Annotated in this window: 55 protein-coding genes, 2 tRNA genes and 2 pseudogenes (1 of these 59 running past the window's edge); 33 read left to right on the top strand and 26 right to left on the bottom strand. The window is 59.9% G+C overall.

Annotation, left to right across the window (positions count from 1 at the left end):
- Positions 1 to 319 carry the 5' portion of a hypothetical protein gene (locus BVK86_RS15065; RefSeq protein WP_075947177.1) on the bottom strand. The gene continues 122 nt to the left of window position 1, outside the view, so 319 of the gene's 441 nt are visible here — the first part of the coding sequence; its start codon is at positions 317 to 319; its stop codon lies beyond the left edge, outside the window.
- Here BVK86_RS15065 and BVK86_RS15060 point away from each other — a divergent pair.
- Positions 318 to 773, top strand: coding sequence for a tRNA (cytidine(34)-2'-O)-methyltransferase (locus tag BVK86_RS15060; RefSeq protein ID WP_075947176.1), 456 nt, complete (start codon positions 318 to 320; stop codon positions 771 to 773). The two genes, BVK86_RS15065 and BVK86_RS15060, sit on opposite strands and share 2 nt — an antisense overlap.
- Before the next feature lie 122 nt (positions 774 to 895).
- Here BVK86_RS15060 and secB read toward each other — a convergent pair whose 3' ends face one another.
- From secB to BVK86_RS15045, 3 genes are read right to left on the bottom strand one after another with little or no spacing between them, the layout of a single operon-like run.
- A complete protein-coding gene (secB, locus tag BVK86_RS15055) occupies positions 896 to 1,381 on the bottom strand; it encodes a protein-export chaperone SecB (protein ID WP_056852207.1) in 486 nt (161 codons plus the stop codon).
- Positions 1,382 to 1,423: 42 nt separating this feature from the next.
- The gene (grxC, locus tag BVK86_RS15050; protein WP_008058538.1) at positions 1,424 to 1,678 is read right to left on the bottom strand and encodes a glutaredoxin 3; all 255 of its coding nucleotides are present in this window, start codon (positions 1,676 to 1,678) and stop codon (positions 1,424 to 1,426) included.
- Between the two features lies 1 nt (position 1,679).
- Complete coding sequence (locus BVK86_RS15045) at positions 1,680 to 2,093, bottom strand: rhodanese-like domain-containing protein (protein ID WP_056852206.1); 414 nt, start codon at positions 2,091 to 2,093, stop codon at positions 1,680 to 1,682.
- A gap of 153 nt (positions 2,094 to 2,246) precedes the next feature.
- On the opposite strand from BVK86_RS15045, the gene gpmI reads away from it, so the two are divergent.
- From gpmI to BVK86_RS15025, 4 genes are all read left to right on the top strand, one after another.
- Positions 2,247 to 3,776, top strand: a complete 1,530-nt coding sequence (gene gpmI / locus BVK86_RS15040; protein WP_075947175.1) for a 2,3-bisphosphoglycerate-independent phosphoglycerate mutase — start codon at positions 2,247 to 2,249, stop codon at positions 3,774 to 3,776.
- A gap of 252 nt (positions 3,777 to 4,028) precedes the next feature.
- Entirely contained in the window at positions 4,029 to 5,321 is a 1,293-nt protein-coding gene (locus tag BVK86_RS15035; protein WP_075947174.1) for a murein hydrolase activator EnvC family protein, read from the top strand.
- 31 nt (positions 5,322 to 5,352) lie between these two features.
- Positions 5,353 to 6,672, top strand: a complete 1,320-nt coding sequence (locus BVK86_RS15030; protein WP_075947173.1) for a S41 family peptidase — start codon at positions 5,353 to 5,355, stop codon at positions 6,670 to 6,672.
- 1 nt (position 6,673) lies between these two features.
- The gene (locus BVK86_RS15025; RefSeq protein ID WP_075947172.1) at positions 6,674 to 7,450 is read left to right on the top strand and encodes a divergent polysaccharide deacetylase family protein; all 777 of its coding nucleotides are present in this window, start codon (positions 6,674 to 6,676) and stop codon (positions 7,448 to 7,450) included.
- 57 nt (positions 7,451 to 7,507) lie between these two features.
- Here BVK86_RS15025 and BVK86_RS15020 read toward each other — a convergent pair whose 3' ends face one another.
- From BVK86_RS15020 to BVK86_RS14990, 7 genes are all read right to left on the bottom strand, one after another.
- A complete protein-coding gene (locus BVK86_RS15020; protein WP_075947171.1) occupies positions 7,508 to 8,263 on the bottom strand; it encodes a substrate-binding periplasmic protein in 756 nt (251 codons plus the stop codon).
- Positions 8,264 to 8,341: 78 nt separating this feature from the next.
- Positions 8,342 to 9,112 (bottom strand): imidazole glycerol phosphate synthase subunit HisF, encoded by a 771-nt coding sequence (gene hisF, locus BVK86_RS15015; RefSeq protein ID WP_007897430.1) that lies wholly within the window; start codon positions 9,110 to 9,112, stop codon positions 8,342 to 8,344.
- Positions 9,113 to 9,121: 9 nt separating this feature from the next.
- On the bottom strand, positions 9,122 to 9,859 hold the full coding sequence (hisA, locus tag BVK86_RS15010) for a 1-(5-phosphoribosyl)-5-[(5-phosphoribosylamino)methylideneamino]imidazole-4-carboxamide isomerase (protein WP_075947170.1): 738 nt from the start codon (positions 9,857 to 9,859) through the stop codon (positions 9,122 to 9,124).
- Between the two features lie 42 nt (positions 9,860 to 9,901).
- Entirely contained in the window at positions 9,902 to 10,162 is a 261-nt protein-coding gene (locus BVK86_RS15005; RefSeq protein WP_075947169.1) for a DUF2164 domain-containing protein, read from the bottom strand.
- Entirely contained in the window at positions 10,163 to 10,801 is a 639-nt protein-coding gene (gene hisH, locus BVK86_RS15000) for an imidazole glycerol phosphate synthase subunit HisH (RefSeq protein ID WP_075947168.1), read from the bottom strand.
- Positions 10,801 to 11,394, bottom strand: coding sequence for an imidazoleglycerol-phosphate dehydratase HisB (hisB, locus tag BVK86_RS14995; protein ID WP_007939452.1), 594 nt, complete (start codon positions 11,392 to 11,394; stop codon positions 10,801 to 10,803). Before hisB ends, hisH begins: the two co-directional genes overlap by 1 nt.
- A gap of 271 nt (positions 11,395 to 11,665) precedes the next feature.
- Positions 11,666 to 13,327 (bottom strand): OFA family MFS transporter, encoded by a 1,662-nt coding sequence (locus BVK86_RS14990; RefSeq protein ID WP_075947167.1) that lies wholly within the window; start codon positions 13,325 to 13,327, stop codon positions 11,666 to 11,668.
- 357 nt (positions 13,328 to 13,684) lie between these two features.
- On the opposite strand from BVK86_RS14990, the gene BVK86_RS14985 reads away from it, so the two are divergent.
- From BVK86_RS14985 to BVK86_RS14950, 8 genes and pseudogenes are all read left to right on the top strand, one after another.
- Entirely contained in the window at positions 13,685 to 15,910 is a 2,226-nt protein-coding gene (locus BVK86_RS14985; RefSeq protein WP_075947166.1) for an AsmA family protein, read from the top strand.
- A complete protein-coding gene (mutY, locus tag BVK86_RS14980; RefSeq protein WP_075947165.1) occupies positions 15,907 to 16,974 on the top strand; it encodes an A/G-specific adenine glycosylase in 1,068 nt (355 codons plus the stop codon). Before BVK86_RS14985 ends, mutY begins: the two co-directional genes overlap by 4 nt.
- On the top strand, positions 16,971 to 17,243 hold the full coding sequence (locus BVK86_RS14975) for an oxidative damage protection protein (RefSeq protein ID WP_075947164.1): 273 nt from the start codon (positions 16,971 to 16,973) through the stop codon (positions 17,241 to 17,243). The genes mutY and BVK86_RS14975 overlap by 4 nt, the downstream gene beginning before the upstream one ends.
- Before the next feature lie 103 nt (positions 17,244 to 17,346).
- A tRNA-Phe gene (locus tag BVK86_RS14970) sits at positions 17,347 to 17,422 on the top strand.
- A gap of 275 nt (positions 17,423 to 17,697) precedes the next feature.
- Positions 17,698 to 18,288: pseudogene (locus tag BVK86_RS14965) on the top strand (DUF1016 N-terminal domain-containing protein); the annotation flags it as partial.
- Positions 18,289 to 18,444: 156 nt separating this feature from the next.
- Positions 18,445 to 19,419: an alpha/beta hydrolase family protein gene (locus BVK86_RS14960; RefSeq protein WP_075947163.1), complete on the top strand. Its 975-nt coding sequence runs from the start codon at positions 18,445 to 18,447 to the stop codon at positions 19,417 to 19,419.
- A 20-nt stretch (positions 19,420 to 19,439) separates the two neighbouring features.
- Positions 19,440 to 19,856 (top strand): hypothetical protein, encoded by a 417-nt coding sequence (locus BVK86_RS14955; RefSeq protein WP_075947162.1) that lies wholly within the window; start codon positions 19,440 to 19,442, stop codon positions 19,854 to 19,856.
- Positions 19,857 to 19,862: 6 nt separating this feature from the next.
- Positions 19,863 to 20,315, top strand: a complete 453-nt coding sequence (locus BVK86_RS14950) for a hypothetical protein (protein ID WP_075947161.1) — start codon at positions 19,863 to 19,865, stop codon at positions 20,313 to 20,315.
- A 71-nt stretch (positions 20,316 to 20,386) separates the two neighbouring features.
- Here BVK86_RS14950 and gabP read toward each other — a convergent pair whose 3' ends face one another.
- Positions 20,387 to 21,778 (bottom strand): GABA permease, encoded by a 1,392-nt coding sequence (gabP, locus tag BVK86_RS14945; RefSeq protein ID WP_075947160.1) that lies wholly within the window; start codon positions 21,776 to 21,778, stop codon positions 20,387 to 20,389.
- Positions 21,779 to 22,328: 550 nt separating this feature from the next.
- Here gabP and BVK86_RS14940 point away from each other — a divergent pair.
- From BVK86_RS14940 to BVK86_RS14915, 7 genes and pseudogenes are all read left to right on the top strand, one after another.
- On the top strand, positions 22,329 to 23,102 hold the full coding sequence (locus BVK86_RS14940) for an ABC transporter ATP-binding protein (protein WP_075947159.1): 774 nt from the start codon (positions 22,329 to 22,331) through the stop codon (positions 23,100 to 23,102).
- Positions 23,103 to 23,115: 13 nt separating this feature from the next.
- Positions 23,116 to 23,865, top strand: a complete 750-nt coding sequence (locus BVK86_RS14935; protein WP_075947158.1) for an ABC transporter substrate-binding protein — start codon at positions 23,116 to 23,118, stop codon at positions 23,863 to 23,865.
- 78 nt (positions 23,866 to 23,943) lie between these two features.
- Positions 23,944 to 24,639, top strand: coding sequence for an ABC transporter permease (locus tag BVK86_RS14930; RefSeq protein ID WP_007972786.1), 696 nt, complete (start codon positions 23,944 to 23,946; stop codon positions 24,637 to 24,639).
- Complete coding sequence (locus tag BVK86_RS14925; RefSeq protein WP_075947157.1) at positions 24,636 to 25,325, top strand: ABC transporter permease; 690 nt, start codon at positions 24,636 to 24,638, stop codon at positions 25,323 to 25,325. Before BVK86_RS14930 ends, BVK86_RS14925 begins: the two co-directional genes overlap by 4 nt.
- Positions 25,306 to 26,535, top strand: a complete 1,230-nt coding sequence (locus tag BVK86_RS14920; RefSeq protein WP_075947156.1) for a methyltransferase — start codon at positions 25,306 to 25,308, stop codon at positions 26,533 to 26,535. The genes BVK86_RS14925 and BVK86_RS14920 overlap by 20 nt, the downstream gene beginning before the upstream one ends.
- 293 nt (positions 26,536 to 26,828) lie before the next feature.
- Positions 26,829 to 26,951, top strand: a pseudogene (locus tag BVK86_RS29065) (serine acetyltransferase); the annotation flags it as partial.
- Between the two features lie 104 nt (positions 26,952 to 27,055).
- Positions 27,056 to 27,131: transfer RNA gene (locus BVK86_RS14915), tRNA-Thr, on the top strand.
- A gap of 273 nt (positions 27,132 to 27,404) precedes the next feature.
- Here the strand turns inward: BVK86_RS14915 and BVK86_RS14910 are convergent.
- The 8 genes from BVK86_RS14910 to BVK86_RS14875 all read right to left on the bottom strand — a co-directional run bounded on the left by BVK86_RS14910 (position 27,405) and on the right by BVK86_RS14875 (position 36,744).
- Positions 27,405 to 28,115, bottom strand: coding sequence for an SDR family NAD(P)-dependent oxidoreductase (locus BVK86_RS14910; RefSeq protein ID WP_075947155.1), 711 nt, complete (start codon positions 28,113 to 28,115; stop codon positions 27,405 to 27,407).
- Between the two features lie 42 nt (positions 28,116 to 28,157).
- Positions 28,158 to 28,814 (bottom strand): DsbA family oxidoreductase, encoded by a 657-nt coding sequence (locus BVK86_RS14905; RefSeq protein WP_075947154.1) that lies wholly within the window; start codon positions 28,812 to 28,814, stop codon positions 28,158 to 28,160.
- The gene (locus BVK86_RS14900) at positions 28,811 to 29,029 is read right to left on the bottom strand and encodes a tautomerase family protein (protein WP_056852134.1); all 219 of its coding nucleotides are present in this window, start codon (positions 29,027 to 29,029) and stop codon (positions 28,811 to 28,813) included. Before BVK86_RS14900 ends, BVK86_RS14905 begins: the two co-directional genes overlap by 4 nt.
- A 408-nt stretch (positions 29,030 to 29,437) precedes the next feature.
- A complete protein-coding gene (locus tag BVK86_RS14895) occupies positions 29,438 to 30,742 on the bottom strand; it encodes an OprD family porin (protein ID WP_075947153.1) in 1,305 nt (434 codons plus the stop codon).
- 376 nt (positions 30,743 to 31,118) lie between these two features.
- Positions 31,119 to 31,331 carry a hypothetical protein gene (locus BVK86_RS14890; protein ID WP_056852132.1) on the bottom strand — a complete coding sequence of 71 codons (213 nt, stop codon included), beginning with the start codon at positions 31,329 to 31,331 and terminating at the stop codon, positions 31,119 to 31,121.
- A gap of 246 nt (positions 31,332 to 31,577) precedes the next feature.
- Positions 31,578 to 32,684 carry an agmatine deiminase gene (gene aguA / locus BVK86_RS14885; protein ID WP_075947152.1) on the bottom strand — a complete coding sequence of 369 codons (1,107 nt, stop codon included), beginning with the start codon at positions 32,682 to 32,684 and terminating at the stop codon, positions 31,578 to 31,580.
- A gap of 5 nt (positions 32,685 to 32,689) precedes the next feature.
- Positions 32,690 to 33,568: an N-carbamoylputrescine amidase gene (gene aguB, locus BVK86_RS14880; RefSeq protein WP_075947151.1), complete on the bottom strand. Its 879-nt coding sequence runs from the start codon at positions 33,566 to 33,568 to the stop codon at positions 32,690 to 32,692.
- Positions 33,569 to 33,831: 263 nt separating this feature from the next.
- Positions 33,832 to 36,744: an aminotransferase gene (locus BVK86_RS14875; RefSeq protein WP_075947150.1), complete on the bottom strand. Its 2,913-nt coding sequence runs from the start codon at positions 36,742 to 36,744 to the stop codon at positions 33,832 to 33,834.
- 131 nt (positions 36,745 to 36,875) lie between these two features.
- On the opposite strand from BVK86_RS14875, the gene rfbC reads away from it, so the two are divergent.
- Genes rfbC through BVK86_RS14855 form a run of 4 tightly spaced genes read left to right on the top strand, consistent with a single transcriptional unit; the run spans position 36,876 to position 41,152 of the window.
- Positions 36,876 to 37,421 carry a dTDP-4-dehydrorhamnose 3,5-epimerase gene (rfbC, locus tag BVK86_RS14870; protein ID WP_075947149.1) on the top strand — a complete coding sequence of 182 codons (546 nt, stop codon included), beginning with the start codon at positions 36,876 to 36,878 and terminating at the stop codon, positions 37,419 to 37,421.
- Between the two features lie 36 nt (positions 37,422 to 37,457).
- A complete protein-coding gene (locus BVK86_RS14865) occupies positions 37,458 to 39,266 on the top strand; it encodes a sensor histidine kinase (protein WP_075947333.1) in 1,809 nt (602 codons plus the stop codon).
- Entirely contained in the window at positions 39,263 to 40,657 is a 1,395-nt protein-coding gene (locus BVK86_RS14860) for a sigma-54-dependent transcriptional regulator (protein WP_075947148.1), read from the top strand. Before BVK86_RS14865 ends, BVK86_RS14860 begins: the two co-directional genes overlap by 4 nt.
- 39 nt (positions 40,658 to 40,696) lie before the next feature.
- Positions 40,697 to 41,152, top strand: a complete 456-nt coding sequence (locus tag BVK86_RS14855) for a thioesterase domain-containing protein (protein ID WP_075947147.1) — start codon at positions 40,697 to 40,699, stop codon at positions 41,150 to 41,152.
- A gap of 114 nt (positions 41,153 to 41,266) precedes the next feature.
- Here the strand turns inward: BVK86_RS14855 and cysQ are convergent, their stop codons facing one another.
- Both cysQ and nudE read right to left on the bottom strand, forming a co-directional pair.
- A complete protein-coding gene (gene cysQ / locus BVK86_RS14850; protein ID WP_075947146.1) occupies positions 41,267 to 42,094 on the bottom strand; it encodes a 3'(2'),5'-bisphosphate nucleotidase CysQ in 828 nt (275 codons plus the stop codon).
- A complete protein-coding gene (gene nudE, locus BVK86_RS14845) occupies positions 42,091 to 42,657 on the bottom strand; it encodes an ADP compounds hydrolase NudE (RefSeq protein ID WP_034148495.1) in 567 nt (188 codons plus the stop codon). Before nudE ends, cysQ begins: the two co-directional genes overlap by 4 nt.
- A gap of 90 nt (positions 42,658 to 42,747) precedes the next feature.
- On the opposite strand from nudE, the gene yrfG reads away from it, so the two are divergent.
- Entirely contained in the window at positions 42,748 to 43,410 is a 663-nt protein-coding gene (gene yrfG, locus BVK86_RS14840) for a GMP/IMP nucleotidase (protein WP_075947145.1), read from the top strand.
- 120 nt (positions 43,411 to 43,530) lie between these two features.
- Here yrfG and lysM read toward each other — a convergent pair whose 3' ends face one another.
- Positions 43,531 to 43,971: a peptidoglycan-binding protein LysM gene (gene lysM, locus BVK86_RS14835; protein ID WP_075947144.1), complete on the bottom strand. Its 441-nt coding sequence runs from the start codon at positions 43,969 to 43,971 to the stop codon at positions 43,531 to 43,533.
- A gap of 128 nt (positions 43,972 to 44,099) precedes the next feature.
- Between lysM and BVK86_RS14830 the strand changes: the two genes are divergently transcribed.
- The 4 genes from BVK86_RS14830 (at position 44,100) to BVK86_RS14815 (ending at position 49,104) form a co-directional block, all read left to right on the top strand.
- A complete protein-coding gene (locus BVK86_RS14830; protein ID WP_075947143.1) occupies positions 44,100 to 44,987 on the top strand; it encodes a LysR family transcriptional regulator in 888 nt (295 codons plus the stop codon).
- Between the two features lie 92 nt (positions 44,988 to 45,079).
- Positions 45,080 to 45,919: a formate dehydrogenase accessory sulfurtransferase FdhD gene (gene fdhD, locus BVK86_RS14825; protein WP_075947142.1), complete on the top strand. Its 840-nt coding sequence runs from the start codon at positions 45,080 to 45,082 to the stop codon at positions 45,917 to 45,919.
- Positions 45,916 to 48,264 carry an FdhF/YdeP family oxidoreductase gene (locus tag BVK86_RS14820; RefSeq protein WP_075947141.1) on the top strand — a complete coding sequence of 783 codons (2,349 nt, stop codon included), beginning with the start codon at positions 45,916 to 45,918 and terminating at the stop codon, positions 48,262 to 48,264. The genes fdhD and BVK86_RS14820 overlap by 4 nt, the downstream gene beginning before the upstream one ends.
- 357 nt (positions 48,265 to 48,621) lie before the next feature.
- A complete protein-coding gene (locus tag BVK86_RS14815) occupies positions 48,622 to 49,104 on the top strand; it encodes a glycine zipper domain-containing protein (protein ID WP_075947140.1) in 483 nt (160 codons plus the stop codon).
- 67 nt (positions 49,105 to 49,171) lie between these two features.
- Here BVK86_RS14815 and BVK86_RS14810 read toward each other — a convergent pair whose 3' ends face one another.
- From BVK86_RS14810 to BVK86_RS14800, 3 genes are all read right to left on the bottom strand, one after another.
- On the bottom strand, positions 49,172 to 49,591 hold the full coding sequence (locus BVK86_RS14810) for an acyl-CoA thioesterase (protein WP_075947139.1): 420 nt from the start codon (positions 49,589 to 49,591) through the stop codon (positions 49,172 to 49,174).
- Between the two features lie 32 nt (positions 49,592 to 49,623).
- Positions 49,624 to 50,850 carry a 3-hydroxyacyl-CoA dehydrogenase gene (locus BVK86_RS14805; RefSeq protein WP_075947138.1) on the bottom strand — a complete coding sequence of 409 codons (1,227 nt, stop codon included), beginning with the start codon at positions 50,848 to 50,850 and terminating at the stop codon, positions 49,624 to 49,626.
- A gap of 131 nt (positions 50,851 to 50,981) precedes the next feature.
- Positions 50,982 to 52,916: a RecQ family ATP-dependent DNA helicase gene (locus BVK86_RS14800; RefSeq protein ID WP_075947137.1), complete on the bottom strand. Its 1,935-nt coding sequence runs from the start codon at positions 52,914 to 52,916 to the stop codon at positions 50,982 to 50,984.
- A gap of 447 nt (positions 52,917 to 53,363) precedes the next feature.
- Between BVK86_RS14800 and BVK86_RS14795 the strand changes: the two genes are divergently transcribed.
- The 4 genes from BVK86_RS14795 (at position 53,364) to BVK86_RS14780 (ending at position 55,862) form a co-directional block, all read left to right on the top strand.
- Positions 53,364 to 53,654: a hypothetical protein gene (locus BVK86_RS14795; RefSeq protein WP_075947136.1), complete on the top strand. Its 291-nt coding sequence runs from the start codon at positions 53,364 to 53,366 to the stop codon at positions 53,652 to 53,654.
- Positions 53,655 to 54,055: 401 nt separating this feature from the next.
- On the top strand, positions 54,056 to 54,352 hold the full coding sequence (locus BVK86_RS14790) for a hypothetical protein (RefSeq protein ID WP_075947135.1): 297 nt from the start codon (positions 54,056 to 54,058) through the stop codon (positions 54,350 to 54,352).
- Positions 54,353 to 54,610: 258 nt separating this feature from the next.
- Entirely contained in the window at positions 54,611 to 54,964 is a 354-nt protein-coding gene (locus BVK86_RS14785; protein ID WP_075947134.1) for a DUF1493 family protein, read from the top strand.
- 43 nt (positions 54,965 to 55,007) lie between these two features.
- Positions 55,008 to 55,862 (top strand): DMT family transporter, encoded by an 855-nt coding sequence (locus BVK86_RS14780; protein ID WP_075947332.1) that lies wholly within the window; start codon positions 55,008 to 55,010, stop codon positions 55,860 to 55,862.
- Positions 55,863 to 56,039: the final 177 nt, after the last annotated feature.

Here is a 56,039-nt window from a genome sequence, read left to right as displayed (position 1 = left end):
CTCGCCAGTTCACACTCTTATCGTTGAGTTTGAGCTGGCCCTGCTGTGCCTTGCCCTCGGCCTCGAACAACAACGCGACGCTGCCCTCGATGATTTCGCCGTGGGTCTTGGGTTCGTTGTTGAACCACACCACCAGCCCGTCGCTTGTCACGTCGATTTGCTGCATTACGCTGGGGTCGGGCGTGGTCAGGCGACCGATCATCAGCCCCACCATCACCCCGACAATGGCCAGCGACATCATCACCCGCGGGAATAGTTTCGAACGAGAGTCGGCTTGCGGCGTAGAATGCCGCTCATCTTTACCTTCGGAGCCGTGCATGTTTCACGTCATCCTCTTCCAACCAGAAATTCCGCCGAATACCGGCAACGTTATCAGGCTGTGCGCCAACAGTGGCTGCCACCTGCATTTGATCGAACCGCTGGGCTTCGAGATGGACGACAAGCGCCTGCGCCGGGCCGGCCTCGATTATCACGAGTATGCCACCCTGCAGCGCCACGCAGACCTCGCCAGCTGCCTGGAAAGCCTCGGTCAGCCACGGGTGTTCGCGTTCACCACCAAGGGTTCACGGCCATTCCACGATGCCAGCTTCGTCCCGGGCGACGCGTTCCTGTTCGGCCCGGAAAGCCGTGGCCTGCCCGCTGAAGTACTGGACGCCCTGCCCGCCGAACAACGCTTGCGCCTGCCAATGCGTGAAGGCTGCCGCAGCCTGAACCTGTCCAACACCGTGGCGGTGGCCGTGTACGAAGCCTGGCGCCAGAACGACTTCAAATAACCCCCCGAAACAAATGTGGGAGCGAGCCTGCTCGCGAAAGCGGTGTGTCAGACAACATCGAAGTTATCTGACACTCCCTCTTCGCGAGCAGGCTCGCTCCCACATGGGTGTCGCAAAACCGTTTATTGAACGGTTGGCGTCTCGCCCGCTGCCTGCATGCGTTGCAGCTCTTGCGCGTACAGCGCGTCGAAGTTCACCGGCGCCAGCATCAGTGCCGGGAACGAGCCACGGGTCACCAGGCTGTCCAGGGTTTCGCGAGCGTACGGGAACAGGATGTTCGGGCAGAACGCACCCAGGGTGTGGCTCATCGAAGCGTCGTCCAGGTTCTTGATCAGGAAGATACCGGCCTGTTGCACTTCGGCGATGAACGCCACTTCGTCACCGTTTTTCACGGTCACCGACAAGGTCAGCACGACTTCGTGGAAGTCAGATTCCAGAGCCTTCTGGCGGGTGTTCAGATCCAGACCGACACTCGGCTCCCACTGCTGGCGAAAAATCGCAGGGCTTTTCGGGGCTTCGAAGGACAAGTCACGTACGTAGATGCGCTGCAAGGAGAATTGCGGTGCGTTTTCTTCTTCGCTAGCTGCAGTGTTCTGTTGGTCAGTCATCTCAGATCCTTTCTGATCTTGGGCTTTTATAGGGTATGGAATTCAGGCCTTGAGCAGTGCGTCGAGCTTGCCGGCGCGCTCCAGAGCAAACAAATCATCACAACCGCCAACGTGGGTGCTGCCGATCCAGATCTGCGGCACGGACGTACGTCCGGCCTTCTGAGCCATAGCGGCACGCACCTGCGGCTTGCCATCGACCTTGATCTCTTCGAAGGCCACGCCTTTGTTCTCGAGCAGGTACTTGGCTCGGGAGCAATAAGGGCAGTAATCGCTGGAGTAGACGACGACGTTGCTCATATCACTTCACCAGCGGCAGATTGTCGGCTTTCCAGCTGGAAACACCACCGGACAGCTTGGCGGCGGTGAAACCGGCCTTCATCAGCTCGCGAGCGTGAGTGCCAGCGGTCTGGCCCATGGCGTCGACCAGGATGATGGTCTTGGCCTTGTGCTTTTCCAGCTCGCCCACGCGGGCGGTCAGTTTGTCGTGCGGAATGTTCAACGCACCGACAATGTGACCGGCGGCAAAGTCTTTGGCCGGACGGATGTCGATCACCACGCCCGCGTCTTTGTTGACCAGGCCGGTCAGTTCACCGGTGCTCAGGCTACGGCCGCCGCCCTGCATCTGATAAGCAATCAGCGCGGCCAGCAGTACGACGAAGATACCGACGAGAATGTAGTGGTTAGTGGCAAATTCAATCAGGTGAGCAACCATCGAAGGAGGTTCCAGGGCGTTAAAATGTCGGCCAGTATACACAGCCACTATGGTGGGCCAAACCCCGTCCGGCGGTGACGTGGCCGGAACTTCGCTTTAAACTGCGACTCCCTTTTTCCATTACCCCTTTTACCTCAGCCACGAGTGGATTCCATGACTACCACGCCTAAACCTTTGGTCCTGATGATTCTCGACGGCTTCGGTCACAGCGATAATCCCGAATCCAACGCGGTCTTGGCCGCGAAGAAGCCTGTGCTGGACCGCTTGTGGGCCACCGTGCCAAACGGCCTGATCTCGGGCAGCGGCATGGACGTCGGCCTGCCGGACGGCCAGATGGGCAACTCCGAAGTCGGCCACATGAACCTCGGCGCAGGCCGCGTGGTGTATCAGGACTTCACTCGCGTCACCAAGTCGATCCGCGACGGCGATTTCTTCGAGAACCCGACCATCTGCGCGGCCGTCGATAAGGCCGTCGCCGCCGGCAAAGCCGTGCACTTCATGGGCCTGCTGTCCGATGGCGGCGTGCACAGCCACCAGGATCACCTGGTGGCCATGGCTGAACTGGCCGCCAAACGTGGTGCCGAAAAGATCTACCTGCACGCGTTCCTCGATGGCCGCGATACCCCACCGAAAAGCGCAGAGTCGTCGATCGAACTGCTCGACGCCACGTTCCAGGCCTTGGGTAAAGGCCGCATCGCCAGCCTGATCGGTCGCTACTTCGCGATGGACCGTGACAACCGTTGGGACCGCGTGTCCCAAGCTTACAACCTGATCGTCGACGGTAACGGCGAATTCAACGCCGCCACCGCCCAGGAAGGCCTGCAAGCCGCTTACGCGCGTGGCGAGAGCGACGAATTCGTCAAAGCCACCTCGATTGGCGAATCGGTAAAAGTCGAAGACGGCGACGCCGTGGTGTTCATGAACTTCCGCGCCGACCGCGCCCGCGAACTGACCCGCGTGTTCGTCGAAGATGACTTCAAGGAATTCGAACGCAGCCGCCAGCCAAAACTGGCCGGCTTCGTCATGCTGACTCAATACGCGGCAAGCATTCCTGCACCCTCGGCTTTCGCCGCCGGCAGCCTGGAAAACGTGCTGGGTGATTACCTGGCGAAAAACGGCAAGACCCAGCTCCGTATTGCTGAAACCGAGAAGTATGCGCACGTGACCTTCTTCTTCTCCGGCGGCCGTGAAGAACCGTTCCCGGGCGAAGAACGCATCCTCATCCCGTCGCCGAAAGTCGCCACTTATGACTTGCAGCCGGAAATGAGCGCGCCGGAAGTCACCGACCGCATCGTCGATGCCATCGAAAACCAGCGCTACGACGTGATCGTGGTCAACTACGCCAACGGCGACATGGTCGGTCACAGCGGCGTGTTCGACGCGGCGGTGAAGGCCGTTGAATGCCTGGACCAGTGCGTCGGCCGTATCGTCGAGGCGCTGGAAAAAGTCGGCGGCGAAGCGCTGATCACCGCGGACCACGGCAACGTCGAGCAAATGTCCGACGCCGCCACCGGCCAGGCCCATACCGCGCACACCACTGAACCGGTGCCGTTCATCTATGTCGGCAAGCGCGACCTCAAGGTCCGCGAAGGCGGCGTGCTGGCGGACGTGGCGCCAACCATGCTCAAGCTGCTGGGGCTGGAGCAACCGAAGGAAATGACCGGGACTTCGATTCTGGTTTAAACCGGCCGCACAAGCACTGAAATACCCTTGTAGGAGCTGGCTTGCCAGCGATAGCCATTTGACAGTCAGCATCTGTGCTGACTGATCCTCCGCCATCGCTGGCAAGCCAGCGCCTACAGTGTTTGTGGTGGTTTTGAAGACCAAATCCCCCCACATCTCCCTCCAGTTATCACACAGTCAAATTTGGGCATTTTTTTTGCTGCCCATGGCGGGCATACTAGGCCGTCCCTTTCCCTGGTGTCGCCCGCCTCTATGCTTCGCGTCCTGATAGCCCTTGCTCTGACTTGCCTGCTCCAACCGGCCTTTGCTGATGAGCGCGCGCAAACCCAACAACAGTTGGACGCCACGCGTCAGGACATTGCCGAGCTGAAGAAACTGCTGGGCAAGTTGCAGGAAGAAAAATCCGGTGTGCAAAAAGACCTCAAGGGCACCGAGACCGAAATGGGCAAGCTCGAGAAGCAGGTCGATGCCCTGCAAAAAGAGCTGAAGAAAAGTGAATCCGAGCTGCAGCGGCTCGATGCGGAGAAAAAAAAACTCCAGAGCGCGCGCACTGAACAACAGCGACTGATCGCCATCCAGGCCCGTGCGGCCTACCAGAACGGCCGTCAGGAATACCTCAAGCTGCTGCTCAACCAGCAGAATCCGGAGAAATTCGCCCGCACACTCACCTATTACGATTACCTGAGCCAGGCCCGCATGGAGCAGTTGAAGAACTTCAACGAAACCCTGCGCCAACTGGCCAATGTCGAAAAAGACATCGCCATGCAGCAAGCGCAGTTGCTGGTACAGAAAAGCAGCCTCGACACCCGGCGCGAAGAACTCGACAAAGTCCGCCAGGAGCGCCAGCAAGTCCTGGCCAAGCTCAATGCAGACGTGAAGGCCCGCGACCAGAAACTGGCAGCCCGCGAGCAGGATCAGGCAGACCTGTCTAAAGTCCTTAAAACCATTGAAGAAACCTTGGCTCGCCAGGCCCGCGAGGCAGAAGAAGCGCGACAAAAAGCGCTGATTGCCCAGCAGGAAGCCGAAAAAAAGCGTTTACGTGAGGCCCAGGCTCAAGCAGATGAGACTGACGCCCCACGCAAACCGGTTAAATCATCACCTGGCGCATTGGTTTCAAGCTCCGGCGAAACCTTCGGCGGTGCATTTGCGTCAACTCGCGGCAAACTTCCCTGGCCTGTCGATGGTCGACTGGTGGCACGCTTCGGTGAAAGCCGTGGCGACGATGCCCGGACCAAGTGGGACGGCGTGATGATCGGCGCTTCAGCCGGCAGCACCGTGCATGCGGTGCATGGCGGGCGCGTGGTGTTCGCCGACTGGTTGCGCGGCGCCGGGCTGCTGGTGATTCTCGACCACGGCAACGGTTTTTTGAGTCTTTATGGTCACAACCAGACACTGCTCAAGTCTGCGGGTGACGTGGTAAAAGCCGGTGAGTCGATTTCCACTGTCGGTAGCAGTGGCGGACAAGACACACCAGCGTTGTATTTTGCGATTCGTCAGCAGGGTCACCCGAGTGACCCGGCACAATGGTGTCGCGCGCAAGGATAAGTGCGCCATCCAATTCAGGAGTTCGTTCGACATGCTGCATTTGTCCCGCCTTACCTCGCTGGCCCTGACGATCGCCCTGGTGATCGGCGCGCCTCTGGCGTTTGCCGCTCAACCGGCCCCGGCGGTCGCGCCTGCGGGCACTGCTGCGACCACCAAGGCGCCATTGCCGCTGGAAGAGTTGCGCACCTTTGCCGAGGTCATGGATCGGATCAAAGCCGCTTATGTCGAACCGGTAGACGACAAGACCCTGCTGGAAAACGCGATCAAGGGCATGCTCAGCAATCTTGACCCGCACTCCGCCTACCTGGGGCCTGAAGACTTCGCCGAGTTGCAGGAAAGCACCAGTGGCGAGTTCGGTGGCCTGGGCATCGAAGTCGGTGCCGAAGACGGGTTCATCAAAGTGGTGTCGCCCATCGACGACACTCCAGCCTCCAAGGCTGGCATCCAGGCCGGCGACTTCATCGTCAAGATCAACGGCCAGCCGACCCGCGGCCAGAGCATGACCGAAGCCGTGGACAAGATGCGCGGCAAGATCGGCGAGAAAATCACCCTGACGCTGGTACGCGACGGCGGCACGCCGTTCGACGTAACCCTGGCCCGCGCCATCATTCAAGTGAAGAGCGTGAAGAGCCAGTTGCTGGAGTCCGGCTACGGCTACATCCGCATCACCCAGTTCCAGGTCAAGACCGGTGAAGAAGTCTCCAAAGCCCTGGCCAAGCTGCGCAAGGACAACGGCAAGAAGCTCAAGGGCATCATTCTCGACCTGCGCAACAACCCGGGCGGCGTGCTGCAATCGGCGGTTGAAGTGGTCGACCATTTCATCACCAAAGGCCTGATCGTTTACACCAAGGGCCGGATCGCCAACTCCGAGCTGCGCTTCAACGCCACGGGCAAGGACGAAAGCGAAGCCGTGCCGATGGTTGCGCTGATCAACGGCGGCAGCGCCTCGGCTTCGGAAATCGTCGCCGGCGCTCTGCAGGATCAGAAGCGTGCGGTGATCATGGGGACGCCAAGTTTCGGTAAAGGCTCGGTGCAAACCGTGCTGCCGCTGAACAATGATCGCGCCCTGAAAATCACCACGGCGCTGTACTACACGCCGAATGGTCGCTCGATCCAGGCCCAGGGCATCGTGCCGGACATCGAAGTGCGCAAGGCCAAGATCACCAGCGAGCAGGACAGCGAGTACTTCAAGGAAGCTGATCTGCAAGGCCATCTGGGTAATGGCAACGGCGGCGCCGACAAGCCAAGCGGCTCCGGCGGCAAAGCCAAGCCGATGCCACAGGACGACGATTACCAGCTGGCCCAGGCCCTGAGCCTGCTCAAAGGGCTGAGCATCACGTCCGGCCGCTGAGATGTTTGTGCGGTTAGCCCTGGCTCTGGTGGGCTGCCTGGCGGGCGTGGTTCACGCCACCCCCGCCGCAGCAGCGCCACAAAAGGCCTATCTGAGCTTGATCATCGATGACCTGGGGCAGAGCCTGCCCCGGGATCGCCGCGTGCTGGCCCTGCCCGGACCGGTGACCACCGCGATCATGCCCGACACCCCCCACGCCACCGAATTCGCCCGCGAAGCCCATCGCGCCGGCAAAATCGTCATCCTCCATATGCCCATGGACCCGGCCACCGGGCCGTTTGCCTGGCATCCCGAGCTTCCCATCGAAGAGCTTGAGAAACGCCTGAACGCGGCGTTCAAAAGGGTCCCCTACACCGCCGGCATCAACAACCACATGGGCAGCCGCATGACCGCGCAACCCGCCGCCATGGCCTGGTTGATGGCGGACTTGCAGCGTCGTCATAAGTTTTTTGTCGACAGCCGCACCAGTGCGCAAACCGTGGCGGCGCAGCAGGCACAGAAGATTGATCTGGCGAGCGTGTCGCGGGATGTGTTCCTCGATGATGAGCGCACTGAAGTGGCGATCTTCACTCAGCTGCAGACAGCCATCAGCCTGGCGCACAAACAGGGTTCGGCGGTGATGATCGGGCATCCGTATCCGCAAACGCTGGCGGTGCTGGAGCGTGAGCTGCCGAAGCTGAAGGCTCAAGGGATTGAGTGGATCGACATCAGGCAGATGATCAGCGTGCGCAGCAATCGGGCGACGGCGGCGCATGGCAAGGATGGGCTTTACCGATAAAAAACCTGTGGGAGCGAGCAAGCACACTTCCACAGTGGTTTTGTGCCGCTGCGAGGTTCAGAGATACTTCGCCATGATGTCGTCCACCACGCCTTCCTTGCGCAGTTGATCCAGCGCCGCCTGCAGCTTGGCAACCGTTTCGTCCGGCACATCCTTGTTCAACGCCAGGTACAACTCGGCGCTGTTGAAGCGCAATACCGTCTTTAGGCCGATCACGCCTTCCTGACGCGCCAGGTAGCGCCCGGCGGGGTCGCCAGTGGCCCACAGATCGATCTGGCCGCTGACCAGTTTCTTCGCGTTGTCCTGATCGCGCAGGACCACCACCGGCTTCAAGCCTTGCTTGGCCAGGGTCATGGCAATGGCGTCACCCTTGTACGCACCGACCTTGTACTTGCGCGCGTCATCCAGATTTTCGAGGGTGATTTTACTGTCAGCCTTGGCCAGCATGATCCAGTCGTCCGGACCGATCGGCCCGACCCATTTGAAGAGTCTCTCGCGATCGGGCAACCGCGCCATCACAAAGGCACCGTAACCGGGGTTTTCCAGGGCGAGTTTGTACACTCGCTCCCAAGGAAAGCGCAGGGTCAGGCTATAGGTGATGTCGGCACGCTTGAATATTTCGCGGACGATGTCCGTGGCGATGCCATCAATGTTGTCGCCCTGGGCGAAGTTCTTGCCGTTCTTCGCCATGTTGTACGGAGGGAAGTTCTCCGTCAGCAACACCATGTCGGTGTCGGGACTGTCTGCGGCGTGCGCCGCACTGACGAACAACAGAGAAGCGCTGGCGAGGGCAAAAAGAAGACGTTTAAACATGTCTGGCTACCGAAATCCATGGCGTGCCCAAGAGTGCCTTGAGCTCGCCATGATGTCTACTGGCCTGCATCGGTTTGTTTAGCGCATCACGATTCCGCGATGGGCCATGTAGGCCTTGGCTTCCTGCACGGTGTATTCGCCGAAGTGGAAAATACTCGCCGCCAGCACTGCGCTGGCGTGACCTTCGAGGATGCCGTCGGCCAGATGCTGCAGGTTGCCGACACCGCCGGACGCGATCACCGGAATGCCCAGCGCATCGCTGATGGCGCGGGTCACGCCCAGGTCGAAGCCGTTTTTCATGCCGTCCTGGTCCATGCTGGTCAGGAGGATTTCACCGGCACCGAGGCCTTCCATTTTCTTCGCCCACTCGACCGCGTCGAGGCCGGTCGGCTTGCGGCCGCCATGGGTGAAGATTTCCCAGCGCGGGGTTTCGCCCGGACCGGAGACTTTCTTTGCATCGATGGCAACAACGATGCACTGCGAGCCGAAATGCTGCGCGGCTTCGCCGACGAACTCCGGGTTGAACACCGCTGCGGTGTTGATCGACACCTTGTCCGCGCCGGCATTGAGCAGGTTGCGGATGTCTTGCACGGTGCGTACGCCACCGCCCACGGTCAGCGGGATGAACACCTGGCTGGCCATGCGCTCGACGGTATGCAGCGTGGTGTCGCGGCCATCGACGCTGGCGGTAATGTCGAGAAAGGTAATCTCGTCGGCCCCTTGCTCGTCATAACGACGGGCAATTTCCACCGGGTCACCGGCGTCGCGGATGTTTTCGAATTTCACACCCTTGACCACCCGGCCGTTGTCCACGTCCAGGCAAGGGATGATGCGTTTGGCCAGCGCCATGGTCAGTCCTCAGCCTTTGTACGAATCGCAGAAAGCTTGCGCTTCAGCGACGTCGAGAGTGCCTTCGTAGATCGCACGGCCGGTGATGGCACCGATGATGCCTGGCGCCTTGGCGTCGAGCAGGGTCTTGATGTCACCCAGATTGTGGATGCCACCGGAAGCGATCACCGGAATTGATGTGGCAGCCGCCAGCGCGGCGGTGAACGGAACGTTGCAGCCCTGCATCATGCCGTCTTTGGCGATGTCGGTATAAACAATGGCGGACACGCCGTCGGCTTCAAACTGCTTGGCCAGGTCGATCACCTGGATGGTGCTGATTTCAGCCCAGCCGTCGGTGGCGACGAAACCGTCCTTGGCGTCCAGACCAACGATCACTTTGCCCGGGAACGCACGGCAGGCTTCGGCGACGAAGGCCGGATCTTTCACGGCTTTGGTGCCGATGATCACGTAGCTGACGCCAGCCTTGACGTAGTGCTCGATGGTTTCCAGGGAACGGATACCGCCGCCGATCTGGATCGGCAGGTTCGGGTAGCGCCTGGCGATCGCGGTGACCACTTCGCCGTTGACCGGCTGGCCTTCGAACGCGCCGTTCAGGTCGACCAGATGCAGACGACGGCAACCGCCCTCCACCCACTTGGCAGCCATGCTCACCGGGTCATCGGAAAACACCGTGGAATCTTCCATGCGGCCCTGGCGCAGACGAACACAGGCGCCGTCTTTAAGATCGATAGCGGGAATAATCAGCATCTGGCAAACCTTCAAATTTGAATGTTCAGCTTGGCTCGGAAATCAGTTTTTCTCGAGCGCCCACAGGTCGCTTTCGATGCTTTCGAACCTCTCTTTGAGGTGCGCCTGCACATCGAAAATCGCCCTGTTGTAATAGTGCGGAGCAATTTCGCGGGTAAACAGCTCAAGAATCTCAGCCGCCTCGAACGAGCCGAGGTCGAGTTCAAAGCGATCTTCCATGAAACGCTTGATCTTGCGATTGGCCTCGCTCTCCTGCTCGGGAGTGAGGGTCAGGATCGGCGGCCTGGATTTCTTGACGGCCATTTACCAACGACCGTCCCACGCAGCGAAGTTCTGCAGCAATTGCAGGCCATGGGTATGGCTTTTCTCCGGGTGGAACTGCACGGCGAAGCGCGAGCCATCGGCCAGCGCTGCAGCGAAATCGACACCATAGTGACCGCCGCCCACCACCTGACGCGCGTTGGCGGCGGCGATGTAGTAGCTGTGCACGAAGTAGAAACGCGCCATGTCAGGAATGTCGTGCCACAGCGGGTGACTGACCTTCTGCTGCACTTCGTTCCAGCCCATGTGCGGGACTTTCAGGTGTTCGCCGTCTTCATGCAGGTCTTTGCCGAAGAACTTCACCGCGCCCGGGAACAGGCCGATGCAATCGACACCGTCGTTCTCTTCGCTGGTGTCGAGCAAGGCTTGCATGCCGACACAGATGCCGAGGAACGGACGGTCCTGGCTGACTTCACGCACCAGCGAATCGAAACCGAGACGACGGATCTCCGCCATGCAATCGCGAATCGCACCGACACCGGGGAAAACCACCCGGTCGGCTTCGCGAATCACGTTGGCATCGCTGGTGATCAAAACCTTGCCGGCACCCACGTGCTCGAGGGCCTTGGCCACCGAGTGCAGGTTGCCCATGCCGTAATCGATTACCGCGACTGTCTGCATTACAGAACGCCCTTGGTCGATGGCATCTGCCCGGCCATGCGGTCATCGAGCTCAACGGCCATGCGCAGGGCGCGGCCGAAAGCCTTGAACACGGTTTCGATCTGGTGGTGGGTGTTGTGCCCACGCAGGTTGTCGATGTGCAGGGTGACGTTGGCGTGGTTGACGAAGCCCTGGAAGAATTCCTGGAACAGGTCAACGTCGAAGCCGCCGACGGTGGCACGGGTGTACGGAACGTGCATCTGCAGGCCTGGACGGCCAGAGAAATCGATCACGACGCGCGACAACGCTTCATCGAGCGGCACGTAGGCGTGGCCGTAGCGACGGATGCCTTTCTTGTCGCCGATGGCTTTGGTGAAAGCCTGGCCGAGGGTGATTCCGACGTCTTCCACGGTGTGGTGGTCATCGATATGCAGGTCGCCCTTGCTGACAATATCCAGGTCGATCAGCCCGTGACGGGCGATCTGGTCCAGCATGTGCTCAAGAAAAGGAACACCGATATCGAATCGGGCCTTTCCGGTGCCATCAAGGTTGATCGAGGCTTTGATCTGGGTTTCCAGAGTGTCGCGCTCGACAGACGCCATACGTTCGGCCATCACCAGCTCCGCAAAATCATTGGGCGAAAAAGGCAACCATTATAGGCACGCGGGCGCGAAACAGAAACACGGGAGGTGATAAGACTGACGGAGTGAATCCGGGGGTGTAGCGGATAGACATGTGCATACAAGCCGCTTGCACACACCACAAAACAAATGTGGGAGCGAGCCTGCTCGCGAAGAGGCCTTCACATTCGACATCTCTGTCGACTGTCAGACCGCATTCGCGAGCAGGCTCGCTCCCACAAGGGGTGATGCGTTTACCGTTTACTTAATGAAACAGTACTGCCGTCTTCTGCAGGGTCACCCAGACACCCCACGCCAACGGAATACCCACCGCCAGCCAGGCAGCAATCGCCAGAGGCTTGGAGCCCGGCGCCGCTTTCCACTCCAGCGAAGTGCTGGCGTCAGCACCTTTGTCGTGGCCCAGCGCCTGTTCGGCAGCCAGTTCCGCGTCGGTCATGAAGTACTTGTCTGCCACCGGACGCACCAGCAGGTTGCAAATGAAACCCAGCACCAGCAGGCCGGCGAGGATGTACAAGGTGATGTCGTAGGCTGCCGCACGCTCAACGCCGATGCTCAGCTGATACTCGCGCAGGTAGTTCACCAGTACCGGACCCAACACGCCCGCCGCAGCCCATGCGGTCAGCAGACGACCGTGGATCGCGCCGACCATTTGCGTACCGAACAGATCCGCGAGATACGCAGGAACGGTGGCAAAACCGCCGCCATACATCGACAGGATGACGCAGAACGCCGCCACGAACAGGGCGACGCTGCCCAGGTGACCCAGGTTCGGAATCAATGCGTACAGCGCAAAGCCCAGGGCGAAGAACACGAAGTAGGTGTTTTTGCGGCCCAGGTAGTCCGAGAACGATGCCCAGAAGAACCGGCCACCGATGTTGAACAAGCTCAGCAGACCGGTGAAACCGGCGGCGATCGCGGCGATCGAGGCCAGTTGCCCCGCATCCAGCTGACCGAACGGCAGGTCATTGCCCAGCAATTTGCCGCCGAACACTTCCTGCAACAGCGGCGAAGCCATGCCCAGGATGCCGATACCCGCCGAAACGTTCAGGCACAGCACCAGCCACACCAGACGGAATTGCGGGGTTTTCCACGCCACGTTCACGTGTACGTGACGGTTGGTGATCATCGCGTTCGAGGCTTTTTTCGCCGGAGCGGTCCAGCCTTCAGGCTTCCAGCCGGTTGGCGGCACGCGGTAAGACAGTGCGCCACCGATCATGAACACGAAGTAGATCGCGGCCATCGCCACGAAGCTCTGCCATACGCCCACGCTTTCTGGCGAACCGAAATGGCTCATCAGGGCAGTCGCCAACGGTGCACCGACCATCGCGCCGCCACCGAAGCCCATGATCGCCATGCCGGTCGCCATGCCGCGCTTGTCCGGGAACCACTTGATCAGGGTCGACACCGGCGAGATATAACCCAGGCCCAGGCCGATACCACCGATGACCCCGGAGCCGATCCACATCAGCCAGATCTGGTGCGTGTAGATGCCCAGCGCCGAAATCAGCAGACCGCCACACCAGCACAGAGCCGATACAACGCCGGCCTTGCGTGGCCCGGCATGTTCCAGCCAGCCGCCCCAGATGGCTGCCGAGCAACCCAGGAAGATGAAGAACAGGGTGTAGATCCAACCGAGCATCGAGATCGGCCAGTCGCATTGCGAAGAAAAGACTTGAGCGATGAAGCTCATGTCCGGAGCACAGGCCATCGGCTTGGTGATGCCCAGCGCCTTGGACAGTGGCAACCAGAACACCGAGAAGCCGTAGGCCATGCCGATGCACAGGTGGATGGCCAGAGCGGCCGGTGGTACCAGCCAACGGTTGAAACCGGGCTTGGCGATAATGCGTTCCTTGGACAGGAACGCGGGCTGGTCGGCATAACCGTCCGCCGCGATACTCGTGGTCATTGTGTATCCCCCAATTATTAGAATGGTTCGCTAGCCACTCTTCACCCCCAGCCTTAATGCGCACGCATGACTGTTTTTTTAAGGTGAAGCTCCATTTTGGTGCGGCATCAAGTCGCAGAAGGACCGACGAACGGACGAAGGTTACCATTTGCACGTGACAGAAAAACCAAAGTGATATCAGTTTTTGTACGTTATCCGATCTCTGGCACCCAGGAACCACCCCGCCGATCATCGCCGGGCGGCGAAATGAACAGGCCGCTCGATACTCTGTCCTAGTGATCGCTGACCGGTCGTCTCTCTCGGAGCGCTATACTCCCCGGCTAAATTTTGAATTCGACTAACTACAAGGACTCGCCCATGAAAGCGTTCGGCAAAATCCTGGGTCTGGTACTTCTCGGGCTGTTGCTGATCATTGTGGCGCTGGGCTTTGCCCTGACCCACCTCTTCGATCCCAACGACTACAAAGACGAGATTCGCCAGATTGCCCGCGACAAGGCCCACATCGAGCTGACGCTCAATGGCGATATCGGCTGGAGCCTGTTCCCGTGGCTGGGCCTGGAACTGCACGATGCCGGTGTCGCGACCCTGACCAAGCCCAACGAGCCATTCGCCGACCTGCAGATGCTTGGCCTGTCGGTCCGCGTACTGCCGTTGCTGCGCCGCGAAGTGCAGATGAGCGATGTGCGCGTTGAAGGCCTCAACCTGCGCCTGACCCGCGACAAGGATGGTCATGGCAATTGGGAAGACATCGGCAAAGTGGCGAAACCGGCGACCCCGGATTCCCCGCCGGCAACCCCTGGCGAAGCCGAGACGCAAACCGCCGCCCAGGTAGAAAAACCAGCCCAGCCGATTCGCCTGGACATCGACAGCCTGACCGTCAACAACGCCCGCGTCGAATACAACGACGAAAAAACCGGCAAGCAATTCAGCGCCGAAAGCATCCAGCTGAGCACCGGCCCGGTGCATGACTCCACCAACATTCCGGTGAAGCTCACCGCATTCCTCGGAACCAACCAGCCGGTTCTGCGGGTGCGCACCGAACTCAACGGCGAGCTGCGTTTCGAGCGTGCCTTGCAGCGCTACAAACTCGAAGACATGAAACTGTCCGGTGAGGTCGCTGGTGATCCGCTGCAAGGCAAGACCATGACCTTCGCCGCCCAGGGCCAGTTGCTGCTGGACCGGGCTGCCAACGTTGCCGAGTGGACCGGCATCAAGATCTCCGCCAATCAGCTGCGTGCACTGGGAGAGTTGAAGGTCAACGATCTCGACAAGACCCCGCAAGTCAGCGGCGGCCTGTCGATCGCCCAGTTCGACCTGGCAAAATTCGTCGACAGCATCGGCCAGAAACTCCCCGCCATGGCCGAAGGCAGCCTGAGCAAAGTGGAGCTGGCAACCCGTCTCGCGGGCACGCCTTCCAGCCTCACGCTCGACGACATCAACCTCAAACTCGACGACAGCACCTTCAGCGGCCGCATCGCCGTCGAGGACTTCGCCAAGCAATCCCTGCGCGCCACCCTCAAGGCCGACACCTTCAACGTCGACCGCTACCTGGCGCCGAAGTCGGCCGAAGCCAATAGCGCCAAGCAAGTGCGCCAGGCCGAAGTCGCCAGCACCGAAGCCGATGCAGTGGCGGGTGCCGGCAGCACACCGCTGCCGCAATCGCCGACCAAAGAGGCCTGGAGCAGCGAGCGTCTGTTGCCAGTGGAGCGCCTGAGCAAACTGGATGTGGACGCCGACCTGACCTTCGGCCAGTTGACCCTGGAAAAACTGCCGATCCGCAACGCGGTACTCAAGGCCAACGGCCAGGGTGGCCTGCTGACACTGGCGAGCCTGCGCGGCGACTTGTACGAAGGTAACTTCGACGCCAAGGGCACCCTCGATGTGCGCCAGCAGGCGCCTGTGCTGAACATGCAGACGCAGATCAGCCGCGTACCGGTGGAAAAAATCCTCGAAAGCCAGGGTAAAGAACCACCGGTCAAAGGTCTGGTCACGCTCAACAGCACCCTGACCGGCACCGGCAACAGCCAGAAAGCCCTGATCGAAACCCTCAATGGCAACGCCAGTTTCGTCATCAACAACGGCGTACTGCTCAATGCCAACCTCGAGCAGCAACTGTGTAAAGGCATCGCCACGCTCAATCGCAAAACCCTCAGCGGCGAGCCACGGGGCAAGGACACACCGTTCCAGGAGCTCAAGGGCAACCTCAATTTCCGTAACGGCGTGGCCAGCAACCCGGATCTGAAAGTGCGCATCCCGGGCATGACCGTCAACGCTGACGGCGATGTCGATTTGCGAGTGCTGGGTATGGATTACCGCGTGGGCATCGTTGTCGAAGGCGATACCAGCGCCATGCCGGACCCGGCCTGTCAGGTGGGCGAGAAATTCGTCGGCATCGAGTGGCCGCTGCGTTGCCGTGGCCCGCTGGAGCTGGGCGCCAAGGCTTGCCGACTCGACAACGAACGCATGGGCCAGGTTGCGAGCAAACTGGCGGGCGAACGCATCAGCGAAAAAATCGACGAGAAGCTGGGCGACAAAGTCAGCCCGGAACTCAAAGACGCACTCAAGGGGCTGTTCAAGCGATGAGAGCCGAGCAGTTTTCAACGGCGGTGCTGGAATGGTTCGACCGCCATGGCCGGCATGACCTGCCCTGGCAACAAGACATCAACCCGTATCGGGTGTGGGTCTCGGAAATCATGCTGCAGCAGACTCAGGTCAGCACCGTGCTCAATTACTTCGACCGGTTCATGGCTTCGCTGCCGACGGTCGAAGCCTTGGCCGCTGCGCCGGAAGACGAAGTGCTGCACCTGTGGACCGGCCTGGGTTACTACACCCGCGCGCGCAATCTGCAGAAGACCGCGAAGATCGTCGTCGAGCAGTACGGCGGCGAATTTCCCCCGGATGTGGAAAAGCTCACTGACCTGCCGGGCATCGGCCTGTCCACCGCTGGCGCGATCGCCAGCATCAGCATGGGCCTGCGCGCGCCAATTCTCGACGGCAACGTCAAACGCGTGCTGGCGCGCTTTACCGCGCAAGAGGGCTACCCCGGCGAGCCGAAGGTCGCCAAACAGCTCTGGGCGAACGCTGAGCGCTTTACGCCCCATGATCGGGTCAACGCCTACACCCAGGCGATGATGGACCTGGGCGCGACGCTCTGCACCCGCAGTAAACCCAGCTGCCTGCTGTGTCCGCTGGAGAAAGGTTGCGAAGCGCACATGCTCGGCCTGGAAACACGCTACCCGATTCCCAAGCCGCGCAAAGCCATCCCGCAGAAACGCACGCTGATGCCGATGCTCGCCAACGGCGAAGGTGCGATCCTGCTTTACCGTCGCCCGTCCACGGGCTTGTGGGGCGGTTTATGGAGCCTGCCGGAACTCGACGACCTCGATGACCTGCAACACCTGGCTTCGCAACACTCGCTGGAACTGGGCACGCAGCAATCGCTGCCGAGCCTGGTGCACACCTTCAGCCATTTCCAATTGTCCATCGAACCCTGGCTGGTCCAGGTCCAGGAAGCCGGCCATCACGTGGCCGAGGCCGACTGGCTCTGGTATAACCTCGCCACCCCGCCGCGCCTGGGCCTTGCCGCCCCGGTCAAAACCTTGCTCGAACGCGCGGCCGCCGTATTGAACGCAGGAGAGTCGTCATGACCCGCACCATCATGTGCCGCAAGTACCAAGAAGAATTGCCAGGCCTGGAGCGCGCTCCGTTCCCGGGCGCCAAAGGCCAGGATATTTTTGACCACGTCTCGGCCAAGGCCTGGGCTGACTGGCAAAAACACCAGACCCTGCTGATCAACGAAAAACGCCTGAACATGATGAACGCCGAAGATCGCAAATATCTTCAGGGCGAAATGGACAAGTTCTTTTCCGGCGAGGAATACGCCAAGGCCGAAGGCTACGTGCCGCCGTCGGAGTAACCCCGCTAAATCGGGGGTTGGATCGTAAGCGACGGTAATAATTAAAATTTTTTTGAAAACTTGCTTGACGACCCCCTGAAAAACCAGTTTAATGCGCCCCGTTGCCCAGATAGCTCAGTCGGTAGAGCAGGGGATTGAAAATCCCCGTGTCGGCGGTTCGATTCCGTCTCTGGGCACCAAATACCGAAAACCCTGAATCGCAAGATTCAGGGTTTTTTTATGCCTGCGATTTGATGAAGCAGGTGACAACCTCGATCAATTGGCAGGTTTTGTATCAGTCTTGGTTTGAGTACGAAACGTACTACGAGAATCACTCCTCGGATCTGACTTGATATACGTCCGGTCCTGCGAGAAAAACCGGTATTTCTTGCCGGTTTCTCAGCGTCGGCCGGCATCGCTGGCCCAGGCCTTTTGCGATTCTCTTCTGCGTGTTCAACGCGACGCGGAAGACTTCATGAGCGCTCTCAAACCCGGCGACACCCCAGACCCACAACTCGCTTCACTACTTGGCAATCTTGGCGCATTGATCCGCCAGGCACGTCAAAAAGTGTTGCGTGCGGTCGACACCATTCAAGTGCAAACCTGCTGGCAGATCGGTCGGCATATTGTCGAGTTCGAGCAGGGAGGGGCTCGGCGGGCGGGTTACGGCAAGCGCTTGCTGGCTACGCTAGCCAAGGTCCTGACTGAAGACTTCGGGAAAGGTTTTGACGAGCGCAATCTGCGCTACATGCGGGATTTTTATCAAACTTTTCCAATTTGGAACGCCGTGCGTTCCGAATTGAGCTGGACCCACTACCGCCGTCTGCTTCGGGTCGACAACGACAGTGCTCGTCTCTGGTACATGAACGAATCAGCCACCCAAAACTGGTCAAGCCGCGCGCTGGAACGCCAGATCAACACGCTCTACTACGAGCGCCTGCTGGCAAGCCGCGATCGCGGCAGCGTCAAGCAGGAGGCCGCTACCAACATTCAGAACATGAAAGCCAGCCCTCGGGATTTCATCCGCGATCCGGTGGTGCTGGAGTTTCTTGGCTTGCCCAACGCGTATTGCCGAGCGAGGAAGAGTTGCGCGCGGAACTGGATCGAGAGCGGGCCGTTCTGGAAGAGCGGCTCGATCAAAAACCGTGATGATATCCGGGTGGATTGTTCATCGACTGCGTGAAGACTATCGTTGGCAACTACCCGCAAAGGTCTGGCGCCGATGAATTGGCAGGAAACACCACCACTTGCTCCCGTTCAAATCGAGCTCCCGTTAACGAGTGATGCGCTTGCCGAGCCCTTCAGGCAACCCGCTGCCGATGGCTTCATCCTTGGTGGATTCGCCTGGCGGCATGCGGCTGCGGACGCCACTCGCCCGGTCGTGATCATCAACGCCGCGACCTCGGTCCGTTGCCGACACTACTCGCGTTTCGCCGATTACCTGTTCGCTCACGGCCTCGATGTCATTACCTATGATTACCGAGGAATCGGCGAATCGCGTCCGGCGTCGATCAAAGGGCTAAACGCCACATGGACCGACTGGGGCGCACTGGATTTCGAGGCGATGCTCAAGCGCGCGCAGCATGAGTTTCCCGGCCAGCCGATTGATGTGGTCGGTCACAGCTTTGGCGGCTGTGCAGCGGGCCTGGGAGCCTCCGGACAACTCATCCGGCGCCTGGTGACGGTCGGCGCCCAATTCGCTTACTGGCGCGACTACGCGCCCGCCCATCGCTGGCGCATGTTTGGCAAGTGGCACGTGGTGATGCCTTTGGTGACAAAGATCTGTGGTTACTTTCCCGGCAAACGCCTTGGCTGGCTGGAAGACACGCCCGCCGGCGTGGTCCGCGACTGGAGCACGCCCACCGCCCGCTACGAAACGCGTCCCAGCGGTCGGAGAATCAACGATCGCCTGCCCTTTGCCACCGTCACCGCAAATACCCTGGCGATCAGCATCAGCGACGATCCCTACGGCACTATTGCGGCCATCGAACGACTGCTCGACTACTTCACCGGCAGCTCTAGGACGCACCTGCGCATCACGCCTGAAGACATCGGCGAAACGGAAGTTGGACATTTCGCCTTTTTTCGCAGCGCATACCAAGCCACACTATGGCCCATTGCATTGTCCTGGTTGCAAAACGGCGAGCTGCCCCCTGACACACCCGGGCGGACAGTACCGCGCAGCCACCCCAATTAACGCATAACGGAACAACATCCATGGCCTCCGCCAACAAGCAGCAAAAACGCGCCTCCCGCGCCAAGGCCAAGGCCAAGCAGAACCGCACCCAACGCGCCGCCGCACCGGTCGAACTCGATCCGAATGATGACCGCATCGACTTCGAGTCGGTCGACCTGACCGACCTGTTCAAGAAAATGATCGACGCCGAGAAAACCAGCCAGCAAGCCATGTGCACGGCTTTCCTCGAGGACCCGTTGCTGGAACTGGTTTACGAACAGGAGGGCGAAGAAGGCGCGATGGATTTCATCCTGGCGGCGCTGATCGAGTATCGCCAATGGTCCACTGAAACCGACGAAGCCGGCGCCTTGGCCTGGATTGAATCAGCGGCCTTCCGGGCCGACTACGTGGCAGCGTCCGACGCTATCGCCGCGCAAACCCAACAGAAACCGAACTGAGCTCCCATGGCCTCCCTGAACAAGCAACAAAAACGCGCCAAGCGCGCAAAAGCCAAAGCTAAACAAATCAATATCCACGGCCGCAAACCCGCCGCACCGGACGATGACCTGGGCGAAATCGGCGAGCCGATTCCGGAATACACCTTGGCGATGTTCAGCAAAATGCGTGATGCGGAAGCCGTCAGCCGCAGCGAGATGCTCTCGGTCTTGCTGACCAACCTCGCGTTCATCATCGTCGACCACCCAGAACTGCTGGACATGGAAAACGCCGACGACGAAGGCATGGCCGCCACCCACCTGGCCGCCGACATGCTCATCGACTACCGCATGTGGGCCGACGGCATGGACCGCGAAACCGCCCAGGCATGGCTGAGCGAGCCGCAGTTCATTGCCGACTTCGGTGCTGCGCTGGATGTCTACCGCGAGTTGCAGGACGCGCCGGTGGAAAAAACCGAGTAAGGGTAACGACTCAAATAAAAACGGCCGCTTGTCATCACTGACAGCGGCCGTTTTACGTCATGCGGTACGCATCAACTTAGTACCACCGCACCGGCTTTCTGCTGCTTGCGACGGCGAGCCACCAGCAAACCGGAAGCGACCACCAGAGCACTGAGCAGGCCGGTCGCGAGGATTTCCACGCGGTGGGCGTCCTGGAACAGCATGATGGTCAGGGCCGCAACGATGAAGACGATCACCGCGTAGGTCAGGCCCGGGAACAGCCACATGCTGAAGACGATCTTCTCGCCGCGAGCCATGCGCTGCTTGCGCATGCGCAGTTGCGAGATCGCGATCACCAGGTACACCAGCAGTGCAATGGCGCCGGAGCTGGCCAGCAGGAATTCGAACACCGCCGCCGGGGCTACATAGTTGGCGAATGTGGCCAGGAATGCCGCACCCGTGGAGAGCATCACCGCCCAGTAAGGCGTGCCACTTTTATTGGTGCGTGTGGAAACGGCTGGCGCATCGCCGCGCTTGCCCAGGGAGAACAACATGCGCGACGACGTGTAGAGCGCCGAGTTCAGGCAGCTGGTCACGGCGACCAGGACCACGATGTCGACGATCATCTTGGCGTTCGGGATGCCCATGCGCTCAAGAACGGTCTGGTAGGAACCGACGCTGGCCAGAATCGGATCGTTCCATGGCACGAGGGCCACAACGATGAAGATCGACACGAGGTAGAACAAGCCGATCCGCCAGATCACCGAATTGGTGGCCTTGGAGATTTGCTTGCCAGGGTCTTTCGATTCCGCGGCCGCGATGGTCACGATTTCGGTACCCATGAAGGAGAACATGGTGGTCAGAATGGCACCCAACACTGCGCCCATGCCGTTTGGCAGGAAGCCCTGGGTGTCGAACAGATGGGAAACGCCGCTGACTTGGCTGCCTGGCAGGAAACCGAAGATCGCCATGACGCCCAGAACAATAAAACCGATAATCGCCAGGACTTTGATCAGGGCGAACCAGAATTCGAATTCACCGTAGTTCTTCACGCTGAACAGGTTAGTCACGGTCAGCAACATTGTGATGACCAGGGCGAAGGCCCAGATATCTACGCCAGGGAACCAGGCATGCAGGATGGTTGCGGCAGCGTTGGCTTCCAACGGGATGACCAGCACCCAGAACCACCAGTACAGCCAGCCGATGGTGAAACCGGCCCAGTGACCGATCGCGCGGTCAGCGTAGGTCGAAAAAGAACCCGTGTCCGGCGAGGCAACAGCCATTTCACCGAGCATGCGCATTACCAGCACCACCAGCATGCCGGCGGCGGCGTAAGCCAGCAGCACGGCCGGGCCTGCAGCAGCGATAGCGTGACCCGAGCCAACGAACAGGCCGGCGCCGATAACACCGGCGATCGACAGCATGGTCACATGACGCGGTTTAAGCCCCTGTTCGAGGCCGTTAGAGCTTTGGGTACTGCTCATTGAAACTACCTTTGTAAGGAAAAGCGAATGCGTGCAACCCGTGAAGCCTCTCTCTTGTAAAAAGAAACAAACAGGGCGTTCCGGAATCTGCACGCAATAAATGCGCCAAAATGTTTCAAAGCCCTTTGTTTCGGGGCCCTGATACTGACCGGACAGTCATCGCAAGTCATTGAGATTAATGGCAATTTGCCAGAACGTTACCCTGCGACCCACTTCCAGAACGATTCAAAGCACCAGAAACACACCTCAAAAATGCTCAGCGCACAATAAAAGTGCGTTTGGCCCGTTAGCGCTTCCCCCCCCCCGCCAAAGCTGGCAACATCGCGCCCTTTTTGCGAAAGCCGCTGTGCTTTTTGCTTGTCATCCAAGTTCAAACGTCTGTTCGGTTGTTGATGGGGCGACAGTCTGCTGTGCCGATGCGACAACCTGCCACACGCCACCCGTTTACTGCCCGTAGTGCTGTTGGCTGCCTTTGAAACGCTATGCTAGCTTGGCCGCCTCGCCAGGAAGGCGACCAACAGCAGGAGCGAATACACAATGAGGAACGCACATGGCTGAGGCCACGCCCGCGCTTGAAATCCGTAACTTGCACAAACGCTACGGCTCGCTGGAGGTGCTCAAGGGCATCTCGCTGACCGCCCGCGACGGCGATGTGATCTCGATCCTGGGTTCTTCCGGCTCCGGCAAGTCCACGTTCCTGCGCTGCATCAACCTGCTGGAAAACCCGCATCAGGGACAAATCCTGGTGGCCGGCGAAGAACTCAAGCTCAAGGCCGCGAAGAACGGCGAACTGGTTGCCGCCGACAGCAAGCAGATCAACCGTATGCGCAGCGAGATTGGTTTTGTGTTTCAAAACTTTAATCTGTGGCCGCACATGAGCGTGCTCGACAACATCATCGAAGCGCCGCGTCGCGTACTCGGCCAGAGCAAGGCCGAAGCTATCGAAGTTGCCGAAGCCCTGCTGGCCAAGGTCGGCATTGCTGACAAGCGCCACGCTTATCCGGCCCAGCTGTCCGGTGGGCAGCAACAACGCGCGGCCATCGCCCGCACCCTGGCCATGCAGCCCAAGGTCATCCTGTTCGACGAGCCGACCTCCGCGCTTGACCCGGAAATGGTCCAGGAAGTACTTAATGTCATCCGCGCACTGGCCGAAGAAGGCCGCACCATGTTGCTCGTGACCCACGAAATGGGCTTCGCCCGTCAGGTCTCCAGCGAAGTGGTGTTCCTCCACCAGGGCCTGGTAGAAGAGCAAGGATCGCCACAGCAGGTGTTTGAAAACCCGCTTTCGGCGCGCTGCAAACAATTCATGTCCAGCAACCGCTAACGGAGCTACCCACATGCAGAACTACAAAAAGATCTTCCTGGCTGCCGCCGTCACCCTGGCGTTCAGCGCCGGTGCCATGGCCGAAACCCTGAAGATGGGCATCGAAGCGGCTTACCCGCCGTTCAACAACAAAGATGCCAGTGGCAATGTCGTCGGCTTCGACAAAGAGATCGGCGACGCCCTGTGCGCCAAGATGAAAGTCGAGTGCACCGTCGTCACCTCTGACTGGGACGGTATCATCCCGGCCCTCAACGCCAAGAAGTTCGACTTCCTGATCTCCTCGATGTCGATCACCGAGGAGCGCAAGCAAGCGGTGGACTTCACCGACCCGTACTACTCAAACAAGCTGCAATTCATCGCGCCAAAAAGCGTCGACTTCAAAACCGACAAGGCTGCGCTGAAGGGCAAAGTGATCGGCGCACAGCGCGCGACCCTGGCCGGCACGTTCCTCGAAGACACTTATGGTGACGACATCACCATCAAACTCTACGACACGCAGGAAAACGCTTACCTCGACCTGACTTCCGGTCGCCTGGACGGCATCCTCGCCGACAAATACGTCAACTACGAGTGGCTGAAAAGCGACGCCGGCAAAACCTATGAGTTCAAGGGTGACCCGGTAGAAGAAAGTGACAAGATCGGTATCGCCGTGCGTAAAAACGATCCAATCCGCGAGAAGCTCAACGCCGCGCTGAAAGAAATCGTTGCTGACGGCACTTACAAGAAGATCAACGACAAGTACTTCCCGTTCAGCATCTATTGATACTGACCTGCCGGACCGGCGCCGCCTTTTGACGGCGTCGGTCCCCGGCATTGCCTGCCGCGATTTGAAAAGAAATCCATGATTATCGACCTCTACGGATTCGGCCCGGCGCTCGCCGCTGGCGCGCTGATGACTGTGAAACTGGCACTCTCGGCCCTGTGCCTGGGGCTGGTGCTCGGTCTGCTCGGCGCCTTGGCCAAGACTTCCCCGTACAAGCCGCTGCAATGGCTTGGCGGCACTTACTCGACCCTGGTTCGCGGTATCCCGGAATTGCTCTGGGTGCTGTTGATCTACTTCGGCACGGTCAATTTGATGCGTGCCCTGGGCGAGTTCTTCGGCAACCCCGACCTTGAACTCAACGCCTTCGCCGCTGGCGTGATCGCGCTGGGCCTGTGCTTCGGCGCCTACGCCACGGAAGTGTTCCGTGGCGCGATCCTCGCCATTCCCAAGGGCCATCGTGAGGCCGGCGTAGCGTTGGGCCTGTCGAAATGGCGGATCTTCACCAAGTTGATCATGCCGCAGATGTGGCGCATCGCCCTGCCCGGCCTGGGCAACCTGTTCATGATCCTGATGAAAGACACCGCGCTGGTATCGGTGATCGGCCTGGAAGAAATCATGCGCCACGCGCAGATCGGCGTGACCGTCTCCAAACAACCGTTCACCTTCTATATGGTCGCCGCCTTCATGTACCTGGGCCTGACGGTTCTGGCGATGACCGGCATGCATTTCCTGGAAAAACGCGCCGCTCGCGGCTTCGCGAGGAGCACTCAATGAACTGGGAAGTCATCATCAAGTGGCTGCCAAAACTGGCCCAGGGCGCAACCCTGACCCTTGAACTGGTGGCCATCGCAGTGATTGCCGGCCTGCTGCTGGCAATCCCGCTGGGCATCGCCCGTTCTTCGCGCTTGTGGTGGGTACGGGCGTTTCCCTACGGCTATATCTTCTTTTTCCGCGGTACACCGTTGCTGGTTCAACTGTTCCTGGTCTACTACGGCCTTGCGCAGTTCGACGCAATCCGCAACAGCGCAATGTGGCCTTACCTGCGCGATCCGTTCTGGTGCGCCACGGCGACCATGACCCTGCACACCGCAGCCTACATCGCCGAGATCCTGCGCGGCGCGATCCAGGCGATTCCACCGGGCGAGATCGAAGCCGCGCGGGCGCTGGGCATGTCCAAGACCAAAGCCCTGATCTACATCATCCTGCCGCGCGCCGCGCGTATCGGCCTGCCGGCCTACAGCAACGAAGTGATCCTGATGCTCAAGGCCAGCGCCCTGGCGAGCACCGTGACCTTGCTGGAACTGACCGGCATGGCTCGCACCATCATTGCCCGGACCTACCTGCCGGTGGAGATCTTCTTCGCCGCCGGCATGTTCTATCTGGTCATGGCTTACGTGCTGGTGCGCGGTTTCAAGTTGCTAGAGCGCTGGCTGCGCGTCGATGCCTGCCAAGGCCGTTGATGCCCATGTACTGACGGGCGAGGCCCTGCTCGCCCGCTTCATGGCGCTGGATTCGTTTCTGACAGAACATCAGGCGCTCTGGAAACCTCGACCGTTCACACATCTTCAGCTCCCTTGGGAAACGTCCCACCCGGAACTGGCCGCCTGGCTACGTGGGCGGTCACTGGAAGATGCGGAACATGCGCACAACCAACCCGCTCTACTGAACGCACCAGAGCCTTTTGCATCATTGGCAAAACTGTCCGTTGCATTGGCTGACGTGGATGAATTGCCCGCCCATGCACTGGCCGCGGCAGGCCATCGACTGAATGTCGACGTGCCGGGCCGCAAGTGGCAACAGATCGAAGCCTTCGCCAGCCGTTTGCAATTTGCCGATGCTCCCGGGCATTGGCTGGATTGGTGCGCGGGCAAAGGGCATCTGGGTCGCCGCTTGTTGCAAACCGGCCAACAGCTGACCTGCGTGGAATATGACCCGGCGCTGGTTGCCAGCGGCCAGGCCCTCAGCCAACGCCATCAATTGCATGCGCTGCATATTGAACAGGATGTGCTCGCTGCCACTGCGGCCTCGTTGCTGACAGCTTCACACACGCCGGTCGCGCTGCACGCCTGCGGCGATCTGCATGTGCAACTCATGCGGCTGGCCAGTGCGGCAGGCTGCAAGCAACTCGCCATCGCTCCTTGCTGCTACAACCGAATCAGTCTGACCCACTACGCGCCAATGTCCGTTGCCGCCCAAGGTTCCGGCCTGCAACTGTCGCTCGATGACCTGGCGCTGCCCATGAGCGAAACCGTCACCGCTGGCGCTCGCGTGCGACGTCAGCGCGACACGTCCATGGCCCGGCGCCTGGGATTCGATCTGCTGCAGCGGGACCTGCGTGGCGTTGACGACTATCTGCCGACTCCGTCGTTGCCCAGCGCCTGGCTGGACAAATCTTTCGCCGATTACTGCCATCATCTAGCCGAACTCAAAGACTTATCCACAATCGCCGCGCAAGACTGGTCGGCACGCGAAGAAGCTGGCTGGCGGCGATTGGCGCAAGTACGCAATCTGGAGCTGGTGCGCGGACTTTTCCGACGTCCATTGGAACTGTGGCTGGTTCTCGATCGCGCGCTCTTCCTGATGGAGCGAGGATATGCCGTTCGCCTCGGAACCTTTTGTGAAAGCCCACTGACCCCGCGCAATTTACTGCTGCTGGCCGAACGCGCCTGACATCCGCCAGCCTGTGGATAACTCTGTTGATGAAATTATCGTGGATCCAATATTTACAGCTGTTTCAGGCGTGAAACCAAACTGTTCAATTTTCGTACAGGCGAATAAAAAACCCGAAAAACAGGGATTTGCGCACAAATGAGAACGAATCCACAAAACCTCAGCAAATCCCGTGCATCTGAAATCCCGTTGTGCATAAGCATTCAATCAAAAGGACATAACCGCCAAAATCGAGGCAGTGTGAGCAGCCTATGCACAGCCCGTCAGCGCTTGAATGGATGACCGAAGCCGGCGGCATCAAGACCTTGGGCCTGGACCGTTATGAGCGGGTGATTGGCGACAATGTCAGCGTCGGCGCCATGTCATTCGTCAACAAAGACATCCCGCCGGGAACGACGTTTTACAACGCGCGATAAGAACCAACGAGCACCAGAATTGCGCACCAGAGGCTCGCGCAAAAATAGTCAGAATTCAGGGGTTTACAGAACCTGCCCAATCGCTATAATCGTCGCCCTGACACGCCGGTATAGCTCAGATGGTAGAGCAACTGACTTGTAATCAGTAGGTCCCGGGTTCGATTCCTGGTGCCGGCACCATACAAGGTTCCAGAGAAGGCTTTCAAAATCTCTGGAACCCCCGAAAAACCCGCCTTCTGGCGGGTTTTTTCGTTTTGGCGTTCCGTCGGATTCCGAGGGTAGCCAGCGCTAATAAGGGTACTTTTAAGGATACCTACCAATTCGACATTGGAAAGTACCCTTATGGCTCGCACAACGGCTCCCCTTACCGACAACGCCTGCCGCACCATACAAAACAAAGCCCCTGCAAAAATGCAGGGGCTTTGTTGTTGCTGCGGTTTGCAAAAGCGGATCTTAGTGACCGGCGCTCTGCCCGCCATCGACGTGCAGGATTTCGCCAGTGACAAACTTGGCGTTGTCCAGGTACACGACGGCTTGCGAGATGTCATCGATTTCGCCCATGTGCCCGACCGGGTGCAGAGCGCCCAGGGCAGCGTGGGTTTCTTCGCTGTGCATCGGGGTTTTGATGATGCCAGGCGATACCGCGTTCACCCGAACTCCACGCTTGGCGTATTCGATGGCCAGGGATTTGGTCGCCGAGTTCAGGCCGCCTTTGGTCAACGATGCCAGGACCGATGGCACACCGTCGATGGCATGGTCCACCAGGCTGGTGGTGATGTTGACGATGTGGCCGCTGCCCTGTTTTTCCATCTCGTTGATGGCCAGTTGGGTGATGTAGAAGAAGCCGTTGAGGTTCACCGACAGCACGTTGGCGTAGTCTTCGGCGGTGTACGCGGTGAATGGCTTGGCGACGAAGATGCCGGCGTTGTTGACCAGGGTATCGACGCGGCCGAAACGGGCGATCGCTTCACGGATCACGCGCTGGGCGGTTTCCGGTTCGCCGATGTCGCCGGCCACGGTGAGAATGTCCGGATCGGTGGAAGGCTTGATCGAACGCGAAGTGGCGACGATTTGGTAACCGAGTGCGCGGAAAGCCTTGACCATGCCATCGCCCAGGCCTTGGGATGCGCCGGTGATTACAACAACTTTTTTCGAATTGCTCATGATAAATACCTCTAACAAAAGTGGGGTTTGAAATTGGGTGAATCAGGCTTCGGCAGGTGCCTGGGCCATTTGTCTCAACATCTGTTCGTAGTACTCGACCGATTGCGAACCAGACACCAGGTGACGACCGTTCAGCACCATGGCCGGGACCGAATTGATGCCGTGCTGTTGATAGAACGTCTCCAGTTCACGCACCTCTTTGGCAAACGCACCTGACGCCAACACCTCGTGCGCACGGGCCTCGTCCAACCCGGCTTCTCCTGCCAGCCGCACCAGCGTCGGCCGATCGCTCGGGTTCTGGCCTTCGCTGAAGTAAGCGCGGAGCAGGATCTTCTTCAGTGCCACCTGACGCCCTTCCTCCTGCGCCCAATACAGCAACCGGTGAGCGTCGAAGGTGTTGTAGAAGTGGGTGCGCTTCTCCAGGTCGAACTTGAAGCCGATGGCATTGCCGCGTTCGATCTGCATCGCTTTGCCATTGGCGACGTCCTGGGCGGTACGTCCGTATTTGCGCATCAAGTGCTCGACCGCTTTCTCGCCTTCGGCCGGCATGTTCGGGTTCAGTTCGAAAGGCTTGTAGGTCAGCTCAACCGATACTTCACCCGCGACGTTCTTGATCGCTTGCTCCAGCGCCGTCGCCCCCAGTGCGCACCATGGGCACACCACGTCGGAGACGAAATCAACGGTGACCGACGGCGTCATGACTGCCCCTCTTCCGCCAGTTGCTTGCGGTATTGAGTGGTGGTGATCCCGGCGTAACCCCAGTTATCGGTGTCGACTTCCTCGATCACGATGTGGGTCAGGTCAGGGCGTTTGTTGAGCACGCGCTCCAGTGTTTCAGTGATCTCGGCAATCACCTGAGCTTTCTGCTCAGTGGTAACGCCATCGCGGGTGATGCGAACGCTTACGAAAGGCATGAGGGAAACTCCAGTGACCTTCCCGTCGGGATGATGGGAGAGGCGTTGGAGCTCAATGTAGGACGTTAGCTGGAGGGGATAAAGGTGGGGATGGGAACATCATTAGTTACATGGAGTAATGCAATGAAGCAAAAGAGGGGGTCGGTAAAAAGCACCTTCATTGATCAAGCGCGCACAAAAAACCCCGAACCCGTCGCAGTGCTGTTCAGTTAAGAGATAGAGCGAGCAATCAGTAACCTGTGGCGAGGGCGCTTGCTCTCGCTGGACTGCGTAGCAGTTCCATTTTTTGGGCCGCTTCGCGCCCCAGCGGGGGCGAGCGCCCTCGCCACAGGTACAGTGTTCGTCCTTAACTGAACAGCATTACGAACCCGTCGGGGTTTTTATCAAGCGTGAACGCTCAACCGATCATCAGAAAATGTTGATCGGGTAATCCACGAACACACGCACTTCGTTACCGCTGACGTTGTACTCGCTCGACTTCTGCGACACGCGCAGGACAGAGCTACGCAGCTTGATGCTCAGGTCTTTGGCCGGGCCGCTTTGGACGACGTATTTGAACTGGTTGAAGATTTCGCGCTCGGTACCGCCTTCGCTTGTGGAGGTGGTGATGTTGTCACCGCGTACGTAGGCGAAGTTGTAGCTCAGGCCTGGAACACCGAAGGTGCTGAAGTCCAGGCCGTAGCCCAGTTGCCAGCTGCGTTCGTCTTCGGCGTTGAAGTCGGACCAGTACGAGTTGGCCAGGTAGATGGTGTTGCCACCGTCACCGACGCGGTGTTGGTCTTTCTGGTAGCCGCCGTAGGCATAGCCCAGGTTGCTGTCGCCGGTGCTGCGCTGGTGCGCGAGCGTGAACGAGTGAGGGCCGGTGGCGAAGGTGGCTGCCAGGCTCCAGATCTTGTTGTCGTCGCCGGTGACGATGCTTTCGCCAGGGATAGTGTTTTCGCGGATGTACGAACTATCCAGCTTGGTACGGTAGCCGTTGAAGTCCAGGGTCAGGGACTGATCTTTGTCGATCGGGAACACGTAGTTCGCGTTCACGTACTGCTTCTTCAGTACGTCTTCGACGTCCGACGCGTACAGGGAAGCCTTGAACTGTTCGGTGAACTGGTAGCTGCCGCCCAACACGTTGATCGACTTCAGACCACCGCTGTCACGGCCTTCCGCGCTTTTACGCGATTCGGCGGTGAAGCGTCCGGCGTTCAGCTCCAGGCCCTTGATCTCCTTGGAGGTGATCAGGGTGCCGGTGTAGCTTTCCGGCAGCAGACGCACGGTGTCGTAGCTCAACACCGGCAGGGCCGGCATCTGGTCACCGTAGGTCAGCGTGGTGCTGGACAGACGGAATTTGACCGCTGCGCCGCCCTTGGACAGGTCGTCCGCTGCATTACCGCTGTCGCCTTGCTTGAAGAAGTCGATACCGCCGGCGCCGCTTTTGCCTTTGCCGCCGTCCAGACGCAGGGCGTACAGACCGAAAGCATCCACACCGACACCGACGGTGCCTTGGGTGAAGCCGGACGAGAACGTACCGATGGCTGATTGGCCCCATTCGGCTTTGTCGTCGTTACCGTTCTTGTAGTCACGGTTCATGTAGGCGTTGCGCAGCAGCACTTTGAGGCTGCTGTCTTCAACAAATCCCTTGGATTCGGCCTGGTCGTTAGCCATGGCCTGTGTAGCGCTCACAATCCCCAGAGCGATCAGGCTGATTCGCATGTTCAACATTTTGTTTTCCTTATTACGGGTTGAAACGCGCTGTGTCGAACGGCTGAAACGGCACTATCGCGCTCTTTTTTCATTCCGCAAGCAAAAACACCCGCACACGACTACTCGTGGCGGGCCTTTTTATTGTTTTAGAGTCATGGCGGTTTGCCACAGGCGTTGGGCCGAATCGTAGCCGCGCACTCGACCATGTGTCAATTTCATGAATCGTCTGTAATTAGGCGAAAATCGTCTAAGAATATGCTTTGCGTGGCAGAAACAATCAATCTAACCGCATTTCCCTCGCTCCCCTATTCGATCCAGTGGCCATGAAAAGCCCGAAAAAAAGCGCCGCCCTCCCGGCAGCGCTTTTTCTTTATCAATCCGTTGTTTTTCTTCTTTATCCTTCCATCACATCCCACAACGCATCCAGTTCCGCCTCGCTGAACAAACCAGCGGGGTAGCGCTCGATCATCGTCCGGCGCGGATCAGTTTCACTGATCGGACGCGTTCCATTGGACTTGAACCAGTGCGCCAGAATCTGGAGCGATTCGCTGTTTACCGCCAGGGGATGCATTGCCCGCTCGCTCACTACATTCACTTCGGCGTTCATTTCAGCGCTCTCTCCCGGTTTGTGAGCGGCTAACTTATCCAAGGTTTATGACAGAACAACTAAGTTCTCCCCCTCCCTGTTTTGCCCCCTGAGCAATACAAGAGCTATGCCAATGTTTCGAGATTGTCGACCAACGGATACAAAAAAGCCCGCAGTCCTTAAGGGCTGCGGGCTTGCGGCAATGCAAAATACGAAAACGTTTGCCTGAGCCGATTTAGTAATCAACTCAAGCTGTTACAACTACACTCACTCTTTGTGCGGCGCTGGCTGTTGTTGGGTAAGACAGTGGATATTGCCGCCACCCAGTAACAGTTCACGGCCCGGCACCATGACCACTTCGTGCTGCGGAAACAGGGTCTGCAAAATCTCTTTTGCCGGGCCATCAAACGGGTCATCGAAACTCGGGGCAATGATGCCGCCGTTGACGATCAGGAAGTTCACGTAGGAGCCGGCCAGGCGTACCGAAGGATTGCGCTCCTGGGTGCCATCCACCGGATCGACACCGGCGCATTCTTCCTCGGTCGCGTACAGCGGCCCCGGGATCGGCATTTTGTGCACCGTGAACGGGCGTCCTTTGGCGTCAGTGCTGCTTTGCAGCACTTTCATGGCCGCCTGGCAGCGCGGGTAGTTCGGATCCTGCGGATCATCGGTCCAGGCCAGCAGCACTTCACCCGGGCGCACGTAGCAGCAGAAGTTATCCACATGGCCATCGGTTTCGTCGTTGAACAAACCGTCCGGCAGCCAGATGATTTTATCCACAGCCAGATTGGCGCTGAGTACCGCTTCGATTTCTGCACGGTTCATGTGTGGATTGCGATTGCGGTTGAGCAGGCATTCTTCGGTGGTGATCAGCGTGCCTTCGCCGTCGACGTGGATCGAGCCACCTTCGAGCACAAAGCCTTCGGTGCGATAACGCGGGCTGCGTTCGATTTCACAGATCTTGCCGCCCACCTGCGAGTCGCGGTTCCACGGCGAATACAGGCCACCGTCAAAACCGCCCCAGGAGTTGAAGTCCCAGTTCACGCCACGGACTTCGCCGTTGTTGTTGATGACGAATGTAGGGCCGGTATCACGAACCCAGGCATCGTCGCTGGACATCTCGACAACGCGGATATTCGGCACGTCCAGGCGAGCCCGGGCGTTTTCGTACTGACCGGCGGAGACCGCCACGGTCACCGGCTCGAAACGGGCGATGGCCTTGGCCACCGCCACGTGCGCGGCTTGCGCCGGTTTGCCGCCCAGGCGCCAGTTGTCCGGGCGCTCGGGCCAGATCATCCAGGTCTGGGTTTGCGGTGCCCACTCGGCCGGCATGTAGAAGCCGTCTGCGCGAGGGGTGCTGTTCAAAGTGGTCATAGCAGTCAGGACTCCAGGGATCCGTCGAGGGTTTTGATAGCACCATACAGGTTCGGACGGCGGTCGCGGAAGGAACCCCATGCGCTGCGTGTGTGTTCGAGTTTGTCGAGGTCGAAGCTGTGGACCAGTACGCCCTCTTCGGTCTCGTTGAGTTCTTGCACCTTCTCGCCGAACTGGTTGGCGATAAACGAGGAGCCGTAGAAGGTGATGTCGTAGCCGTCCTGCTCTTCATTGCCGATCCGGTTGCTGGCGATCAGCGGCATCAGGTTGGCGCCGGCATGGCCCTGTTGCACACGCTGCCAGTGATCACGGGACGAGATGGTTTTGTCGTGCGGCTCGCTGCCAATGGCGGTCGGATAGAACAGGATTTCCGCGCCTTGCAGCGCCATGCTGCGCGCGGCTTCCGGGAACCACTGGTCCCAGCAGATGCCGACGCCGATTTTGGCGTAGCGGGTGTCCCACACCTTGAAGCCGGTATCGCCCGGGTTGAAGTAGTACTTCTCGTGGTAGCCAGGCCCGTCCGGGATGTGGCTTTTACGATAAATACCGAGGTTGCTGCCGTCGGCATCGATGATCGCGATGCTGTTGAAACGCGCGCGGCCCGCCAGCTCGTAGAAGCTGATCGGCAGCACCACTTGCAGTTCCCTGGCAACTTTCTGGAAGTGCTTGATCGCGACGTTGTCTTCCACCGCCGTGGCCAGTTGCAGGTAATCCGGGTTGGGCTTCTGGCAGAAGTACGGCGCCTCGAACAGCTCCTGGATCAGGATGATCTGTGCCCCTTTGGCGGCGGCTTCGCGGACCAGCCGCTCAGCCACTTCGATGTTGCCTTCCAGGTCCCAGGAACAGGCCATCTGCGTGGCGGCGACGGTAACGATACGGCTCATGGATCATCTCCGGACAAGTGCGTGACGTTCGGGCATGGCTCATCCACACCCTGGCAACGGCGACTTTATATCCGATAAAAATCGGCTTTTAAAGCGATATATGTGCCTTTTGTCTAAATTTTCGCACTTATTACCGATAACAATCGAATTAAATCGCCATCCTGTGGGAGCGAGCCTGCTCGCGAAAGCGGTGGATCAGTCAACATGACTGGTGCATGTGCGACCAAATTCGCGAGCAGGCTCGCTCCCACTGGGGGAAGCGTTTAGAGATTTTCCCCGAGTACCTTCGAGAGCATATCCACAAAGAAATCCACACTCTGGCGCGAGGTCACCATCGGCGGTTTGATTTTCAGCACGTTGAGGAAATCACCGGTCGGCTGCATGAAAATTCCCAGTTCACGCAAGCGATCGCACAGCGCCGTGGTTTCTTCGGTGGCCGGCTCCAGGGTGTCGCGGTTGCGGATCAACTCGACGCCCAGATAAAACCCGGAGCCATGCACCGCACCGACCAACGGATGAATATCGATCAGCGCTTCAAGGCGCTCCTTGAAATAGCCGCCAACGACCTGGGCGTTTTCCCAGAGCTTTTCTTCTTCCATCACATCCAGCACGGCCATGCCGACCTGGCAACTGACCGGACTGCCGCCAGCCGACGAGAAGAAATAGCCCTCGGCCTCCAGCGCTTCGGCGATTTCCCGGCGTGTGATCACGGCGCCCAGTGGCTGGCCGTTGCCCATGCCTTTGGCCATGGTGATGATGTCCGGCACCACGCCCTGCTCTTCGAACCCCCAGAAGAAATGGCCCATGCGCCCGTAACCGACCTGCACTTCGTCGGCGATACATACACCGCCCTGAGCGCGAACCAGGGCGTACACCTGCTGCAAATAACCTGGCGGCAGCGAGATGCCACCGGCATTGCCATACACCGGCTCGCAAATGAAACCGGCCAATTGGCGTTTCTGTTCGGCGATTTTTGCCAGGTTGTGTTCAACGCTGCGCACGTAATCAGGCGCGCTGTCCGGGCCACGGAATTCACCGCGATAAGTGTTCGGGGCGGTCACCGGATGCACCCAGTCCGGGCGGCTGCTCAAGGCTTTGGGGTTGTCGGCAATCGACGTCGATACCGCGTCCGCGCCCACGGTCCAGCCGTGATAGGCCTCAAGCACGCTGAGCATGTCGCGCCCGCCGCTGTAGGCCCACGCCAAGCGGATCGCCAGGTCGTTGGCCTCGCTGCCGCTGTTGACCAGGAACACGCGGTCCATGGAGTCCGGCGCCAGTTTCAGCAAACGCTCGGAAAACTCGGCCACGGCGGCGTAGTTGAACCGCGAGTTGGTGTTCAGTAGCGACCACTGGCGGCTGGCGACTGCCGCCATGCGCGGATGACCGTGACCCAGCACCGCGACGTTGTTGAGCATGTCGAGGTATGAGCGGCCCTGCATGTCGATCAGGTGATTGCGCCAGCCACGCTCGATACGCGGCGGGTCGACGTAATAGTGTTTTTGCGTGCGGGCGAAACTGGCGTCACGCCGGGCCAACAGGGTCTGCGAGTCGAGCTCTTGTTCGGCATCACAGGCCAGCCCCAGCAACGCGGCCGGTGACGGGCACAACGCTTGCCAGGCCGCCGCTCGCGACGGGCTGCAAAACAACGGTGCACTGAACGAAGAGCCTCGGCACAACTGCACGATCAGCGGACCACTGACCGCGCCCAGCACCTGGCCTTTGACCAGCGCCGCACCGGCATGCAGGGACGGCGTGACACCCCAGAGCCGCACGCTCAGTTGCGGACCATCGAGTTGCAGCACGCCTTGCAACGGCTGGTGAACCACGCCGGCAAATGGCGCCTCGACCGTCGTGCCCGCGGGCACCCGCAATTCGACGTGCAACGGGCACGTGTCCGGTTCGGTGGCGCTGTCCGGCCGGGTGCGGGACAACCGGTATTGCCCATAACGACTGGCCGCCAAACCGTGAAGGGCGGCGGCTTCATCGAGCAATCGCTGATCGGTGCCCTCCTGCTCCCAGTTACCGGCCTCGAAGTGCGGGCTGAGAACGCCCAGGTCGATCAAGGCAAATTCCCGTCCGACCAGACTCGGCAACAACGGTGCAAAACCTTCGCTGCCAATGTCCGGCAGGCTCTGGCCAACCGCCGTCAGGATTGCAGCTTCCATCAGCGCCAGCGGCACCGAGGTCGCCACGCGGAAAATCTCCCACTCGTGGCTCAGGTTATCGCGGCTGTAGGTGTTGCCCGGATCGATGCTGACCTGCTGCTCGCCGCTGAGCACCAACACCGCGGCACGGGCAACGATCAGCGGCCACAGCGCCAGCAATTCCTCATGGGTCAGCGGATTCACCGCGTGATACGCCTGCACCGCTGGCAGAATGCAGAACGGATCACCTTCACCGTGATGCAACAGCGCCGCGCAGGTCACCGACAAATCGGTGATGCGCCAGGTGCGTATCAGATCGCCGAAATCGATCACCCCTTGCAACTGCCAATGGCGCTGGGCATCACGCTGCCACACCACGTTGTCGTCGGTGATGTCCATGTGGATGGCTTGCACCGGCAGCTTGCTTTCCAAAGGTTGCAGATGGCGTTGCGCCTGTTCGGCGGCTTCGGCGATCAGCCGGCGCTGGTTGTCGTCCTGAATGACCGGCAACAAATGCGCGATCAGGGCCTGCGCATGGCGCGCGTCCCATTGCAGCGTGCGCTCAAGCCCGGGATGGTCGAAATCCGCCAGCGCCAGGTCCATCTCGCCGCACAAGCGACCGAAACCGGCCACCACCGTGGGGTTGAAGTACTCGAGGTGCGTCAGCGACTGGCCTTCGATGTAATCCAGCAGGCGCAGATGGACCGTTTGGCCGGCGACACTCAACGAGAGCAGGTCCGCGCCGTTCTTCGCCGCGATCACCCGAGGCACGTGCACATCAGGGTGCGCCGCCAAATGCTTGAGCCCGGCATGCTGGGCCTGCAGTTCCAGGGCCGAGTAGTCACCGCGACAGATTTTCAGGACAAACCACCCCTGTTCGCTGTCGACACGGTAGTTGAGGTCCTGCTGGCTGCCCAGGGCCTGCAATCTGCCGCTCAGTCCGTAATGCTCCTGCAACAGCTCAAGTGCTTGCTCCGCAGACACTTGCGGGCTGGGCAAACTGGCGCGATGAATCAACGTGGCGAGCGGCATACAACAACCTCGGAAATTTTATTAGGCGCCTATATCGCCATTGCTTGGGACGATACGCAACCCCCACCCCTCGCTTCGAACGGCCCCATGCGCAAGAATGTCGGGCATTACACCCACTGCTGGAGAACGCCATGAAAGCCGTCACCACCGACCTGCCCGGCGTGCTGGTCTTTGAACCCACCGTCATGGGGGATGAGCGCGGCTTTTTTTTCGAAAGTTTCAATGCCCGGGCTTTCCAGCAAGCAACGGGGCTGGCCCCGACATTTGTCCAGGACAACCATTCCCGCTCCAAGAAAGGCGTGCTTCGCGGCTTGCATTACCAGCTGCAAAACACCCAGGGCAAACTGGTCCGCGTGATCGCTGGCGAAATGCTCGACGTGGCCGTGGACATCCGGCGTAGCTCGCCCCACTTCGGCAAATGGACCGCCGTGCGATTGTCCGCCGAAAACCGCCGCCAACTGTGGATTCCCGAAGGCTTCGCCCACGGTCTGGTGGCGTTGAGCGAATTTGCCGAGTGCCTGTACAAGGTCACCGACTATTACAACCCGACCGCCGAACGCAGCATCCGTTGGGACGATCCGGACCTGGCCATCGACTGGACGCTGGACAGCGCACCGCAACTGTCGGCCCGGGATCAGGACGCTGCACTCTTCAAGGACGCCGACGTCTTTGCCTAGGCATAATGCGTCGATATCCACAGGCGTTCGATGCTCATGACTCCGACCCTCCCCCGCAGACCCCGCTGGCGCAGCCTGGCCCTACTCGCACTGTGCCTGGCGCCGTTGTTGTGGCCGCTCGAGCATTTGGCCGAACGCTACTACCGCAGCGAACTGGCCGGGCAGAACCGCCAGACCCTCGACCTCTACGTCGCCAACCTGTTGGGCACCTTGCACCGCTATGAAGTGTTGCCGCAGATTCTTGGCGACCTGCCGGCCCTGCGCGCCGTGCTCGGAGCGCCGGACGACAGTGTCACCCAGGGCAACGCCAACCGTTTGCTGAAAAACATCAGCACCCAGACCGGCGCCGAAGTCATGTACCTGATGGACACCACAGGCAAGACACTGGCAGCGTCCAACTGGGACAAGCACGACAGTTTCGTCGGCCGCAATTTCTCCTTCCGCCCGTACTTCAGCGAAGCCATGGCCGGACGCCTGGGACGCTTCTTCGGGCTGGGCACCACCTCGGCCAAACGCGGCTACTTCTTCGCCGCAGCAGTGCGCAATGGCGAGAAAATCACCGGTGTGCTGGTGGTCAAGGTCGACCTCGACCACACCGAAAGTCTCTGGGGCAAAACCCCGGAGCAACTGCTGCTGACCGATCACAACGGCGTGGTCATTCTCACTTCGCGGCCGGAATGGCGCTTTCGCGCGACCCGACCGCTGAGCGTGGATGAGCGCAAGGCGATCAGCGCAATCCAGCCCTACCCGACCCGCGATCCGCGGCCGTTGAAGCTCAATCCGAACGCCTGGCTGACCCAGACCCAACCGATCGCGGAAACCGGCTGGAACGTCAGCATCCTCGCTCCGCGCACCCTGATCGATCGCCCGGTACGGACCGTGGTCGCCATCGGTGGCGCCACGCTGTTGGTGGTCATGCTGTTGCTCGGCCTGATGATGCAGCGGCGTCGTCATTACCTGGAGCGTATCGCCTTCGAAGCCAAGGCCCGACGTGAACTGGAAGGCCGGGTGGCCGAACGGACCAGCGACCTGGAAGGCCTCAACCGTCGACTCAAACAGGAAGTGCTGGAACGCGAGCAGGCTCAACAAGACCTTGTACGCGCCCAGGATGATCTGGTGCAGGCTGGCAAGCTCTCGGCGTTGGGCACCATGTCGGCGAGCATCAGCCACGAACTCAATCAACCGTTGGCGGCCATCCGCAGCTATGCGGAAAACGCCGAAGTGCTGCTCGACCACCAACGCACCGACGACGCTCGCGGCAACCTCAAGCTGATCAGCGAACTGACCGGGCGCATGGCGTCGATCATCGCTCACTTGCGGGCCTTCGCCCGTCGCGATCGCCACGCCCCGGAAAGCGTCGCCCTGCAACCGGCGCTGGACGATGCCCTGGCCCTGCTGGCCAAGCGTCGGCGCAGCATGGACGTCGAGTTGATCCGCGACCTGCCGGCCGCGACGTTGTGGGTCGAGGCCGGCGAAACCCGCTTGCGCCAAGTGCTTGGCAACCTGCTGGCCAACGCCCTCGATGCCCTCACGGAAAAAGGCCCGCCACGCAAACTCTGGCTGAGTGCCCAAACCACCGCCGATGGCGTCAACCTGTACATTCGCGACAACGGCCCCGGCTTTTGCATGGAAGCCCTGGGTCGCGCCAGCGAGCCCTTCTACACCACCAAGACCCGCACCCAGGGGCTTGGCTTGGGGCTGGCGATTTGCGAGACCCTGATGCGCGCCTTCGGTGGTGAACTGTCGTTCGCCAACCACAAGGAGGGCGGCGCGCTGATTACCCTGAAGCTACGCGCAGGCGCACCGGGTGTGAGCCTGCAACCGTCCGAGGACCGAAGTGCATGACCATCGACAATCGCATTCAGGTCGTATTGATCGACGACGATCCCCACCTGCGCCAGGCCTTGAGCCAGACCCTCGATCTGGCCGGCCTGAAAATTCTGCCGCTGGCCGAAGCCAAGGGCCTGGTCGGGCAGTTGGAGCGTGACTGGCCCGGTGTGGTGGTCAGCGACATTCGCATGCCGGGCATGGACGGTCTCGAACTGTTGACTGAACTGCACGCCCAGGACCCGGAGCTGCCGGTGCTGCTGATTACCGGTCACGGCGATGTGCCGCTGGCGGTGCAAGCCATGCGCGCCGGGGCTTATGACTTTCTCGAAAAACCCTTCGCCAGCGATGCCCTGCTCGACACCGTGCGCCGTGCCCTGGCCCTGCGTCGCCTGGTGCTGGATAACCGCAGCCTGCGTCTGGCCCTGAGCGACCGCAATCAACTGAGCACCCGTCTGGTCGGGCAGTCGTCGTCGATGTTGCGCCTGCGGGAGCAGATCGGCGCGTTAGCGGCAACCAAGGCTGACGTGCTGATCCTCGGCGAAACCGGCGCCGGCAAGGAAGTCGTCGCGCGAGCGCTGCATGATTTATCCAGCCGGCGCAACGGTCCGTTCGTGGCGATCAACGCCGGAGCGCTGGCCGAATCAGTGGTTGAAAGCGAACTGTTCGGCCATGAACCCGGGGCTTTCACCGGCGCGCAAAAGCGCCGCATCGGCAAGTTCGAATTCGCCAACGGCGGCACGTTGTTCCTTGATGAAATCGAAAGCATGAGCCTGGATGTGCAGGTGAAACTGCTGCGCTTGCTGCAAGAACGTGTGGTCGAACGCCTGGGCGGCAATCAACTGATCCCGCTGGACATCCGCATCATTGCCGCCACCAAGGAAGACCTGCGACAGTCCGCTGATCAGGGCCGCTTCCGCGCTGACTTGTATTACCGCTTGAACGTCGCGCCACTGCGCATTCCACCCTTGCGCGAGCGTGGCGAAGATGCGCTGGTGCTGTTCCAGCACTTCGCCGATGAAGCCAGCGCCCGCCACGGCTTGCCACCTCACGAATTGCAACCGGGGCAACGCGCGCTGCTGCTGCGCCACACCTGGCCGGGCAATGTGCGCGAACTGCAAAACGCTGCCGAGCGCTTTGCCCTCGGCCTGGAACTGGCGCTGGATAACAACGAGGCGCAAGGCGCTGCCGGCACGGTGATGGAACAGATCAGCGGCGGGCTGAGCGAGCAGGTGGAAAACTTCGAGAAAAGCCTGATTGCCGCTGAACTGGCACGCTCGCACAGTTCGGTGCGCAGCGTCGCCGAGGCCCTTGGCATCCCGCGCAAGACCTTGCACGACAAACTGCGCAAACACGGGCTGAGCTTCGCCGACAGCGGTGCCGCCAGCCACACCGACGACCTCGATTGAGCCGCCGTCCCATCATCAACTGCCAACAAGAGGTCCTGAATGAGCCGCGAAAGTCGTCAACTGGAATCGGTCCTCCACCACGACATCCCCCTCACCCGGGACATGGGCCTCAAGGTGCTCGACTGGCACGACCAGCAACTGCGCCTGCACCTGCCGCTGGACGCCAACGTCAACCACAAGAGCACCATGTTCGGTGGCAGTCTGTATTGCGGCGCGGTGCTGGCGGGTTGGGGCTGGCTGCATTTACGCTTGAAGGAAGAAGGCATCACCGACGGGCACATCGTGATTCAGGAAGGACAGATCAGCTATCCGCTGCCGGTAACCGGCGACGCCAACGCGATCTGCCAGGCGCCGGATCCGGTGATCTGGAAGAAATTCCTAAGCACGTTCCAGCGCTACAGCCGAGCGCGATTGACCCTGCATACGCGGGTCGTCAATGAAGGCCGTGATGAGGATGCGGTGAGGTTTACCGGGCAGTACGTTCTCCACCGCTAGATCGTTCCCATGCTCCGCGTGAGAACGATCACTGTAGGAGCCGGCTTGCTGGCGATTAATACGACGCGGTACTTCAGACACACCGCGTTGCATGAATCGCCAGCAAGCCGGCTCCTACAGGTTGGCAAGTTCCAATAGTTGTTCGCGCCACGCCGCCTTCGCCGGCAACGCCAAAAAGAACGCATTCAACAGCGACTCCCGCGCCGGATAACAGAACGGCGCGCCACTCAAATCCAGCACCACTCCGCCCGCGCCTTCGAGCACACCCTGCGCCGCCGCCGTGTCCCACTGCGAAGTCGGCGCCAAACGTGGATAACAATCCGCTGCGCCTTCGGCCAACAAACAGAACTTCAGCGAACTGCCGATATTGGCCAGTTGCAGCTCGCCAAGGCTGGCACTCAATCCGGCCAACAAGCGCTCCTGCTCCGGGCTGGAATGGCGGCGACTGGCAACCACGGTGAACGACTGACCAGGCGCCAACGCATCCCGCACCTGAATCGCCACCGGCGTACCACCTTGATCGCCACGCCATGCGCCGAGCCCGGCACCGCCGACATAGAAACGCCCATTGGTCGGCATCGACACCACGCCGAACACCACCTGGCCGTTTTCGATCAGTGCAATATTGACGGTGAATTCTTCACTGCCCGAGATGAACTCCTTGGTGCCATCCAGCGGATCGACCAGCCACCAGCGCTGCCATCCGGCACGCACGCTCTGGGGAATGTCGGCGTCTTCTTCGGACAGCACCGGAATGCCTGGGTCCAGCGCCGTCAGCCCCGCCAGTATCAGATGATGAGCCGCCAGGTCTGCGGCCGTGACAGGCGAGTCATCCGATTTGGCCGTCACCGCTGTGCCGGTACGCCAGAACGGCAGGATCGCTTCGCCGGCCTTCAAGGCCAGTTCAACCACGGGTGCCATCAAGGGATGCGGGAAATTCATGGCAGGAACACCCCACGCTGAGTCAGCAGATCACGGGCCAGATACAGCGCCGCCAAGGCACGGCCCTCGGTGAATTGCGGGTTTTGCGCCAGCGCCGACAACTCGCGCAGGTTGACTTTGCCCAGGCCCATCGGCTCTGGCTCGTCTCCCTCCAGGCGCTCTTCGTAGAGATCGGTGGCCAGCACCACCTGGATTTTCTGGCTCATGTAACCGGGCGACAACGACAACTCGGTCAAATGCTCCAATTGCCGCGCGCCAAACCCGGCTTCTTCCTTGAGCTCGCGCTCCGCCGCCGCCAGCACGTCTTCGCCGGGCTCGATCAGGCCTTTTGGCAATGACAACTCGTATGCGTCGGTGCCCCCGCAATACTCCTCGACCAGCACCGCGTGATCGGCATCGAGCATTGCCACGATCATCACAGCGCCATAACCTGCGCCTTTGCCGACCAAGCGCTCATAGGTGCGTTCCACGCCATTGGAAAAGCGCAGTTTCAGCTCTTCGACGCAGAATAAACGGCTGGTGGCGACAATCTCGCGGGCGAGGATGGTGGGTTTCTGGCGCATGAGCGGCTCCTTGGCGTGAACGCGTTACTATACCCGGCCTATCCTGATTGTTTACCTCGGATATCTTCTTTACCGCTGGAGAAGTTTTTTATGTCCCTGCTGCCCTGGCGCGACATCGACACCGTTCTGCTGGATATGGATGGCACGCTGCTGGACCTGCATTACGATAACCATTTCTGGCTGGAACATTTGCCCCAGCGTTATGCAGACCTTCACGGCGTGAGCCGGGCCATGGCCGAGCTGGAGTTGCAACCGTTGTTCGAACGCAATGCCGGCCAGTTGCAGTGGTACTGCCTGGATTTCTGGAGCGCCGAGCTGAAGCTGCCGGTCCGCGATCTGAAACTGGAAACCGCTCATCTGATCGCGCTTCGCCCGGATGCCGACACCTTTCTGGCGGCGATCAAACAGGCCGGAAAACGCGTGGTGCTGATCACCAACGCACACCGCGATTCTTTGTCATTGAAACTGGAAAAAATCGAACTGGCGCCATACTTCGAGCGCTTGATCAGTTCCCACGATTACGGTTTCCCCAAGGAAAACCCGCAGTTCTGGGATGCTTTGCAGGCGGACATCGACTTCGACCCGGCGCGCAGCCTGTTCATCGACGACACGTTGCCGATTTTGCGCAGCGCGCGGGATTTTGGTGTGGCGTATTTGTTGGCGGTGCGTGAACCGGACAGTCGCAAAGGGCCGAAGGACACGGCCGAGTTTGCGGCGGTGGGGGATTATCGGGATTTGATTGCAGGGCTTTAGACCGGGTTGACTTCGATCGCGAGCAAGCTCGCTCCCAAGAGTTCAGTGATGCTCACGCGATTGTGAGCACACCGAAGACCACTGTGGGAGCGAGCTTGCTCGCGAAGGCGGTCTTGAAGATTACTCAGGAATCCGCAATGTCTGCCCCGGATAGATCTTGTCCGGATGCGACAACATCGGTTTGTTGGCTTCAAAGATCTTGTTGTACTGGTTGGCGCTGCCATACACGGCCAACGATATGGCGCTGAGCGTGTCGCCTTTCTTCACGACAACAAAACGCGCAGCCGCGACTACTGGCCCGGTCACCGTAATCTGATCATCCACGCTGCCGACACCGGCAATGTTGCCCACAGCCAGCAGGATTTTCTCTTTCTCTTCCTGGCTTCCCACCTCACCCGTCACGGTCACTTTGTCGCCATCAACCGTCGCCTGCACATTCGGATTACCCAGGCCGACTTTGCTGATGTGCTCCTTCAACTGCTCACTGGCATTGGCGTTGCCCGGAGTCAGCAAGTCCAGCAACTTTTCGCCCGCCTCTTTCACAAAACTCAAAAGACTCATGGTGCACTCTCCTTGGGATTGGGGTTCCAGACGCAAAAGCCTAGACCACCACCGACACTTGCGAATCCAACCCGACCAATGACCCCGCTTGCGATAGAATCCAAACCTTCCCGACCTCTGGAGCGAAGATGGACATCAAGCAGCTGAAATTCCTCATCGCTCTCGACGAAACCCGGCACTTCGGGCAAGCCGCCGCGCGCTGCCACATCACCCAGCCGACGCTGTCCATGCGCCTGCGCAGCCTTGAAGAAGAGCTCGACCTGCCACTGGTCAATCGCGGGCAACGCTTCGAGGGTTTCACCGCGCCGGGCGAACGCGTGCTCGCCTGGGCGCGCACCGTGCTGGCCGCCTACGACGGCCTGTACGCAGAGGCGGCGGCCTGTCGCGGCAATCTGGTCGGCACCCTGCGTTTGGGTGTGGTGCCGCTGTCGAGCTTCGATCCGCTGCCACTGCTGCAACGCCTGCACGCCGAACACCCGAACCTGCGCTTCGAGCTGTCGGCGCTCAGCTCCGAACAGATCCTCGAACAACTGGCGAACAACCGTATCGATCTCGGGGTTTCCTACCTGGAGCGTCTGGACGGCGAACACTTCGACTCGCTGACCTTCAGCGAAACCCGCATGGGCCTGCTCTACGATCAGCGCTTCTTCAGCTTTGGCGAGGCGCCCTTGAGTTGGGAATCGGTGATCGAGCTGCCGCTGGGCATGCTCACCAGCGGCATGCACTTCCGTCAGTCCATCGATCACAATTTTCACAGCCGTGGCCTCACTCCGCAGCCCTTGTTGCAAACCGATGCCGTGCATCAACTGTTACAAGCCGTGCACGGCGGCCTGTGTTGCGCCGTGATGCCGTTGGAGGGCGGTCTCGAAGGGCTCACCGAACACTTGCGCCTGCAACCGATCGAAAACGCCCAAACGCTAGGCCGGCTGGGGTTGATCATGCGTCGCAGCGCACCGCGCTCGGCGCTGGCGGAAGCCTGTTTCGCGATTTATCAACAATCGCTGACGGGCGCTTGATCGACAGCATCTATCGGTAGATCAGTAATAGCGATTAGACGCGACAACTTGCCGCGCCTAGTCTTAAAGCTGATCAATCCGTCGGTGATGCCATGAACGTCAAGCGCCCCTCCTGCGCGGCGCCCGCCCTCGAAACGCCCGCGCCCGCCGCCAGCCAGACGTACCGCTACAGCAACCTCGAATATTCGGAATCGGACAGCACCGCGCTGGCCGAGGAAGTCGCGCTGGCCATTGCCTATAACGGCATCAGCCAGGCCGTGATGCTGGTGACGCCTACCGACCTTGAAGACTTCATCGTCGGCTTCAGCCTGGGCAGCGGCATCATCGCGGACGCCACGGATATTTATGACCTGCAACTGAGCGGTTCAGGGTCAGCACAATACGCGCAAGTGACCATCGCCAATCGCGCGTTCTGGAACCTCAAGCAACAGCGTCGGCAACTGGCCGGCACCAGCGGTTGCGGGCTCTGCGGCGTGGAAGCGGTCGAACAGGCGCTGCCAGACCTCAATGTCCTGCCCGGTGCCCCGCTGCCGCCCGCCGAGTGGCTCGACGGCCTGCGCCAACGCATCGGCGCGTTCCAGCCGCTGGGTCAGCACTGCGGTGCGGTGCATGCGGCGGTGTTCATGAATGACCAAGGCCAATTGTTGCTCGGCCGTGAAGACATTGGCCGGCACAACGCCCTCGACAAATTGATCGGCGGCCTGGTCCGCCAAAACATCTCGACCGCAGGCGGGCTGGCGATCGTCACCAGCCGTTGCAGCCTCGAATTGATCCAGAAAGTCTTGCGCGCCGGCATCCAGACCCTGGTCAGCCTGTCGTCGCCTACGGGCCTTGCCGTGCAATGGGCCCGTCGCCACAACCTCAACCTCATCCACCTTCCACAGAAAAATGCGCCACGGGTCTACAGCCCGGCTTTGGAGAATCAAGCGTGAGTCAACACCGTCAAGCCGACCAGACACCTGTTCCTCGCTACAAACCCTACAAAGGTCCGGCCGGTGGTTGGGGCGCACTGATCAGCGTCGCCCAGGCCTGGCTCACCAGCGACAACGCGCTGAAAAACCTGCGCATGATGCTCAAGACCAACAAGAACGGCGGTTTCGACTGCCCGGGTTGCGCCTGGGGCGATTCCAATGAAGCAGGCATGGTGGCCTTCTGCGAGAACGGCGCCAAAGCGGTGAACTGGGAAGCGACCAAACGCCGGGTCGACGGCAAGTTTTTCGCCAGGCACAGCGTCACGTCGCTGCTGGAGCAGAGCGACTACTGGCTCGAATACCAGGGCCGCCTGACCGAGCCGTTGAGCTACAACGCCGAAACCGATCGCTACCAACCCATCAGTTGGGACGACGCGTTTGCACTGATCGCCAAACACCTGAAAGGCTTGTCGAGCCCGGATCAGGCCGAGTTCTATACCTCGGGTCGCGCCAGCAACGAGGCGGCGTTTCTCTATCAACTGTTTGTGCGCGCCTATGGCACCAACAATTTCCCTGACTGCTCGAACATGTGCCACGAGGCCAGCGGTGTCGCGTTGTCGCAAAGCGTCGGTGTCGGCAAAGGCACCGTGACCTTCGATGACTTCGAACACGCCGATGCGATTTTCGTCTGGGGCCAGAACCCCGGCACCAACCACCCGCGGATGCTCGAACCGCTGCGTGAAGCGGTGAAGCGCGGCGCGCAAGTGGTGTGCATCAACCCGCTGAAGGAGCGCGGCCTGGAACGTTTCCAGCATCCGCAGCACCCGATCGAAATGCTCACCAACGGTTTCAAAGCGACCAACACTGCGTACTTCCGCCCGGCACTGGGCGGTGACATGGCGATCATGCGCGGCATGGCCAAGTTTCTGCTGCAATGGGAGCGCGACGCCCAGGAGGCTGGCGCCCCGGCGGTGTTCGATCACGACTTCCTCAACGAACACAGCGTCAACGTGCTGGATTACCTGGCGGTCATCGACGGCACGCCGTGGGAACAAATCGTCGAGCAGTCCGGCCTGCCCCTCGTCGAAATCGAACAAGCGGCGCGGATGTACGCCAAGGGCAAGAACGTCATCATGTGCTGGGCGATGGGCATCACCCAGCACCGCCACTCGGTGGCGACCATCCAGGAAATCGCCAACCTGATGCTGCTGCGCGGCAACATCGGCCGACCGGGCGCGGGCCTGTGCCCGGTGCGCGGCCACAGTAACGTGCAGGGCGACCGGACCATGGGCATCAACGAACGTCCGCCGGTGGCGTTCCTCGATGCGCTGGAGCGGCGCTTCCAGTTCAAGGTGCCGCGTAAAAATGGCCACAACGTGGTCGAGGCGATCCACGCCATGGCTGAAGGCCGGGCGAAAGTGTTCATCGCCCTGGGCGGCAACTTCGCCCAGGCCACCCCGGACAGCACACGGACCTTCCAGGCCCTGAGCAATTGCGACCTGACCGTGCAGATCAGCACCAAGCTCAACCGCAGCCATTTGGCTCATGGCAAAGACGCGCTGATCCTGCCGTGCCTTGGCCGTACCGACATCGACCGGCAGACCGAAGGCCCGCAAGCGGTGACCGTCGAAGACTCGTTCAGCATGGTGCATGCGTCCAACGGTCAACTGGAGCCGCTGTCGAATCAGATGCGCTCTGAGCCTGCGATCCTCGCCGGGATCGCCGCTGCGACGCTGGGCAGCCATCCGGTGGACTGGCACTGGCTGGTGGGCGACTACCGCCGCATTCGCGAGCTGATCGCCGACACCGTTCCGAACTTCAAAGACTTCAACGAGAAGATCAAGAACCCGGGCGGCTTCTACCTCGGCAACAGCGCCGGTGCGCGCAAGTGGAACACCGCATCGGGCCGGGCCAATTTCAAGCCGAACCTTTTGCCCAAGGATCTGGTACACGAACGCACCCGTTCCACGGGCGTGTTGCCGGACCTGATCATGCAGTCGATGCGCTCCCACGATCAGTACAACACCACCATTTATGGCCTTAACGATCGTTATCGCGGCGTGAAGGGGCAGCGTGATGTGCTGTTCGTCAACGAAGCCGACATCATTCGCCTGGGCTTCAAGCCGGGACAAAAGGCCGACATCGTTTCGCTGTGGGACGATGGCATTGAGCGACGGGTGAAAGGCTTCACGCTGCTGGCGTTTGACATTCCGGCGGGTCAAGCGGCGGCGTACTACCCGGAAGTGAACCCGCTGGTGCCGCTGGAAAGCACCGGGGACGGCAGCCATACGCCGACATCGAAGTTCGTGGCGATCCGCTTGGAAGCGGCGAGTGAGACCGGGTTGATCATGGCCAGGTCGGCGTAATGCATCGTTAGTTCTGGCCCCATCGCGAGCAAGCTTGCTCCTACAGAATTTTTTGTTGGCCACATCATTTGTGTTCGATATAAATCCCTGTAGAGCGAGCTTGCTCGCGATGGCGATAGACGGATTGAACGCATGTTTCAGCCTTGACGAAAACTTTCCAATCGCCCACAAAAAAGGCCGTTTTCTAACGAAAACAGCCTTTGCGAAGTAATAAAAGACCGGCGAAAAATCGTTAAGTTCCGCCCAAAAAACAGCAACTTATAGAAATGTGCTGAAGTCGTGTTACTCGTCGGATTTCGATTGTCACACCTCTGACACAGCCTCAGGATCGCGCCGTCATCCCCTTGAGGTTCCTCTATGAAGTTCTCCTCGATTCTCTTGTTGTCCCTTGGCCTGGTCAGTGGCATCGCTTCTGCTGGCGGCACCACCGAAGCAGGTGTGGGCGGCGCATTGGGCGGGGTTTTGGGCTCGGTCGTCGGCCAATCGATTGGCGGCAATACAGGTTCCACCATCGGCGCGGCCCTGGGCGGCGCGGGTGGTAGCGCAGTTGGCGCAGACAAACGCAGCCGTGGCGAAGCCGCCATCGGTGGTGCGTTGGGCGCAGCAGGCGGTAACGTGGTTGGCCGCAGCATGGGCGGCACCACCGGCAGCCTGATCGGCTCCGCAGCCGGCGGCGGCGCCGGTGGCGCGCTGGGTAACTACATGGGCAATAAGAGCGATGATGATGACGACGATGATCGTCGTCGCGACCGTCGCTACTACCGTGACGGCCATCATGACCGTGGACACCACTATGGCCATCGCAAGCATCACAAGAAATACTACCGCCACCGTCATTGAGGCCGTAACAGGCTCACTGAGCAGTGAAAAAATCGCAGCCCGAGGGCTGCGATTTTTTTTGCCCGCCTTACACCACCAAACGTTCCAGGGCCTCGCGCAAGCCGGGCGGAATCGCCACCGGCTGATTTGAAGCGCGGTCGACAAACACATGCACAAAGCGCCCCGCTGCACAGGCCTCGTCCTCTCCCTGCTTGAACACCGCCAACTCGTACTGCACCGAGCTGTTACCCAGCTTGCCGACCCGCAAACCGATCTCGATCCGGTCCGGGAACGCGATGGAAGCGAAGTAATCGCAAGCTGAGCTCACCACAAACCCCACCACCTCGCCGTCATGGATATCAAGACCACCGACTTCGATCAGGTAAGTGTTTACCGCTGTGTCGAAGAAGCTGTAGTAGGTCACGTTGTTGACGTGGCCGTAGGCGTCGTTATCATGCCAGCGCGTGGTGATGGGCTGGCAGTGCGGGTATTCGCTGCGTTGGGTCATCAATGGGCTCCTTTCATGATTTCGAGTGGAGTCTACTGGTCCGCGAATCCCTTACCCACCGCCGCCAACTCCCCGATCAACCGCGCCGGACTCCAGTGATCACCCTGGCGCGTCTCCAACGCCAACAAACGCTGGTGAATGTCCGCCAGCCCCTGCTGATCCGCCCAGGCCATCGGCCCGCCCTTGTCCGCCGGGAACCCGTAGCCGTTGAGGTACACCAGATCGATGTCGTGGGCCGATCCGGCGATCCCTTCCTGCAGGATCTTCGCGCCCTCGTTGACCAGCGCCAGCAAGCAGCGCTCGAGGATTTCCTCCGTGCTGATCTCACGGCGATGGAACCCCAGCTTTTCGCTGACCTCCAGCACCAGCGCATCGACCTGCGGATCGTGCTCAGCCTGTCGACTGCCCGGCTCATAGTGGTAAAAACCGTTGCCGCTCTTCTGGCCGAAACGGCCCAATTCACACAGCCGGTTATCCACCTGCACCTCTGGCGCATCCTGCCCCACGCCCGACAGTTGCCGGGCGCGCCACTGCAGGTCGACACCCACTACGTCAAACATGCGGAACGGCCCCATGGCGAAACCGAAACCTTGCAGCGCCGCATCCACCTGATACGGATAAGCGCCCTCCAGCAACATTTTGCGTGCTTCGAGTACATAGGTATTGAGCATGCGGTTGCCGATAAATCCGTCGCAGTTGCCCGCCACCACACTGACCTTGCCCATGCGCTTGCCCAGCGCCAGGGCTGCCTCAATTACCGCCGGAGCCGTCTGGGCGCCACGGACGATTTCGAGCAGTTTCATGATGTGCGCCGGGCTGAAAAAGTGCAGGCCCAGGACTTGTTGCGCACGGCTTGTAACGGCAGCGATGGCGTCGATGTCCAGCGCTGAAGTGTTGCTCGCCAGAATCGCTTCAGGTTTGAGCAGGCCATCCAGTTCGCGGAAGATTGACTGCTTGAGTTCGAGGTTTTCGTACACCGCTTCGATCACCAGGTCGACGTCACGGATGGCCGCATAATTGGCCGCTGCCGTGATTCGGGCGATGCGGGCGTCGGCCTCGGCCTGATCAATACGCGCCTGTCGCACGCTGTGGGCGTAGGTGTCGGCCACGGCAACCAGAGCCTGCTCAAGCATCTGCGGATTGTTATCGACCCATTGCACCGCCACGCCGGCGTTGGCCAGGCACATGACAATGCCACGGCCCATGGTGCCCGCGCCGATCACGGCGGCGCGCTGAATGTTGAACGGTGTCTGGCTCATCTCTTGTTCTCTTGTTGGCGATCCAAAGACAGCCCTCACCATAGTCAGCCACCGCGCATTTTTGAAATTTATTCCTGTGATGAGCGACATTCAGCGGATGGATGCGCCGTAAATTCCTGTGGGAGCAGTAATCAACCTGCCAGATGCTGCTCAGCCCACTCCCGAACCTCGGCATACGGATAATCCTCCAGCACCGCAAACCCCGGAATGGCCCGCGCCTTGAGCTTGGTGAACAGCGGCACGCTGATCCCGCACAGAAACCGCGTCACTCGCTCGGCCGAGGGCACGCTGCCAGTGTGCTGCTCATGCCTGTGGATAAATCCGTCGCACAGCGCCTCGAAGTGCTTATCCACAAGCGCCGGCAACGCCGGTGGTGCCGGGAGCCGTGCAACCTGGCCATGACACACCGAGCAATGCCCACACTGCTGCGGGGCGTTGCTGTCGCCGAAATACTCGGCCAATCGAAAACCCAGGCAACGGTCGGTGGCAAACAAATCCAGCATCGCGTGGATTCGCGCGATCTCGGTTTGTTCGTGCCGGGTGAAACCGGCGTGAAGTTCAGCGCTGAGTGTCTGCGGGTCAAAATCCGTTTTCAGCAGCGTATAGACCTCGGTCATCAACTTGCTTTCAAGCTCAACCCAGCCCTTCTCCTGGAAATAATCCAGCGCCTTGACCACTCGGTTGCGCTCGGCCTGATGTTGCTCGTACAGCGCGTCGAAATTAACGGTGGCCCAGCTCCGTGCACGCTTGGACGTCTGGATGATCGCCGCGACGAAATCCTTGCGCTCGCCTTCGAAACGGGCCAGCAACGCCTCGGGTTCCTCCAGGTATTTGAAACGGTACTCAGCGTAGTAGGCGTAGCGCGGGGCAATGATTCCACGCAGCTCCAGTTGCACCAGCAACGTCTTGAGCGGCAGCTGGCGAATGTTGCTGTTATACGCCAACGGTCCCAACAGAAACTCCCACTCCCCTTGCGGCGCACACGCTTGCAACTCGTCGACAACATGGCGGATACCGTCGAGCTCAGGGGTATCGCCGTACACAAAATTTTCCAGCACGTTGAGGCTGTCGCGGTTGGCCAGCACCAGGCAATCCGATGGCTGCCCGTCACGCCCGGCGCGGCCGATTTCCTGGCTGTAGTTTTCGATGGATTTGGGCAGGTCGAAGTGCACCACGTTGCGAATGTCGCTCTTGTCGATACCCATGCCGAAGGCGATGGTCGCGACGATGCAATTGGACTGCCCGCCCATGAAGCGTTTCTGGATACCGTCACGTTGGTCATGGGGCAAACCGGCGTGATAGGCCTCGGCCTGAATGCCGTGGCGTTGCAGATGCTCGGCAATGTGCTCGGCGGTTTTCTGCAGGGTGACGTAGACGATACTCGGCTGGTCGGGACGCTCACTCATCCACTCAACAAGACGTCGGCGCTTGTCCGGACCGCGCACCGGTTCCACCCACAGATTGAGGTTCGGCCGATAGAACCCTGTGGTCACCACGTCATCGGGCGCGATGGCGAATTTCGTCTGCATGTCGACGATGACCTTGGGTGTCGCGGTAGCCGTCAGCAGCAAGACTTGCGGGATGTTGAACTGGTGTTGGTAGTCCGGCAGCTTGAGGTAATCGGGGCGAAAGTTGTGGCCCCATTCCGAGATGCAATGGGCCTCGTCCACCACCAGCAACGAAATCGGCACCTGCTGCAGGAAGTTGCGGAAACGCTCGTTCTTCAGGCGCTCCACCGAGATCATCAGGATCTTCAACTCGCCGGACCTGGCACGGGCCATCACATCGCTGGCGTCATCGCGGCTCTGGGCCGAATCGATACTGCCCGCCGCAATGCCATGACGTTGCAGGAACGCCAGCTGATCCTGCATCAATGCCAGCAACGGCGAAACCACCAGCGTCAGGTGCGGCAGCAGCACGGCCGATAACTGATAGCACAGGGACTTGCCGGAACCGGTGGGAAAAATCGCCGCCGCCGAACGCCCCGCCAGCACGGCGCTGACGGTTTTCTCCTGACCGGGTCGAAACTGTGGATAACCGAAAACCTGTTCCAGGGTGTTGTGCATAAGCTGTCACTCCGTTGACCGCTGCGATGAGCAAAGCCTAGCCGGCGAACGCAGCGAGTCGAGAAAAGGTCGGGGGGTAAAACGATACGGGATGATACAGCGGATGGCTTGGAAGACTTGAGGGATGTAGCGACCGTCAGATTGCTATCGCTAGCAGGCTAGCTCCCACACTGGATTTTCGGTGCCCACCAATCCCCTGTGGGAGCTAGCCTGCTAGCGATGGGTCCAGCCCAGTCACCGCAAAACCCGAAATAACCTACAACGTCTGAAGAACCATCAACCACCGCGTAGTCCCTTTCCTCAACCCCCCTCAAAAACCCTACAAAACCTGTCGACCTCAGCCGTCTTGTCCCACAACACCACGCCCTTCTATAGTCTGCGGCGTGGCTGAAAACAGTGTCTCGGCCTGCCGGGCACACTTGCCGATTTCGCACAGGACTCCCCTTGATGAACAGCCCCGACCCACTGACCGACCGCTACCGCCCGCTCAAATCCAGCTACAGCGAAACCCCGGTACTGGTCATCGACACCGAAGCCGACCCCTTCGAAATCCTCGACGCCGCCCGCCAACGCATCCGCGCCGCCAGCGACCTGCTCGAAACCCTGTATTGCCTGTGCTTCAAACAGGCCGACACCAGCGACATCCCCAACATCGTCAGCGCCTTGTACCTGCTGACCCAGGACGGCAACGACCTGCTCGACATCGCCCGGCAGCGCCTGCCGAAACTCACCGGCTAAGTCCCACACCATTTCCCTGTGGGAGCTGGCTTGCCAGCGATGAACGATAATGCGGTGCCATGTGGATAAGTCCGTCAGCAACGCCCTATCAAAGCTTCGGCAACGTCCTACAAAAGAAGGCACCTTGTCGGCTATCGCCAACCGGTGACTCAAACCTATAGTCCGGACTGTCGCTGCCCAATCAGCGGCTCGGGTTTGGTCACTCGATGGAATACATAATCGCATCCGTTGTAAGCTGCCGGCACCTCAAGTGTCTGCACGCTATATGGTGGCTGTGTTTGGGACGCCTTATGGCGTGCCGGTCTTATGTATTCCTCCGGTTGACCAACCCGAACACAGTCCGCCTCCATCGCTTGGTCACGATGAAAGCGGTTCATCCGATGCATTTGAGAATACATAAAATGAATAAATTGAATCCGTTTCCAAATCGCTACCGCCCACTCCAAACCAACCTCACCGACACCACCCCGCTAATTATCGACACAGAAGCCAACCCCCAAGACATCCTCGAATCCGCTTTCCAGCGCATCCGCGCGTCCAGCGATCTGCTCCGAACCCTGCACTGCCAAAGCTTCCTCGACGGCGACATCGAAGACATCCCGCGCATCACCCACGCGCTCTACCTGCTAACCCAGGACGGCTGCGACCTGCTCAAAGTCGCCCACCAACGCATGCTCAACTGGAAAGCGCCAGTCTGACGCTATTCAGTCAACGCGCCGAAGTGAAATTATTCCGGCTGTTTCAACACTAAACAGCCGGAATAATGGCAGCTAGCATGCATTTCTTTGAGAAATCAGGGTCGATAAAATGGCGCACTCTCCAATTTCCCCGTCGCAGGGATCGCGTTGATGGTGACGATGCCTCAGTTGGCGCGCCACGCTAGCAGGGGCATTGGGCCTATCAAAACGCGAGCAGGACAATATGGCGCCTGCATTTCGATTAGCGGAGCCTATGCAATGAACCTCGCCCCCAACCTCCCCGACGACCCAGCCCTCCATCAACTCATCCAGCTCCTGCATGAAGAACTCGGCTTCCCCGAGCGCAAAACCATCAGCCTCAGCACCTCGATCAATTTCGACCTCGGCTGCAACGGTGCCGACGCACAACACTTGATCGAAACCCTGGAAGAACACTTCACCATCGACTTCGTGGACTTCGACAGCTATCGCTATTTCCAGCCCGACGGCTACGATGTGAATCTAAAGCGAAAAGCCAAGGGACGCGGCGCGAAGGTGCCACTAACCATCGGCATGCTCTACCGGGCTATCAAGGCCCAGCGCTGGGACACGGAGGAGCTGGAACGCCCGTAACGCCCCCGGTGCATCACGATAAGGACATTACATGGACGTACTGATGGGCTTGCTGGCTGCCTTGTTATGGGGCGGCACGGATTTTCTGGTGGGCTTGAACGCCCGCGCTGTAGGCGTCAAACGCGCCGTTTATTTCGGTCAGGCACTGGGCTTTGCCATCATGAGCCTGCTGCTGATCGCCTTCCCCATGTTCATTCTGCGGTCGATGGCTGCACCGCTTGATGTCTGGTTGATCGGCGTCGCTGCCGCCGTGCTGACCGTGTCTGGCGCGCTGGCCTTGTCCAAGGCCTTCGCCCTTGGAAAAGCCTCCATTGTGGCGCCGCTGGTGACGTCCTACGGCGTGGTAACCACATTACTGTCCTGGGCCGGCGGTGAGCAGATCAGCCTGCTTCAGTTGCTGTGTATCGCGCTGTGCGTACTGGGCGTGGTGCTCTCTAGCATTCATTCCGACCCAAAACTCCCGCACACCACCCAAAACAGCAGCTCCATTGCCTATGCGTTGCTGGCGGCGGTGTTCTACGGCACCAGTTTTTGGCTGCAAGGGCATTTTGTACTGCCGACCCTCGGGCCGGTGACCATGCTCTGGCTGGCGTATCTGGTGGGCCTTATCGTGCTCGTGGCGATGGTTCTAAGGATCGATGACGGTCTGAAAATCCCCCCGCTGAAAAACTGCCTGACACTGACCGGTGCGAGCCTGATGAACCTCGGCGGTTTTTCATCGTTTGCCTGGGGCGCGGTGGCCGGCTCGGTGTCGGTGGTGACGGTGATCAGCACCTTGTCAGGCGGGATTGCGGCGATCCTGGGGTATGTTTTTTTCAAGGAACGGCTGGGGAAAGTGCAGGTGCTGGGGGTCGTGCTGGTGCTGGTCGGGGCGTTTGTCTTGCACCTTAAAACCTGAAACGCCGTGTACGAAAAAGCCGCCTCGAGAGGCGGCTTTTTCATTGCATCTGTCCCGTCCTGAATAAGGTTTACACCTTCTGACTTCTTTTCAGGAAGGTGCAATGGATACGGGCACGAAGCGCAGTCAGCGTGATTACACACTGACTTTTAAATTATCGGTTGTCGACCAGGTCGA

Source organism: Pseudomonas reinekei (assembly GCF_001945365.1).
GTDB classification, from domain to species: domain Bacteria; phylum Pseudomonadota; class Gammaproteobacteria; order Pseudomonadales; family Pseudomonadaceae; genus Aquipseudomonas; species Aquipseudomonas reinekei.
The sequence above is the reverse complement of the archived record's forward strand: the minus strand, read 5'-3'. Positions and strand labels throughout refer to the sequence as shown.

Coding starts and splice junctions, on each gene's coding strand:
- BVK86_RS15060 (WP_075947176.1), top strand. CDS start 318: ATGTTTCACGTCATCCTCTTCCAACCAGAAATTCCGCCGAATACCGGC.
- secB (WP_056852207.1), bottom strand. CDS start 1,381: ATGACTGACCAACAGAACACTGCAGCTAGCGAAGAAGAAAACGCACCG.
- grxC (WP_008058538.1), bottom strand. CDS start 1,678: ATGAGCAACGTCGTCGTCTACTCCAGCGATTACTGCCCTTATTGCTCC.
- BVK86_RS15045 (WP_056852206.1), bottom strand. CDS start 2,093: ATGGTTGCTCACCTGATTGAATTTGCCACTAACCACTACATTCTCGTC.
- gpmI (WP_075947175.1), top strand. CDS start 2,247: ATGACTACCACGCCTAAACCTTTGGTCCTGATGATTCTCGACGGCTTC.
- BVK86_RS15035 (WP_075947174.1), top strand. CDS start 4,029: ATGCTTCGCGTCCTGATAGCCCTTGCTCTGACTTGCCTGCTCCAACCG.
- BVK86_RS15030 (WP_075947173.1), top strand. CDS start 5,353: ATGCTGCATTTGTCCCGCCTTACCTCGCTGGCCCTGACGATCGCCCTG.
- BVK86_RS15025 (WP_075947172.1), top strand. CDS start 6,674: ATGTTTGTGCGGTTAGCCCTGGCTCTGGTGGGCTGCCTGGCGGGCGTG.
- BVK86_RS15020 (WP_075947171.1), bottom strand. CDS start 8,263: ATGTTTAAACGTCTTCTTTTTGCCCTCGCCAGCGCTTCTCTGTTGTTC.
- hisF (WP_007897430.1), bottom strand. CDS start 9,112: ATGGCGCTGGCCAAACGCATCATCCCTTGCCTGGACGTGGACAACGGC.
- hisA (WP_075947170.1), bottom strand. CDS start 9,859: ATGCTGATTATTCCCGCTATCGATCTTAAAGACGGCGCCTGTGTTCGT.
- BVK86_RS15005 (WP_075947169.1), bottom strand. CDS start 10,162: ATGGCCGTCAAGAAATCCAGGCCGCCGATCCTGACCCTCACTCCCGAG.
- hisH (WP_075947168.1), bottom strand. CDS start 10,801: ATGCAGACAGTCGCGGTAATCGATTACGGCATGGGCAACCTGCACTCG.
- hisB (WP_007939452.1), bottom strand. CDS start 11,394: ATGGCCGAACGTATGGCGTCTGTCGAGCGCGACACTCTGGAAACCCAG.
- BVK86_RS14990 (WP_075947167.1), bottom strand. CDS start 13,327: ATGACCACGAGTATCGCGGCGGACGGTTATGCCGACCAGCCCGCGTTC.
- BVK86_RS14985 (WP_075947166.1), top strand. CDS start 13,685: ATGAAAGCGTTCGGCAAAATCCTGGGTCTGGTACTTCTCGGGCTGTTG.
- mutY (WP_075947165.1), top strand. CDS start 15,907: ATGAGAGCCGAGCAGTTTTCAACGGCGGTGCTGGAATGGTTCGACCGC.
- BVK86_RS14975 (WP_075947164.1), top strand. CDS start 16,971: ATGACCCGCACCATCATGTGCCGCAAGTACCAAGAAGAATTGCCAGGC.
- BVK86_RS14960 (WP_075947163.1), top strand. CDS start 18,445: ATGAATTGGCAGGAAACACCACCACTTGCTCCCGTTCAAATCGAGCTC.
- BVK86_RS14955 (WP_075947162.1), top strand. CDS start 19,440: ATGGCCTCCGCCAACAAGCAGCAAAAACGCGCCTCCCGCGCCAAGGCC.
- BVK86_RS14950 (WP_075947161.1), top strand. CDS start 19,863: ATGGCCTCCCTGAACAAGCAACAAAAACGCGCCAAGCGCGCAAAAGCC.
- gabP (WP_075947160.1), bottom strand. CDS start 21,778: ATGAGCAGTACCCAAAGCTCTAACGGCCTCGAACAGGGGCTTAAACCG.
- BVK86_RS14940 (WP_075947159.1), top strand. CDS start 22,329: ATGGCTGAGGCCACGCCCGCGCTTGAAATCCGTAACTTGCACAAACGC.
- BVK86_RS14935 (WP_075947158.1), top strand. CDS start 23,116: ATGCAGAACTACAAAAAGATCTTCCTGGCTGCCGCCGTCACCCTGGCG.
- BVK86_RS14930 (WP_007972786.1), top strand. CDS start 23,944: ATGATTATCGACCTCTACGGATTCGGCCCGGCGCTCGCCGCTGGCGCG.
- BVK86_RS14925 (WP_075947157.1), top strand. CDS start 24,636: ATGAACTGGGAAGTCATCATCAAGTGGCTGCCAAAACTGGCCCAGGGC.
- BVK86_RS14920 (WP_075947156.1), top strand. CDS start 25,306: ATGCCTGCCAAGGCCGTTGATGCCCATGTACTGACGGGCGAGGCCCTG.
- BVK86_RS14910 (WP_075947155.1), bottom strand. CDS start 28,115: ATGAGCAATTCGAAAAAAGTTGTTGTAATCACCGGCGCATCCCAAGGC.
- BVK86_RS14905 (WP_075947154.1), bottom strand. CDS start 28,814: ATGACGCCGTCGGTCACCGTTGATTTCGTCTCCGACGTGGTGTGCCCA.
- BVK86_RS14900 (WP_056852134.1), bottom strand. CDS start 29,029: ATGCCTTTCGTAAGCGTTCGCATCACCCGCGATGGCGTTACCACTGAG.
- BVK86_RS14895 (WP_075947153.1), bottom strand. CDS start 30,742: ATGTTGAACATGCGAATCAGCCTGATCGCTCTGGGGATTGTGAGCGCT.
- BVK86_RS14890 (WP_056852132.1), bottom strand. CDS start 31,331: ATGAACGCCGAAGTGAATGTAGTGAGCGAGCGGGCAATGCATCCCCTG.
- aguA (WP_075947152.1), bottom strand. CDS start 32,684: ATGACCACTTTGAACAGCACCCCTCGCGCAGACGGCTTCTACATGCCG.
- aguB (WP_075947151.1), bottom strand. CDS start 33,568: ATGAGCCGTATCGTTACCGTCGCCGCCACGCAGATGGCCTGTTCCTGG.
- BVK86_RS14875 (WP_075947150.1), bottom strand. CDS start 36,744: ATGCCGCTCGCCACGTTGATTCATCGCGCCAGTTTGCCCAGCCCGCAA.
- rfbC (WP_075947149.1), top strand. CDS start 36,876: ATGAAAGCCGTCACCACCGACCTGCCCGGCGTGCTGGTCTTTGAACCC.
- BVK86_RS14865 (WP_075947333.1), top strand. CDS start 37,458: ATGACTCCGACCCTCCCCCGCAGACCCCGCTGGCGCAGCCTGGCCCTA.
- BVK86_RS14860 (WP_075947148.1), top strand. CDS start 39,263: ATGACCATCGACAATCGCATTCAGGTCGTATTGATCGACGACGATCCC.
- BVK86_RS14855 (WP_075947147.1), top strand. CDS start 40,697: ATGAGCCGCGAAAGTCGTCAACTGGAATCGGTCCTCCACCACGACATC.
- cysQ (WP_075947146.1), bottom strand. CDS start 42,094: ATGAATTTCCCGCATCCCTTGATGGCACCCGTGGTTGAACTGGCCTTG.
- nudE (WP_034148495.1), bottom strand. CDS start 42,657: ATGCGCCAGAAACCCACCATCCTCGCCCGCGAGATTGTCGCCACCAGC.
- yrfG (WP_075947145.1), top strand. CDS start 42,748: ATGTCCCTGCTGCCCTGGCGCGACATCGACACCGTTCTGCTGGATATG.
- lysM (WP_075947144.1), bottom strand. CDS start 43,971: ATGAGTCTTTTGAGTTTTGTGAAAGAGGCGGGCGAAAAGTTGCTGGAC.
- BVK86_RS14830 (WP_075947143.1), top strand. CDS start 44,100: ATGGACATCAAGCAGCTGAAATTCCTCATCGCTCTCGACGAAACCCGG.
- fdhD (WP_075947142.1), top strand. CDS start 45,080: ATGAACGTCAAGCGCCCCTCCTGCGCGGCGCCCGCCCTCGAAACGCCC.
- BVK86_RS14815 (WP_075947140.1), top strand. CDS start 48,622: ATGAAGTTCTCCTCGATTCTCTTGTTGTCCCTTGGCCTGGTCAGTGGC.
- BVK86_RS14810 (WP_075947139.1), bottom strand. CDS start 49,591: ATGACCCAACGCAGCGAATACCCGCACTGCCAGCCCATCACCACGCGC.
- BVK86_RS14805 (WP_075947138.1), bottom strand. CDS start 50,850: ATGAGCCAGACACCGTTCAACATTCAGCGCGCCGCCGTGATCGGCGCG.
- BVK86_RS14800 (WP_075947137.1), bottom strand. CDS start 52,916: ATGCACAACACCCTGGAACAGGTTTTCGGTTATCCACAGTTTCGACCC.
- BVK86_RS14795 (WP_075947136.1), top strand. CDS start 53,364: ATGAACAGCCCCGACCCACTGACCGACCGCTACCGCCCGCTCAAATCC.
- BVK86_RS14790 (WP_075947135.1), top strand. CDS start 54,056: ATGAATAAATTGAATCCGTTTCCAAATCGCTACCGCCCACTCCAAACC.
- BVK86_RS14785 (WP_075947134.1), top strand. CDS start 54,611: ATGAACCTCGCCCCCAACCTCCCCGACGACCCAGCCCTCCATCAACTC.
- BVK86_RS14780 (WP_075947332.1), top strand. CDS start 55,008: ATGGGCTTGCTGGCTGCCTTGTTATGGGGCGGCACGGATTTTCTGGTG.